Source organism: Streptomyces sp. NPDC006259 (genome assembly GCF_042870975.1).
In the GTDB taxonomy this organism is placed as follows: domain Bacteria; phylum Actinomycetota; class Actinomycetes; order Streptomycetales; family Streptomycetaceae; genus Streptomyces.
This window is the reverse complement of record NZ_JBIAHY010000012.1, coordinates 113,092-170,762: the sequence shown is the minus strand read 5'-3', so window position 1 is coordinate 170,762 and position 57,671 is coordinate 113,092. Positions and strand designations below refer to the sequence as shown.

The following is a 57,671-nucleotide window of genomic DNA, read 5'->3' as shown; positions in this document are numbered from 1 at the left end:
CTCGGCGCTGTCGGCGATCCGGGACGATCTGCACGTCGGCCCCGGTGCGCTGATCTGGATACCCAGCGCGTACACGCTGGTCGTGGCAGCCCTGGTGCTGTCGTCCGGCACCCTGGGCAATCTCCTGGGCCGCAAGCGGATGTTCTGCGTCGGCGTCGTCGTCATGATCGGCGGAGGTCTCTTGGCGGCGACCGCCGACACCACCGCCATGGTGATCGCCGCACAGGCGGTCTCCGGTGTCGGCGGCGCGCTCATCCTGCCCAACAGCCTGGCCGTGCTAGGCGCGGCCTTCACCGATCCGCAGCGTCGGACCGAGGTGATCACCGTGTGGGCCGCGTCGTCGGGCATCGGCCTGGCCGTCGGCCCGCTGCTCGCCGGTGGTCTGCTGGACCGTTTCAGCTGGCACGCGGTGTTCGTGTCCAACCCCGTCCTGGGGGTGATCACGCTGCTGGTCGCCATCCCGTTCGCCGCGGAGTCCCTGGCCCCCGACGGCCGCCTCGACGTGGCCGGCGCAGTGCTGGGCACCATCGCGATCGCCAGTCTCGTCTACGCCCTCATCCAGGGCGGCCAGGACGGCTACACCGCCGGTCCGGTCATCGCCGCCTGGACCGTGGCCGCGGCCGGCGCGGTGGCGTTCATCGCCGTCGAGCTTCGTGTGGCGGAGCCGATGCTCGACGTGCGGCTGTTCGCCTCACGCTCCTTCAGCGCCGTGATGGTCATCGCCGCGGTGGCACTCTTCGGGTTCACCGGCGTGGCCGTCCTCGTCGTGATGTTCTACAACAACGTCCAGCACCTGAACGCGCTGGACACCAGCCGGCGGATGCTGCCGCTGTTCGGCGTCTATGTCGTCTCCGCCTACCTCACAGGCCGGGTGATCCGCCGTACCGGCTTCAAGGCACCCCTGACGGTCGGTCTGCTCCTCGCTGCTTTCGCCGTCTTCGGTCTGACGATGGTCGGCGCGGAGACCCCCTACAGCCGGGTCTGGCCGCTGTTCGCGCTGTTCGGTGCCGCGTCCGGCCTGGTCATCGCGCCCAGCACGGCCGCCGCGCTGGTCAGCGTCGCCCCGGAACGCGCGGGCATGGCCTCCGGCGCGGTCAACACCGCCCGGCAGGTCGGCGCGGTCATGGGCACCGCGCTGCTCGGCTCGCTCCTCGCCGGCCGCGTCACCGCCGACCTACCCCACCAACTCGCCGCGCACGGCATACCTCCTGTCTCCCGCGCGCCCATCGAGCAGGCCGTCGCCTCCGGCACGACCGGCACCACTCCACCGCCCGACGCGGTGCGCGCGGCGATCGCGGACGCCTTCACCTCCGGCGTGCACGCCGGCCTGGCTGTCACCGCAGCCGTCCTCCTCGCCGCCGCCGTGCTGGCCCTCACCTCCGTGCACAACCGCCCCCACCAGAACGGAACGCCCATGCCCACCCCCACGGCCTCATGAGCACGCAACCCACCCCCCGGCACCGCGCCTACACCTGGCAGGATCCCCACCCGACCATCGAGGCCGCCGAGCAACTGAGCGGCCTGGAGGTGATGCAGGGGATCGGCAAGGGAACGCTGCCGGCTCCTCCGGCCGCGAACACCATCGCCCTGGAACCTATCGAGGTCGAACCGGGCCGCACCGTGTTCGAACTGAGCCCCGCGGAATGGCACTACAACGCGCTCGGCACCGTCCACGGCGGCATCCTCGCGACCCTCGCCGACAACGCCCTGGGCGCCGCCGTCTACACCCGCATCCCCGCCGGAACCGGCTACACCACGCAAGGCCTCAACATCACCTTCCTTCGCCCGGTCACCGCCGACACCGGCCGCATCCGCTGCGAAGCCACCGCCATGAACGTCGGCCGGCGTACCGCCTACGCCACCGCCACCGTCACCGACCTCACCGGTCGGCTGCTCGCCCACGCCACCACAAGCTGCCAGATCTTCCCGGCGGGCGGCCGGCAGTCCGCGCGCACCAGTGACCACACCGCCCACAGAACCGGCCCGACCGCCTGACCCACGACCGGGTACGGCACACCGCCCCCGTCCATCACCTGCACGCACCACAGCACCAGGAGCATTCCCATGGACCTCTCCACCAGCACCGTCCTCGTCACCGGAGCCAACCGCGGCCTGGGCCGCGCACTCGCCGCCGAACTGCTCAGCCGCGGCGCCTCCGTCTACGCCGGTGCCCGCAACCCCGGCCAGGTCGACCTGCCCGGCGCCACGCCGATCGCCCTCGACATCACCGACCCCGACTCCGTCGCGGCCGCCGCCAAGGCCACCGGTGACGTGACGGTCCTGATCAACAATGCCGGCATAGGCACCGGCACCGACCTGCTCACCGGCGACCTCGACAACGCCCGCCTGGAGATGGATGTCCACTACTTCGGCACCCTCTCGGTGGTCCGGGGCTTCGCGCCGCAGATCGCGGCCAACGGCGGCGGCGCCATCCTGAACATCCTGTCCGCTCTGTCCTGGTTCAGCTTCCCGGAGACCGGCGCTTACTGCGCCGCCAAGTCCGCGGAGTGGTCGCTGACCAACACCCTGCGCGTGCAGCTCGCCGACCAGGGCATCAGGGTGGCCGGACTGCACGTCGGCGCCATGGACACCGACATGACCCGGGAGGTCACCGGGCCCAAGACCGACCCCGCGGACGTCGCCCGCCTCGCCGCCGACGGCCTCGCCGCAGGCGCCTACGAGATCCTCGCGGACGACGTCAGCCGCCAGGTACAAGGCGGGTTGGCCGGAGGCGTCGCCGCGCTGTACCCGCAGCTGCCCTGACCGACAGTCGTCCGGCACGCCGCATGAGTGAGACCACCGACCCCCCCTCCACCCCAACTGTCGCCGAACGAAGAGAGTGGCCATGTCCACCGAACTTCCCGAGTCATACGGCTCTCCCCCTGACGGGCCGGCGTCGGCGCCGTCCCGACGCACGTTCATCGCCACGACGACCGCCGTCGGCAGCGCCGTGATGGCGGGCGGCCTGGTCGCGGGAGCCTCCCCGTCCGGCGCCGAGGAGGCGTCCGCCGCCGAAGCTCCGCCCAGCGGTCGCGTCGCACTGACCGTGAACGGCAAGCGGCACATCGCCGTCATCGACAACCGGACCTCACTGCTGGACCTCCTGCGCGAGCACTTCGGCCTGCCCGGCACCAAGAAGGGCTGCAACGCAGGCGCCTGCGGCGCCTGCACGGTCCTGGTCGACGGACGGCGGGTCACCTCCTGTTTGACGCTGGCGGTACGCCTGGAGGGCGCCGAGGTCACCACCATCGAGGGCCTGGCCGACGGCGACGAACTCCACCCCTTGCAGCAGGCGTTCATCGAGCAGGACGCCTTCCAGTGTGGCTTCTGCACACCGGGTCAGATCATGTCCGGCGTCGGCTGCATCAAGGAGGGCCACACCGGCTCGCACGAGGAGATCCGCGAGTGGATGAGCGGCAACATCTGCCGCTGCGGCTGCTACGTGAAGATCGTGCGGGCTGTCGAGCAGACCGCAGGCGGGAGGTGAGCCATGTATCCCTTCTCCTTCACCAAGGTCTCCGACACCCGGGGCGCACTCGCGGCGGGCCGGCGCGGCGGCCGGTACATAGCCGGCGGCACCGCGCTGGTCGACCTGATGCGTGAGACCGTCGAACGCCCCGAGACGCTGGTCGACATCAGCGCGCTGCCGCTGCGCGAGGTCACGGTCACCGAACGCGGGGGACTGCGCATCGGCGCGCTGGTGCGGATGGCCGAGGCCGCAGCCCACCCCAAGGTGCGCACCACCTACCCGGTCATCTCGCAGGCGCTGGAGCTGAGCGCTTCGGCGCAGTTGCGGAACATGGCGACCATCGGCGGCAACATCATGCAGCGCACCCGGTGCACGTACTTCCGTGACGTGACCGCGGCCTGCAACAAGCGCGAACCGGGCTCCGGGTGCGCCGCACTCGAGGGCTTCAACCGCACCCACGCCATCCTCGGCACGTCCAACGACTGCGTGGCCACGCACCCCTCCGACGTCGCCGTGGCCTTCGCGGCACTGGACGCGACCGTCCACCTGCTGGGACCGGCCGGGGAGCGCAAGGTCGCCTTCGCGGACTTCCTCCTCCAGCCCCGCAGCACCCCCAACCGCGAACAGGCTCTACGCAAGGGGGAGCTGATTACGGCGGTGGAGATCCCGGCCCATCCGCGTCCGCTCAAGTCGGGCTACCTGAAGGTCCGCGACCGGCAGTCCTACGAGTTCGCCCTCACCTCCGCGGCCGTCGCCCTCCACATCCGCGGCGGGGTGATCCGCGAGGCGAAGGTCGCCGCCGGAGGCGTCGGCACGGTGCCGTGGAAGCTGCCCGCCGTGGAGCGGCACCTCATCGGCGAACGCCCCTCGAAAGCCCTGTGGACACAGGCCGCCGAACAGGCCGCCGACGGAGCCCGCCCCCTGGAGCACAACCGCTTCAAGACCGAACTCCTCAAACGCACCGTCGAACGCCAGCTGCGCATCGTAGGAGGCAGCGAATGAGCTCCCAGCCGCAGGCAGCCGTCGGCGCCCCGCTCTCCCGGGTGGACGGCCGGCTCAAGGTCACCGGCAAGGCACGGTACGCCGTGGATCACGACATCGACGGAGCCGTGCACGCGGTCGTTGTCGACAGCAGCATCGGCAAGGGCCGCATCACCGGCATCGACACCCGCGCCGCCCTCGCCCAGGCAGGCGTATTGAAGGTGATCAGCCACCTCAACGCTCCCAAGCTGCCCTACCAGCGCAACCCGCTGCCCACCGCACCGCCGGGCGAACGCCTGCACGTCTTCCAGGACGACAAGGTCCTCTTCCACGGCCAGCCGGTCGCCGTCGTGGTGGCCACCACCCTGGAGGCCGCCCAGCACGGCGCCAGTCTGGTCAAGGTGACCTACGACGCCACGCAGCCGTCGACCGACATGGCCGGCGCACGGCCCGGCGAGCCACAGAAATACGCACGGGGCGATACGGACAAGGCGCTGGACTCGGCCGCCGTGCGCATGGAGATGACGTACCACCTCGCCCGCAACAACCACAACGCCATGGAGCCGCACGCCACCACGGCCCGCTGGGACGGCGACCAGCTCACCGTGTGGGACAAGACCCAGTGGGTGTTCGGCACACAGATAGAACTTGCCACGGTGTTCGGTATGGCGCCGCCGTCGGTGCGCGTCATCTCGCCGTTCGTCGGCGGCGGCTTCGGCAGCGGGCTGCGGGCCTGGCCACACGTCACCATCGCGGCCCTCGCCGCCCGCGAGGTGAAGCGCCCCGTCAAACTCGCCCTGACCCGCAAACAGCTGTACTTCGGAACGGGCTACAGGCCCACGTACGAGTACAAGGTGCGCCTGGGCAGCGACCGGCGAGGCCACCTGACCGCGATGACGCATGACGTGCGCGCCGAGACATCGTCGTACGAGACGTTCATGGAGTCCGTCCTCGTCCCGGGACAGATGCTCTACAGCATGCCCAACGTCAGCCAGGAGTACCGGACGGTACCGCTGGACGTGCACACCCCGCTGTTCATGCGCGGCCCCGGCTACACCACCGCCTCCTACGCCATCGAATCGGCGATGGACGAACTCGCCCACAAGCTCGGCATCGACCCGATCGAGCTGCGGCTGCGCAACGAACCCGCCGAGGACGAGTCCAGCGGACTGCCGTTCTCCACCCGCAGGCTGCGCGAGTGCTACACCGTCGGCGCCCGCGAGTTCGGCTGGCACCGGCGCAACCCCGGCCCGCGCACCACCCGCGACGGCGACTGGCTGATCGGCACCGGCATGGCCACCGGTGTCTACGACACGGCCCGCAACGACGCGTCGGCGTCGGTCAGGCTGGACGCCGACGGCACCGCGCTGATCCAGTCCGCGGCCAGCGACATGGGTCCGGGCACCTACACCTCCCAGACCCAGGTCGCCGCCGACGCCCTCGGCCTGACGATGCGCAACGTGACGTTCCGCCTCGGCGACTCCCTCATGCCGCCGGCCCCGCCGCACGGCGGCTCCTGGACCATGGCCAGCGTCGGATCGGCCGTCCAGGACGGCTGCGACAAGCTGCGGCAGCAGGCGATCAAACTCGCCGTCGAGGACGAGAAATCGCCGCTCCACGGCGCCGACCCCGACACCGTCGTCGTGCGCGCCGGCCGACTGCACGTGAAGAACAACCCCGCCCGCGGCGAGACCTACCAGCAACTCTTGACCCGCAACAAACGCACCCACCTCGAAGCCATGGGCTCCTTCACCCGGCCCACGGGACCGGAACGGTTCTCCCTGTTCGCCTACGGCGCGGTCTTCGCCGAGGTCGCCGTCGACGCCCGGCTGGGACTGGTACGGGTGCGGCGGATGCTCGGCGTGTACGACGCGGGCCGCATCATCAGCCCCAAACTCGCCGACAGCCAGGCCTTGGGCGGCATGGTCGGCGGCATCGGCCAAGCCCTCCTCGAGCACACGGTCACCGACCACCGTGACGGCCGTATCGTCAACGCCAGCCTCGCCGACTACCTCGTCCCCGTGAACGCCGACATCCCCGACCTGCGGGCCATCTACCTCGACGGCGACGACCGCGAGGCCGACCCCATCGGCGTCAAGGGCCTGGGGGAGATCGTCCAGGTCGGCGTGGCACCCGCCATCGCCAACGCGGTCTTCCACGCCACCGGCCGCCGTATCCGCGAACTGCCCATCACCCCAGAGGCCCTGCTCTGAGCACCAGGGCGCCTCTTTGACCGTCCGGCGGCGGGTGAGCGGCCTGCCCGCCGGACACCAGGGCCGTCGCCGTGTCACCTGTCCCGCGCCGACACGGCGGCGGCCCGCCCAGAACCGTCCCCCACGGAGGCCCTCCATGCTGAACATCGCAGACACGCTGTACGCCTGGTGCCGCGAGGGCCGCCCCTTCGCCCTCGCCACCGTCATCCAGGTCAGCGGCAGCGCACCCCTGCCACCCGGCACCGCACTGGCCGTGGACACCGACGGCACGGCGGTCGGCAGCATCTCCGGCGGCTGCGTCGAAGGAGCCGTCTACGACCTGTGCCAACAGATGCTCCAGGACGGCGGCGGCCCCGCACGCGCCCGGTTCGGCTACTCCGACGACGACGCCTTCGCCGTCGGCCTGACCTGCGGCGGCGAGATCGACGTCCTGGTCCAGCGCGTGGAGCCGACAGAGCAGACCCACCTCACCACCGCCCTCGAACAAGTCGTACGGGGCAGACCCGCCGCCGTGGCCCAGGTCGTCGACGGCCCCGCCGACCTCCTCGGCCGCACCCTCAGCCTGGTCGGCGGCGGCAGCGCCTACGACGGCACTCTGAGCAGGGAGAACGTGGACCGAGCGGTTGTGGCACAGGCCCGCGCCCTCCTGCGAGCGGGACGTACCGGTCTCGCCGAGGTCGGCGGAGACGCCGACACCTGCCCCGAGCGCCTGTCGGTCCTCGTCCACACCCACGCCGCCCCGCCCCGGATGCTGATCTTCGGCGCGGTCGACTTCGCCGCCGCCCTCAGCCAGGCCGCGAGCTTCCTGGGCTACCGCGTCACCGTCTGCGATGCCCGCCCCGTCTTCGCCACCACCGCCCGCTTTCCGCACGCCGACGCAGTCGTCGTCGACTGGCCCCACCGCTACCTCGCTGCCACCGAGGTCGACGCCCGCACCGCCATCTGCGTCCTCACCCACGACGCCAAGTTCGACGTCCCCCTCCTCACGCTGGCGCTGAGCCTTCCCGTCGCCTACGTCGGCGCGATGGGCTCGCGCCGAACCCACGACGACCGCGACCGGCGGCTGCGCGAGGCAGGAGTCACGACGGAACAACTCACCCGTCTCAACTCCCCGATCGGACTCGACCTCGGCGCCCACACCCCCGAGGAGACAGCCATCTCCATCACCGCGGAGATCATCGCCCACAGCCATCGGGCCACCGGCCTGCCCCTGTCGCGCGGCACCGGACCCATCCACCGCCCCGGCTCTGCGGGTCCGGCTCCCTCACACGCACCTCGAACCGCTGCGTGACCGGCTGTCCAGATGTTCCGAACAAGAGAAGCAAGTCAGGGGCCCGCAGTGCCCGGGTGTCGCAGCCGGCTACTTCGACGGCCGGTCCCGCTGCGTGGCCCGGAAGGCGAGGGGAGTGTGGCCGGTGTGGCGCTGGAAGAACTTGCCGAAGTGGGTGGCACTGGTGAAGCCGAGGCGGGTGGCCACGGTGGCGGCGGGATCGGTGCCGTGAGCCAGGAGACGTTTGGCCTCCAGGAGAAGACGCCGGTCGAGGTAGTCCTTGGCGCTGATCCCGGCGGCGGTCTGGGTGGCGCGGGTGAGCGTACGGGGGGCATAGCCGAGTTCGCGGGCGTAGTCGTCGATACGGTGCGTGCGGGTGAACCCCTGCTCGACGGCATCGCGGAATCGCAGGAAGGGCTCGGGGGTGGCCTCCTCGGCCGGGCCCGACTGCCGCAGACGAGCCAGACGGAGCAACACGACATCCAGCAGGCGGTGCAGCAGGGCGGCGTGCACCGGCAGCGGGTGGCGGGCACGCTGGGAGAACTCCGCTGCCAGCTGCTCGGCCGAAGCCGCCAGAGCCTGAGCTTCGACCGCGTCCGGGCTGTACAGCGGCATGCCGAACGAGGTGCCGAGACCGGCCAGTTCAGCTGTGTCGGGGGCGACGAAATCGTCCTGGAAGAGCACCATCGTGGCCTCTGCCTGGTCGGGGTTCTGCCACTGATGGACCTGGCCGGGGCGAATCCACAGCCAGGAACCCGTCTGCAGGACGTACCCGGCGAAGTCGACCCGGTGACGCAGGGTGCCGGAGGTGACCAGCACCAGGGTGTGAAAGTCCTGCCGGTGCGGGGTGGCGATGTGCCAGGGCCAGTCGCGTGTACGGGCCCGGAAGTCGGCCAGGGGCATCACCTCCAGGCCCGCCGGAGTCCCCGCCGGAGGCTGGAAGACCACCTCCGGCAGCTCCGTCCCCCGCCGACCGGGCCGCCCCTCGGTGTGTCGCCTGTGGACCATCACGAGTCCGGAGCGTACCTCGCGAGATATCCGCTTGCACCCCAGTATGGAGTTGTTCTGAGGGCGATCGCTCCGCATCGCGCGGAAGCCGGCAGTGTCCGCTCCGGTGGATGTCCCTTCGGTCCCGGCCTCCACCGATCCGCCCCTCCCGCCTCATTCCCTCCCCCGATCTACGTCAGGAGCACAGCCATGCACGGCACCATCACGGTCATCGACAAGGGCCAGGTCCGCATCCACAGCTACACCGCGCCTGAGGACGGCCTGGACGTCAACACCCAGCTGATCGAGACGCCGTCACGGATCGTCGCCGTCGACGCCCAGTTCGTTGTGGCCTACGCCGACGAGGTCGTCGCCTACGCCAAGCAGCTCGGCAAGCCGCTCGACCGCCTGGTCGTCAGCCACGCGCACCCCGACCACTACCAGGGCGCGGCCCGCTTCGGCGTCCCCGTGCACGCCCTGCCGGAGACCATCGCGGAGATCGTCGCCGTGGGCGCCAAGACCGACCTGCCCACCGGCGCCCCGATCCCGCTCGCCGACATGACCCCGACCGTGGAGATCACCCCCGGCACCGAGATCATCGACGGCATCCCCTTCGTGTTCGAGAAGGTCACCGGCGGCGAGATCCACACCACCCTCGTGGTCAAGCTCCCCGAGCAGGGTGTCCTGGTCGCCCAGGACGTCGTCTACAACCACGCCCACCTGTGGTTCCTGGACAAGGACTTCGACGGCTGGCAGGCCAACATCGACCGCTTCGCCGCCGAGACCGAGTACGACACCATCCTGCCCGGCCACGGTGAACCGACCGACCCCGGCATCTGGGCCGAACTGACCGACTACGTCAACGCCGGCCGCGAACTGCTCGGCGACGACGGCGACGCCTACAAGAAGGCCATCACCGAGCGCTACCCCACCTACAAGGGCGCGGCACTCATCGACGTCACCAACGCCTACATGTTCGGCCCCAAGAACTGAATCCGCCCCCTCGTTCCACGAAAGACCGAGATCCCGAGAGAAGGAGCATCGTGACTTCCCGCATGTCTGCCCGTCACCTCCTCATCGCCACGCTCGCCGCGTCCTCCCTGTTGGGCGCCGCGACCGTACCCGCCGTCGCCTCGCCGTCCGTCAGCGCAGGTCACGCCTTCGGGTACGCCGATGACGGCGCCCGGCTCGACTACCAGAAGAACGTTGCCGTACGCGTCCTCAAGGGGGCGTTCGAGCGGGGCGACACCGCGGTCGTGGACAGGTTCGTGCGGGCCGACTACATCCAGCACAACCCCACCGCACCCAACGGCGCCGACACGTTGAAGAACCTGGCTGTCGCGATGCATCAGCGGTTCCCCGACGCGAAATACGATGTCAAGCGGGTCATCTCCGAGAACGACCTCGTCGTGGTGCACTCCAACCTCGTCCTGACGCCCGGAAGCCGGGGCTCGGCCGTGTTCGACATCTTCCGGTTCCAGGGCGGGAAGATCACCGAGCACTGGGACACCGGGCAGAACGTCCCGGACAGCAGTGTGAACGGCAACGACATGTTTGCCACGGTCAGTCGGCCACCGACCGGGCAACCCGGGCCGCGGTGGCTCACCGCCTCCAACAAGAAACTCGTCACCAAGGCGTTCGACCGGCTCATCGTCGACAAGGATCTGTCCGCGCTCGACACGTACTGGAGCACCGAGTACCACCAGCACAATCCCACCATCGCGGATGGCCTGGCCGGTGCGCGGGACGGCCTCGGGGCGTACTTCCGGGCGTTCCCGGAACTGGCCGTCTCTCGTAAGCGCGTCGTCGCCGAGGGGGACCTGGTCGCCGTCCACAGCCACTACGTGAACACGCCCGGAGAGCGCGGTCAGGCCGTCGTGGATCTGTTCCGGGTGCGGGGCGGGAAGATCGTCGAGCACTGGGACGTGCTGCAGGACGTCCCGGCCACCTCCGCCAACGACAACACCATGTTCTGAGTTCTGAGAGGGCGTTCAACAAGAACAGAACGACCTTGCTGCTCCAGTGGGTTCCTTGCCGGGCCTGGTCGGATGATCTCGCCCCCACCAGGCCCGGGATTACGGCCGCGGTGGAATGAGAATCCGCTGTGCGCGGTCTCGAGGCCCTTTCCCGAGCTGGTGAGATCGCGTCCGTAGCCTGTTCAGCCCGTCCATCCTGGGCTCGTTCGGTACGCGTTCGGGCCGCAAGGAGAGGCCGCACGTGGAACGGCACGCTCCTGCTCTACAGCCACTGATTCGGCGTCCCGCAGGCCGCGAACGCGCCGGACGAGCTACGTCACCGGCCTCGAGCGCGCCGGGCACTTCGGCCTCGGCTGCGACGCCTACGGAACCCACGAGTAGCTCGAGGCGTTCGGGCTCATCGACGTCGAACCCGCGATCTTGCGCTGCGACGGGGGTGCGCCCGGCGGCCAGGTCGGTGTCGAGTTGCTGGGGGACCTCCTCGAGTGTGCAGCCGCGCAGGGCTGCCAGCTCGGTCAGGCGTGCGTGTATGCGCCGGTCGTGTGCGCTGTTGGTGTCGTAGGCGGGCAGCGGAACGGCAGACGGCACAGGACGGGCAGCCGTAGGAGCAGCCGCCTCCGGCCGGGAGGAGGAGGGCACGGCCGGGCAGCGGCGGCTTGTCGGCCCTGCAGCGCCGCCTTGTGCGCGCGGGCCGCAGCCGCGGCCCGATCGGCTTCCTCAGCCAGGACGCGGACGCAAGTCGTGCACAGGGTGCCGCACAACGGCCGCTCGGAGTCGTCCGCGCGCACGGGCAGCACTCGGCCAGGCCATCTGCCGGCGCCTCGGCTGTGTCTGGAGGGCGTGGTGGTCGACGCGGCCGCCGTGCACGCGCACGCGCAGCGGCCAGGCCTCCCCCGCGGACGTCATGCCTGCCTGCCGGGGCGGATGTGGAGCAGCCGGTCCGCAGGATCACACTGAGGCGGGCGCGGGTTCTTCCAGGACGACCACGACCATCACGGGGAGGTCGGTGTCCTGCTGTATGACACCGGCGGTCAGGGTCCGTCCGTCGAGGATCCACTTGCGAGCCGCGATGAACTCGTCCTTGTCCTCATCCGTCAGGTCGGTCTCGGTGAGGTGACCGGCGAGTGGGGAGTTTTCGATCTCGGGGAGGAACGTGGCCAGTTCCTGCTCGCCTTGTTCGTAGACGGCGTCCACGTCGTCGAAGTAGCCGGACTCGTCGACGTCGCGGATCCAGACGGCGAATGAGGTACGGACGGCTCCGCTGCGGAACTTTTGGTTCCATCCCCGGATGCCGTCTTTGCGCCAGGACGTCTCCACGCCGTCGCGGGGCTTGCCGCCGGGCGTCCACTCCTGGGTCGCGAACTTTTCCGCCGCACCCTCGACGGTCAGCGGGACCAGGTCGCGGAGTTCTTCAAGCATTGCGGTCACTGCAGCCATGACCCGGTATTCAACAGTGGGCCCGCAACTACCGCGCAGCCCGCTCGGCAGGGTGCTTTCGGCCGTGGTGGGCACCATGGCTGGGTATGCCGCCTGTCCCAATGTGCCGTGCGGATCGAAAGGGCAGATGCCGGAAGGGGAGGCTGCGGTGCTGCCGGTCGTGGCAGCGGGGGCAGGTCTCGGCCCTCGCCGTCAGAGGGGCGAGGTGCGGATTTGGTCGGTGACCTGCCCGGCTTGGCGGACCGCGTTGCGCAGGTGGTTGGCGAAGGGGATGCGGATGTGGGTGGCGACGCCGACCACCCAGATCCGCTCGGGCGGCGCCGCGGGGCGGGGACGCAGTCTCAGGTCTGCTTCCAGGTTCTCCACCGGTGCGGTGCTGGGAGGAACGGGCGAAGGATTCAGGTACCAGGTGTTGTTGCCCGGCTCCCAAGCCAGGTGGGGCGGGTGGAAGCCGGTGGCGTTGATGACGTGGTCGAAGTGCTCCGGTGCGCGGCCCGGCCGCTGGACGCGCCAGCTGCCGCCGGTGAAGGAGGCGGTGGTGGGATAGGAGTCGGCCACGTGCAGCGCTCCGGCGTTGATGTGGGTGAGCAGCCGACGTGCGTTGATGAGGGTGGTGGCGGTCGCGTAGCGGCTGATGAACCAGCCGGAGCGTGTCATCAGGGCGTCGCGGTGTGCGGGTGGCAGGGCGGGGGCGAGGGCGATGACCGCTTCGATGAGGGGCGTGCAGATCTCGGCCCACCCGCAGGCTCCCCGCTCGGCCAGGGCGATTTCCTCCCGCAGCCGTTGGGCGGGGTCGGTGGCGGCGGAGGTCTGGTGGCGCAGAGGGCGCGGGTCGATGAGGCGGATCGCCTCGATGACGTGCCGGGTGATCTTGTCCGCCAGGTGGGGGTCGGCGGGATCGAGACGGGTGATGCGCTGTAGCGGCGGGTGCGGACGGGTGGGGGCCGTGAGGGCGGTGCGGACGGCGGGTAGCCGGCCGGAGGGGGAGGTGAGGGTGGTGTGGTGGCCGTCGCGGCACAGCAGCAGGGCGGCATCGATGGCGCTCTGATGGGTGCCCAGTACCAGAACGCGCGCCGGCCCGGTCAGGTGGCCGCGCAGCCGGGCGGTGGGATACGGACTGTCCAGGTAGGCGGGATGGTGCTGGTGCGGGGGGAAGGCGTCGGGGGTGCGGGGCCGGTGAACGCCGGGGCAGATGACGACGTGGGTGGCGGTGATCTCCTGACCGTCGTCCAGGTGGACGTGGTAGGCGTCGTGCTGTGCGGTGACGGTGCGGGCCGTGGCGCGCAGGTGCTGGACCTGGATGCCCCGGGTGGTGGCGCTTCGACGGGCCCGGGTGTAGCGCTGGTGGCTGTAGGCGGCCATCCACGCCCTGGGCACGCAGTCGTCGGGGCGGCCCTGCCAGCCGTGCTCGCGCAGGTGCTCGAAGAAGTCCGCGGGGTGGTGGGCCAGAAGGGAGTTGAGGTTGACCGCGCTGTTACACATCAGCAGCGGGTCACCGTCTCCGAAGGCCAGCCCCCAGCCGACCGGGTTGGGGTCCACCAGAGTCACCGACCGGATCCGGCCCGCGCGTGGGCGCGAGGGCGGTACGGGATGCGGCCGGGCGGCTGGGTCCACCAGGTGCAGGAAGACGCTGGTGCCCACAGCTCCGCAGCCGATCACGACCACGTCATGGCCCCCTCGGCGTTCGGCATCCGATGAGCCGGCGTGCCCGTCGGTCCCGGCGGCTTCGGATGCGGCGCTGTCAGCCACCGGCCGGTCCTTCTGGCGGGAGTGGCGGCTGGTCTGCTGCGGTTGGCGGCCTTTGGGGCGGGGCGTTCGGGTTCAGTCGTGCCCAGAGGGTGTCGGGGCGCAGCGGGAGGGTGGTGAAGCGGATGCCGGTGGCGTCGCGCAGGGCGTTGGCCAGGGCGGGGGCGATGGGGTTGAAGGCGGCTTCACTGCCGGGTTTGGCGCGGTGCACGTCACGGCCGCGCGGCTTGTCCCCCGCCTGCCACCGCACACCATCGCGTGGGTCGAGTACGGCCCGGACCGCCGCAAGATCCATACTCGTCTGCCTCCGCCGACCACCGAACGGGCCGCTACCCGCGCCCGCTGACTGTGCCAACGTCCGGCCTGCCACCCGCGTCACGCCTCGTCCGGGTGAAGACCGGGCACACTCGGCCTGACCGAGCACGACCGGTTCCGCACCCGTGGAGCAGCCGACGTCGCGCACCGGAGGGGGTGCCGATGAGTTCGGGTGTCGCTGCGGCCAGCGGCCGCGGCCCCGCTGTTGCGAACGCGTGCCTGTAACCAGCAGGACGCCAGGCCGGGTGCGCACCGGACTCGTGCGAGGGCATAGGGCCCGTCGAGTGCCAGTGACCTGCCGCCGCGGGAACCGTCCCTTCGGTGAACCGGACGGTCGCCCCGGCTCGGCAGCCACCGGGCGCCCGCGCGGGCATGCCGTACCGCTTGCCCCTGTCGTCGAGGCATTACCGGCCGCAGCTGGTGCCATACCGAGCAGGACAGCCCCTGCGACACGGTCACTGCTGCCTGTCGCGGGAGCCGTGACCGCGGTGGGCGACCGTCCGCTGTGTGGCTGCGACCTGGGCACCGACCAGTTCCATAGCCGGGTGTCTCCCGACGAGGTGTACCACCCTTGCGCCGCAGCGGCCATGAAAGCAGGACAGCTTCGGTCTCGCGTCACTTTGGTGTACGCCGGTGCGCGGTCCGCGGCGGAGCGTTCCTGTCGGCAGAGTGGAGGCGCGTACGGCGCTCCGGCGTGCGCCTACTCATTCGTGTGGACCTGTGCTTACGCGAATAATTCCTGCGGCATTAGCTGACCAGGAGGGTCATGAGGCGCCGCGTCCGAGCGATAGGAGGAAACTCAGCGTGTTATCTGTCCGCTGGTATCAGGACCTCCTCCCAGACCAGTATCGGCAGCTTCCTCTCCCACCCACCGCCCGTTCGGGGGTGCCGTGACTACACCGGCAACTGCCAGCCGTCAAAGCCGACACTCGCGAACCAGCAGGTATGCCACGGCGCGCTTGGAGGGTGAATCGACCTCGAGTGCACCCATGCATACCACGCGCAGGACCATGAGCCCTTTCCAGCGCATAGCAGCGCCATGTTGCCGCTGTGCGTCATCACCCTCTTCACCGCTCCATCCAGGAAGGCAAGTCATGGCGGCAAACCCCATCGAGGTCAACAAGAGCGACGCGCGCTACGACGCGTTGCGGCGCGGTTTCAACCAGCGCTGGATCGCGAACCCCGACTACGTCGTGGTGGCCACGTCCAAGGAGGACGTGGTCGCGGCACTCAGCAAGTTCCTCGGGAAGCCGAACAACGCCAAGCGTAGGATCACGGTACGCTCCGGCGGCCACTGCTACGAGAACTTCGTCTCCTCCCCCGACACCGGCGTCATCATCGACGTCAGCCAGATGAACCGTGCCTACTACGATGCGTCGATGGACGCGTACTGCGTCGAGGCCGGGGCGACGAACTGGCAGAGCACCACGCAGTTGTACCGGTCGTTCGGCAGGGCCCTGCCCGGCGGCTCGTGCTACTCGGTGGGCAGTGGCGGTCATATCTCCGGCGGCGGCTACGGTCTGCTGTCCAGGAAATTCGGCCTCACCGTGGACTACCTGTACGCCGTTGAGGTGGTCACCGTCGCCGACGGCAAGACCCCGAAGGTCACTGTCGCCCGCAAGGACTCCGACGACTCCGCCCTGCGTGATCTGTGGTGGGCACACACCGGCGGTGGAGGGGGCAACTTCGGTGTGATCACGCGGTACTGGTTCCGCGATCTACCCCAGCCACCCGCGCAGGTCCTGCTGAGGTCCGTCGCCTGGAAATGGAAGGACCTGCGCTCGCGACCGGATCTGTTCAAGTCCCTGGTCCGGCGTTACGGGCAGTTCTTCCAACACGAGCAGGAGAAGACAGGCCCAGACTTCATTCGCTCCTACGGGTACGACGACATGTTCACCCTGCTCAAACTCACCCACATGAGCAACAAGAAGGTCGGTCTGATCGTCCAGCTCGACGGCACCAGGTCGGACTCACCCGCGCGGCTGAAGGCGTTCCTCGACTTCATCACGGAAGAGTTCAGCACGGGCAGCCGGCCCCACGTGAGCGAGACGGTCCTGGACCGGCAGATGGGCGAGCACCCCGCGCAGCAGGAGTCGTTCATCCCGACACGTCTGCCCTGGCTCACCGCCACCCAGAGCCTCAACGACTCGGGTCCCAACCGCTGCGGCAAGTACAAGTCGGCCTACCACACCAAGGCCTTCACCGAGCAGCAGATCGACGCGATCCACCGCCACCTCACCAGCACCGGCTACAAGAACCCGGACGCTCTGCTGCAGGTCGATTCCTACGGCGGCGCGGTCAACAAGCACAAGGCCGGCGACACCGCCGTGCCCCAGCGGACCTCCGTCCTCAAACTGCAGTACCAGACCTACTGGAGCTGGGACAAGGACGCCGACAGCAACGGAGTGTACGACTACCAGGACGCCGAGAAGGACTCGGGTATCGCAGCCCCACACCTGCGCTGGATCCGCGACTTCTACCGGGACGTCTACCAGGCCACCGGCGGCGTGCCCTCCGTACCCGACCCCGCCCGGCCCGCCACCACGTCGTCCAACACGGACGGCTGCTACATCAACTACCCCGACATCGACCTCGACGACACCACCCTCAACACCTCCGGCCAACGCTCACATCAGCTCTACTACAAGGGCAACTACAGCCGCCTGCAACGGACCAAGCAGCAGTGGGACCCCCACAACGTCTTCCGCCACGCCCAGTCAGTCCGCCAACCCGAGAAGGGCACTGGCGGCATCGGCGCCAAGAGCGCCGACGGTGACGGGCCGAGCAAGCCAGATTTCCAGTGATCGGGTTGTGCTTGGCAGCCCACCCGCAGTCCACCCCACCGGGTGGACGCACTGCCCGACCTGACCATCGACGGCACTGAATTCGCCCACGTGCCCCTTAACATCTCCCTGTGTCAGCCTGCTGACGTCCGCACTCTTTGAGCCGCCCTATGGCAGCGTGTGCCGAAACAAGCGACAGAAACTGCGCATCCACTGCTGCGCGCTCAGATGAAGGAGAAGGAGAGTGTGACAGCGTTCAGGCGCCACAATCGGATAACTGCGGGCGAAGGAAGACGACTACCGCGAGGCGCGCGCTCAGCTCCTTTCTCGGAGAATCCGATAGGAAGGCCGTCACTCACGTTTCAGCACGTGCTGCGCATGAAGCATCGCCCTTGACCACTCGCGCGCATTCTGCTCGCTGCGGGCCGTCATTCACATCTCCGCTCCGGAAAGGGTTTCGCCTTGGACTCCGGTTCTGTCAGCCGTCGCGGCTTCCTGCAGACCTCTGCCGCCGGACTGACAGCGACAGCATGGCCGGTGACCGCTCTTCCCGCGGCTGCTGCCTATCCGCCCGGCAGGGAGGGTGTGCTGCGCTATCGGGAGATCACCGGCGGGTCAGTCACCGGTGACAGGCACGTCCTGATCATCGAAGCGCAGGGGGTGTTGTGGCGGGTGCCCCGCGAGGGCGGTCCTGCCATCCGGGTGACGGAGTGGGACCTGGAGGCCACCCGCCCGGTTCTGTCCCCCACCGGTGAGGCGGTGGCGTTGTGCGGCTACCGCGGCGGCGCCTTCCACCTGTGGACGATGCGTGCTGACGGCACCGGCCTGCGGCAGCTGACCACCGGGCCCTGGGATGACCGCGGTGTTGCCTGGTCGCCCGACGGCACCCGCCTGGCGTTCTCCTCCGAACGCGGCAACGACCCGGTGTCCGGCGGCTCCTTCGGCCTGTGCGTCCTCGACGTGGACAACCCCCGGCCGAGACGGCTGACCGACGGTGCCTTCGAGGACTACGATCCCACCTGGTGGCCGGACGGTCACTCGCTGGTGTGTGTCCGCGCCGCCCATAGACCGGGCGGCGGTACGGACGGCGGCCTGGCTCTGGTCCGCGTGCCGGCCAGCGGCGGCCGAGCGCAGGTGCTGCGCACGGTGACGTCCGGCCGGCTGCTCTGCCCGTCGGTTTCCCCCGCGGGCCGGGTCGCCTACCTGCATCTGACCGGCAGCAGCGACTCACCTTCTCTGCCGGCCGAACGCGCGACGCTGATGGTCGACGGGAAAGTCGTCACCGCCGGCGAGGACTTGGCGGCAGCTCCCCCCTGCTGGCTGGGTGAGGACAGGCTGCTGTACCTGGCCGACGGGCGCATCCGCATCCGCACGCTGAGTCAGCCCTCGTCCGTCGAGGAGGTCTCCTTCGACGCACGGATGCCCGTGCCGGCGCCCCGCCGGCGGCCCAAGCAACGCGACCTCGACCTGACCGAGCCTGCCCCGGCGCGCGGCGTCCACCTGCCCGTCCTCTCCCCCGACGGGCGCGAGGTAGCGTTCGTCGCCCTCAATGCGCTGTGGCTGATGTCCGTCGGTGGCACGCCTCGCAAACTCGTCCAGGCCGCGCCCGTACATCACGTGCAGATGCCCGCCTGGGCCCCGGACGGACGCTCCCTGCTGTACTGCACCGACCGGGACGGTCTGACGGCCGTACGCCGCCTGCACCTCGGTGACGGACGCGACGAGCCGGTCACGGACGGCGGGCGGCTGCATCCGGCGCTGTCCCCGGACGGCTCCCTTCTGGCGTGCCAGGACATCGCCGGCAATTTGCTGCTGCGTGACCTGACCACCGGTACCGAGCGGGTGTTGGCACACCCCCTTGCTGCTGACGGGCCGCCGGGGGCGCCCACCTGGTCACCCGACGGCCGGTACATCGCCTTCTGTGACCGCAACCGGCTCAACCGCCGCTTCCGCGAGGGCTACCACCTCATCCGGGTCCTCGACACCCGCACCGGTACAGACCGGCGCCATCTGCCCGCCCCGCACCAGTCACTGTCCGACCGGGCAGCCGCCGGCCCCGTCTGGTCCCCCGACGGCCGCCACATGGCGCTGGTCACCGAGTCCGCCCTATGGCTGCTGCCCGTCACCCCCGACGGCACCCCGGACGGGCCGCCCCGCCGGCTCACCGACGAACCAGCCGACCACCCCAGCTGGTCCCGCGACTCCAGCCGGCTGCTCTACCTCTCCAACGGACGCCTGCGCCTGCTGTCCCTTGACCACGTCCCCCATGCGCGACGCACCCGCACGCTGCCCACCTTGCTGACCGTGCGACGCCGGCCGGCCGAGAAAACGCCGCTGCGCATCCACGCCGGCCAGCTCTGGGACGCCACCGGCACCCGGCCCCGCCACGACGTCGACATCCTCATCGACGGCGGCCGCATCACCGCAGTCGAAGCTCACCGCGCCCGCCGCACGGGCCACCGCACCATCGACGCCTCCCAGCAGACCGTCATCCCCGGACTGATCGACCGCCACACCCACCCCTACAGCGCCACCTACGGTGCCCGCCACCACCTCACCGCCCTCGCCTACGGCATCACCACCACCGCCTGCCTGGGCGCACCCCTGTACGAAGCCGTCCGGCTGCGCGAATCCCTCGCCTCGGGTCACAGCACAGGACCTCGCCTGCTGGCCTGCGCGGAGCTGATCGACGGCTCCCGCACCGCCTACAGCAAGGGCCGCGCCCACCGCACCCGGGCCGGCCTGGATCGAACTCTGCAACGCGCCGGCGCCCTGGACGTCGACTTCGTCAAAACCTACGTCCGTGCCCCTGGCGAGTTCATGGCGCGAGCTGCCGAGGCCGCCCACCGCCTCGGAGTGCCCTGCGGCAGCCACCTGTGCGCGCCCGGCCGCGCCGCCGGACAGGACCTGACCACCCACCTGCAGGCCACCCAGCGCCTGCCCCACGGGCACGCCACCACTCCCCTCGGCCGCATCCACCAGGATCTCGTCCAGCAGTACGCCGACGGCACCTTCGCCCTGATCATCACCCCGTTCACGGCACAGGTCCTCCTCGCCGACGATCCCGCCCTGGCCGACGACCCGCGTGTACAGGCCCTCATGCCGCCCTGGGACGTCGCCGCCATCCGCGAGAACGCCGGCAATCCGCCCACCAAGAGCCAGCGACAGGCTCTGGCCACCGAAATCGGCAACTACCGTCTACTCGCCGACAAGGGGGCCGTCCTCTCCCTAGGCACCGACGCCCCCCTCGTCCCCGTCGGCCTCTCTCTGCACCTTGCCCTGCGCGCCCTGCACACCCACGGCTTCACCCCTGCCCAGGCCCTTGAGACCGCCACCACCGTCCCCACCCGGCTGTTCGGAGTCCATACCGACCTCGGCACCGTCGAGCCAGGCAAGATCGCCGACCTCACCGTCATCGACGGTGATCCTTTCACCGACTTCACCACCGTGATCAACACCACCCTGGTCCTGCGAGACGGCATCCCGCACCACCCGGCCGACCTCACTCGCGTCCACGCCCCGACGCCCCGAACTGCTCCATCCAACGCCGCCTGGCTCGACATCTCCCGAAACTTCCGGCGCAACGCCTGCTGCCAACCGGGCCCATGACCGCTCGCAGTACAGCGGTCCGGTGCGACGTTCGGCGCGGGCGACCTGGCGGCGGTAGGACCGTCGCCGTCGAGGTGGTCGAGCGCGTCGGTCAGTGTCTGTTCGTCCGCACACCCCACACCACCGCCGACGACCGGCATGGCTCTCCAAGCGGGTCAGCGTCTTCGGTTGATTGGGCGGCGCCATCTGGAAAATGCCCAGCGCTTACAGCAGTTCACTTGGCCAGCGCAGCGAAGCGGGCCACGGACAAGGAGCGGGCGTCGACGTTGTAGCAGCTAGGGAAGGCGTCACGCGTACTCACCGCGGCGGCGAAGCTGTGGTTCGAGGAGCTGGAGCTGGGCGAGACGCGCGGCACCGACGCTGTGTGGGGAGAGACAGAGACCGCTCCTCTTTACCGCTGAAGTTCGTCGCTGTCGCCCGCCACTTCCCGGCGACCGCCTCGGCGGCTGCTTCCTGAATGCTGTAGAGCGTGATCGGGTCGAGGGTGACGGTTTCGTGGGGGCGCAGGTCCACCGGATCGAAGCGGATGATGGTTCGGCCGTCTTCTTGCGTGATGTCTGGTGCGTGCAGGGATGGCAAGGAGAAGGCCGGCGACCGCAGGGCGGCCATACCCGCGATCATCCCGGCCCCGATGGGCATCGTTCCTGTCCCGTACTCCAGGCCAGGCGACTTCCTCATCGTCGTCCGCGACATGAGCCAGGACGGTGTCCGGAAGGCTCAGCACGACTTCGACCTTGGTGAGGTTCTCCTCGCCGGGGTTGGTGAGCTTGAGCGTCAGAGGTTCCACGAGGGCGCGGACCGCGTGGGCCAGGGACTCCTGCATGGCCTGGTCGAAGTCGTTGATGTACTGCTCCACCTCCTGTCGGAATGCCTCGGGGGAGCGTTAGTCGGAGCTTGCGTTGTACAGCGCCGCGAAAGAGTAGAGACCTGACGGTGCGCCCTGCTTCCTCGGGCGTGCGGTGTCGAGCTGCTTGATCAGGTCTTTGCGCAGAGAGTCCAGGATGTGGTTGCGCCTGTCGTCCAGGGGAGGCAGCAGGGCGACGGTACCGGTGACCGGGGTGACGTCGACGTTCACGCGCTTGGCTGCCCTGCGTGCCCGCTCGGTGAGGGCGTCGATCTCGGCTGCGCAAGCGGGCGTGGTCTTGCCGGCGTACCGGTGGAAGACCGTGCCGGGGTAGAAGTTCTGGTGCTCCTTGCGCAGGGGGTGGATGGGATCACCCCAGCGTGGAGGGAAGACATCGACGAGCATGACGTGCCGCGTTCCCTAACCGTTGTTGAAAGGGACGTAGGTGAACTGGTAGCGGTCGAAGTCGCCGATGTAACGCCCCAGCCAGGTGTCGACCTTCTCGATGTCGTGTGTGGCGACCCCGTGCAGCGCCTCTTCCTCAACCCCGACCAGGAGGTAGGCGTGACCTCCGGCCCACTGCGCTGCTACGTCGGGCATTCGGTTGGCGAACCCGAGGATCGCCTTCGAGACGGTGAAGGCTCCATCGGCCTTCGAGACGTCCACGGGACTTCCACTCCAGCCAGCGCGTTTCGTCCGCGCTGCCCGCGTCGAGGACGGCTTTGATCAGCGCTCGCTGTCTCTTCAGCCTGACTACCGGTTGGTCTGCGTCGAAGTTCAGAGTCATGGTCGTCCCGGGTTCCTTCGTCTTTACCCGCCTCTGGCGAGGCGGAACAGGATGTCCCAACCCTTGTGCGTGATGCGGGGGTCGTCGGCGGGGGCTGGAGGCCGGCCCAAGAGGTGCTCCTGGTTGAGTCTGGTGACCGCCTGGCAGGTCTTGGGGCCGTAGTAAGCGCTCTCGGCTACGAGCTTGTCGAGGTATCCGGCCCGCTTCAGGAGTTGCTGCAGCCCCTCGACCTCCGCGTGGACTCGGCCCGGTACAAGACGCCGCGGGAACGGCGGAACCATGAAACGCCTGCGGTCGGACTGGAGAGGAATGCTCAGGGCCTGCCCTTCGTAGATGGTGTGGGGAGCGCGGAGGTCGTTCGCGTCGATGATGTCGGCCTGGCGCACGCCGTAACGTTCTGCGATGTCATAGACAGTTTCGTCCGGTCTGGCGAGATACATCACTTCGGTGTACGTCGATGGTTGGTATGCGAAGCGTTGCCGCGGCCACCACGGCCACCAGGGCTCCGCAGACTTGGCCTGGACGCGTGCGGTGCGCAGGATGTCGGCGAAGCCTTTCATAAGGGAGGCGCGTTCCTCCAGGTACCGGGCGCAACCGATTTGCGAGCGTTCCTCCAGTGCGATTACGAGCTGCGCCTGCGGCGCCATACCCCAGTTGGCCACGACCGCTGTCAGTACCCTGTTGGACAGCGAGTTGGCCTCCGCCTTCTCCAGACTGTCCACCATCGTGGCCACGTGATGGACGGGGCGTCCAGCGACGCTGAGCAGTAGTTCCGACTTGTGAGGAAGGGATCGCTCCAATGCTAGAGCGAGCCGGGCGAGTTCACTGGGTGGGCGTGTCTGCCATAGTCCGGGCAGCTCGTCGGCACAAAGAAGCCGTGATCCTGCCTGATCCAAGTGGTGGAGCATTTCGGCCGCGTGACCTACGGGGCGATAGAGGCTGAGGCGGAAGATCCGATCTGCCGGTCCGTCCTGGCCGGCGGAGTCCAGCTTGGTCACCAGGTAAGCCGCCTGACTGGGCGAGCACGCTCGGGCCGCGTCGTCCAGCAGTGCTTCCATGGCCTTGTCGGCGATCAGTTCGGTGAGGTGCGACGTAATGGAGGCGAATTCCTCGACGGTCCGCTCTCGCGCTGTGTCCACGGCGGCCTCCAGCGCATGTCGATGCTGGCCGACCGCCAGCAAATGCGCGATGAACTGAGAGATGTCCTCGTCAGACCAGTGCCGCACCGCCAGGAGCCGGGCGGTGGCCGCGGCGTCGACCAACTGGTTCGCCTGCAAGGCTGCGACGAGCTCAGCGAGGTACTGAGGGCCGCGTTGGCTCATTCCGACTGCGAAGATCTGCCGTGCTTCGTCTTCGTACCCTTCCCGCACGAGGGCGGAGATCATCTCGGCGGCGTCGATCGCGCTACGTCTCTCTGCGACGACCTGGGAGAGGAGAGCCGCGGTGTCCGGCATGCCGTCCGCGCGCAGAGGCAGGAACAGGGCCGTGACATCGGAGGCTGCACGCCGCTCGGCGACAGACCGCGCCACCTCGGAGAGCACGTGGGCCAGCTCGCCGTGGGCCACCTCCTGCATCAGCTGGACGGCCTCCGTCACGTCTCTGGTCAGGGCGAACCCCGTGAGGAGCGCCCTCGCGTGTTCGGCGAGGCCCACATGACAAAGAGCCGTGGCCAACTGGACGGCTTGCTGCGTCGGCTGCAACCGTACGGAGAGCTGCAGCAGGCTGACGAGGCATTCTTCCGCGCACATCGCTTGCAACAGGTCCATCAGATGCGCCGTCTCCTCCACGGGCCGCGTCAGCAGCAGAGTCGGCAGTGCAGCCTCGACCGGGACACGATGGCCGGCCTCGAAGAGAGCAGCCAAGAACGGGGCTAGTTCGGAGACCGCTCGTACCTGCAGAGCCGTACGGACGAGATCGCCAGCGGTGGCCAAGCGTTTCTCGCTCAGTAGACCCACCCATGTCACCAGTTGGGCGACCGTCGCGGTGCGCGGCGTCGCTTCCAGCACATACAGCATGTCGTGCTCGGCGTTGGTCGGGGGCTCGGCAGGCACATAGGCGCTGTTGCGGATGAAGGGGGTGGCGCCCATGCCGTTGCGGTCCAGGTCCAGCGGTGTCGGCCGGCTCCGGGCCTTCAGTCGTCCCCGTACATGGCGGAAGATGACATTAAGATCAAGTAGTTCGCCCGCGCCTGGCACGCCCCCGCTCAAAGTCTTGATGAGTTCAGCAGTGAAGGCCGTGAAGGTCTCCCCGGGTGGAGAGAGGGCTACAGCGGTTTCTCTCGCCGCGGCCATGACATAAGTGCCGTCCACCTCCGCCAGGTCGATGACCGACTCGGACTGGACACCGAACGCCCGTGCGCCATAGCAGCAGTCCAGAACGACGATACGGCGGGCTGCTCCCGTCGACTCGATGGGGCGCCTGATCCAGTCGTAGGGGACGGCCGTGTCGTAGACGGAGGCGTTGTCGCTCTGAGGAAGGGCCAGGTGCAGATCCCCCTTGTCGTCAAGGAGACCGTGCCCCGCGTAGTAAATAAGAAGTGTGTCGGTCGCCTCGCGCGCAGCCTTCTGCACAGCCTTCGACACTTCAACGGTAGTGGCCGGGTCGACCAGGGCGGCGCAGTTCTCCGTTCGAAATGGCGCACCCGGCCCGCACAGCAACGTCCTCAGCGCGGGCACGTTGGCCTGCACGGCGGGCAGATCATCCAGGTGCAAGTAGCTACTGGCACCCACGAGCACGGCCCGAGAACGTTCAGGGCAGGGAAGGTGATTCACGGCTGGCCGCGTCTAGTCGAGCCCGAGCCGTTCGAGGAGGGCGCGTGCTTCCTCCAACGAGCCGGCGTTGATCTCGACGGCTGTTCCGTCGGGTCGACGGACCGTCAGGGTGGGCTGTCGCGGTCGCGTGGCGCGCCAGCTGACGAGGCTCAAAGCCAATGACGCGGCGTTGAAGGCCGAACCGAGCGCAACTGAGAGGACATCGATGACTGGCCCCTGCGCTCCCCGCACCGGCGAGTTCACTGCCCCTAACCGGGGGTCCGCGAGACGCCTTGTCTGCCGATCCGATTGAAGCCAACTGTGCAGCGATCTCAACTCGGCTTCCGTCTCACGGTCATTCGCACCATCAACGCTGACCTGAACCTGCACGATCCCTCCCCTTCCGCCCCGGCGCTCATGGTTCACAGACGTCGGTGTCGACGTCTGTGGTTCCCGACAGTCTGGGGCTTCGGCGTATTCACCTCCCTCTGGTCAAGAAGAAGTGCGGCGGCTCTGGACCTTGCCGACCATGGAGGCTCGGTCGTTCAGTGACTCACGCGGGCAGAACACGAGAGATCGCACCTCACGCAGTGGATCGAGCGGGGAGGCGCCCACCGGCCCGTGCCGCGCGGCGCCGTCGTGGAGATCGCGGTCGACGGGGAAGCCGAGCCGGTGCCGGCAAAGCTGGGCGTGTGGGTCTCGAACACAGGTCGAGGCGCGACAAACTCGGCCAGGAGCAGCTCGACGCGCTGCGGGAGCTAGGCGTGGAGTGAGCGTAGAACCCGGTTGTCGCGAGGGGTCAGCTGGCACTGCGCATGGACCCTCCCCCGCTTCACCGCCGACAGGCGCCGTCGCCACTGCCGGCCGGTGCGCCAAGCGCAGCTTCCGCGTCGTCTAGGGAGCACTGTTGGGGGCACGACGCTGCCGACCCCGATCCGAAGGCAGCCAGACACCAGTCCCTCCGGAAGACCACCGTACCGCGCACGTCGGACCGGGATCACCGGATCGGGGGAAGGTCCCCGAACTCCCGTGCCCTCCCACAGGGCGGAGGGGTTGAGGTTGTGGCATGGGCTCGATGCGGTGCGGGGAGGACCGGGGTGTCGACGGTGGCCGGGACGGCAGCGGCCGTTCAAGAACTCGATGGGGACCAGCGCGCAGCGCTCGACGCCTGCGTAGTCGCGGCGCTGGCCTTGAGTAGCAGTGAGGGCGAAACACAGGGGCGGATGCGGCTGCTGATGGAGTGCCATGGTCGCTACGTGCGATCGTTCGGGGTCCTTGAGCAGGCACCGTCGTACGAGGTGTTCGCCCGTCGGCTCCGCGGAAGCCGGGTGGCCGACCTTCTGCCAGGACGGCCGCAGGGATCAGTGCTCGGCAAGCTGTGGCTGCTCGATGACGACGGCATGCCCAGCTCGGTGCTGCACCGGCTCGCGGTGGAGGCCTCTGAGCACGGCCACCAAGCCCCGGGGATCGGCGCCGACATCCGCCATCTGCACAGCCTGCTGCGGGCGTTGGGGATGCTGCCGGTGAGTGCCGGGCTGTCGCGGATCTCCGGCGAGACCGTCCAGCACGCCATCTTCCGCGCGCTGGGGGCCGCCGGCTTCGAGGCGTACACCCGGGGTCGGGAGGCGATGGTCCGCACGCCCGTCCTGACACGGCGTGATTTGTCCCGGAACACCGCGTTGGTCGAGCTGGGCGCGTACACCGGTATCTCCCCAACGCGGCAGTTCGGCGGCCTGTGGGCAGCGTGTCCGATGTGCAGATGGACGATGCGGGCCACCTACCGCCCCAACGGCGTGGTGGATGTCGAGTGTGAAGACGAGCGCCACAGCCTGCTGGGCGCCCGGTACCGGGCCGAGCCGACTGCCGTGGAGGGCTGGCGCTTGGCCCCGTGCGGCGAGCTGCGCACCTTGCCGGCACTGCTGCCCGTGGAGGGCTACGTGGCGTTGCCTTACGCCCTGTGGCTGTGGGTGACGCTCCCGGGCCTGCTGGAGGTCGAGCTGCGCGACCGGCTGGTCGGCTTGGGCGCGGAGGTGCGGCTGTGGCCGTTCGGCGACGCCTATGACCTGCATGTCACTCGTCCCGGCCGCTCCGGGGCGTGGCGCGTCGACGTCAAAACCTGGGCCGACCCGTACGGGCTGGCCCAGAAGCTGCCCGAGGATCCCGAGGGGCCTGGCGAGCTGTGCTTCGTGGTGCCTGAGCACCTGCGGGGGTACCTGCCGCTGCTGCGCCGGGTGGTGCGGGGTAGCGGGGCGCGCGTGCTAACCGATGCCGACCTGGTGGCGGAGGTGGAGGGGGCGTGAGCAGGACGATTGCCGGGGCTCTGGCCTTGGCCGAGTATCTTCTTCCCGCCCGGTTCCGCGACGGGCGGCAGGTGGTGCGCGTCGCGGACGCCCATGTCCTGCTGAGCGGGCACGCGCCGCGTGTTGTAGCGGGCTGGGAGCAGTGGTCGGAGGCGGACAAGCAGCGCCTCGGCACGCTGTTGGGCACCCGCCATCGGGGGGAGGCGCTACTGCACCACGTCGAACGGACCGTCTACGACGTCTTCCACACCCCGGACGCGGACGGCCCGCTGCCCGCTCTCTATGCGCTCGGGTACAGCGAGCGGGGGCGGGCGCTTGAAGTGCTGCCGGCTCACGGGCAGGACCCTTCGGACGTCGCCGAACGCCTGCTCGCGCCAGCCAGGCGCCGGCGGCTGCTGCGGGTCGCGAGCGGATCGGGCTGGTCGGCGCCGACATCGCGTGGCCGGGTCCAGCTCGCTTTCCCCGACGAGCAGGGGGTGTACAGGCCGCCTCGAGTCGTGACCGCGCCGTCGGTGGATTTGGTGGTGCACGCCGATGAGCTCGGCTGGCAGAGTCGGGACACCGACCAGGACATGAAGGGCCCGGCCTTCCGCGAGAAGCAGATCGCACTGCTGCTGCGTGGGACCATCGGTGGCGGGCAGCGCCCCTTGGAACCCGTCGTCCTGCCGCCGGGCCGGATGCACCTGCTGAGTGCGCCCCCAGGCGTGGGCAAGAACGTCTTCGGCCGGGGGCTGGCGATCCAGCAGGCGGGCCTGGGCCGCACCACCGTGCTGGTGGTCAGCGACAACGGCGACGTCTACGGCGAGGCCGCCACCTTGCAGCAGGAGCTGCGGGCGGCGGGCGTCAAGGAGACGGCCACACCGTTCATCGCCCCCAACAGCCGCTACAACTTCGCGCTGCGCTCCGCCGCGAAGCTGGAGGGCACCGGCGTGCCGCTGGCGCAGGCCTCGGCGAACATCGCCTTCCTCGTCAACAACTCCGCCTACGGGTGCGCCGCGCAGGCGCATCTGGAGGGACGCGACGCCTTCGAGGGGGGCAGGGAGCCGTGCACGGTCACGGCGTCGGATGCTTTCGGCCAGCCGGAGCGGGCGCTGTGCCCCTATGTGTCGTCCTGCGGGAAGTTCTCCCACGTCGAGGCCGCGACGACGGCCAGGATCATCGTGACCACCCACGCCTGCTTCCAGTCAGGGATGATAAAGGTTCCGGTGGAGATCGACGGGGAAGTCCGCAACAGCATCAGCGTGCGGGAGTTCCTTCTGCGCCTGGCGTCCTATGTGGTCGTCGACGAGGTCGACGCCTACCAGTCGCGGGGGTTCGACGAGTGCGGCGTGCTGGAGCTCGCCTCCCGCTCCCGCCCAACCACGGTGCTGCGGCGCATTCGCGACAGCCTGCACCAGGCGCCGCCGCGGCTGGCGGTGGCCGTGCGCCGGCCTCTGACCCGGGCGGTGTTCCTGGCCGAGCAGCTGCTCGACCTGGTGGCCGGGGAGGAGGTCTGCACCGAGGTCGCCCAGGCGCAGGCCCTGGCCCGCGGGCAGGACCCGCGCCGGACGCGGCAGGTCCTGCAGGACCGCAAGCGCTGGTACCAGCCCCATCAGTGGGACCGGCATCTGCTGGAGAACCTGATCGGGGTGGATCCCGAGGTCGCGGCCACCGCCGAGCAGGCCGACTGCCTGCAGGCCCTGCTCCCACGCGTGGCCACCCGGCCGGGCGACCGCCCTTCCTGCGCCGTCCTGCCGGATCGGCTGCTGCCCGTCCCAGGCGTGCTGGAGCGGATGCTCACGATCGACGAGGGCGGGGAGTGGCAGCTGACCCCCCTCAAGGACGAACTGCGGGAGATCGTCTCCGCCGCGCTGCCCGCCTTCTGTGCTGCCGAGGGCGGAGCCGACGGAGCACCTGCCGAGTCCACGGTGCCGGCGCAGCGCGGGCTCGACCGGCCGGAGCCGGTGCGGGCGCTCACACGCACCGAGGTCACCGCGGGCGTCCTGCACGCGCTGATGATGAAAACGTGGCTGGCAGCCATCGTCCACACGATGTTCAGCCTGACGGACAGGGCCGGCGAACTCGCCGGGCACGGCATCGACGCGGCCTCCGAGCTCGCCGACGCGATCGGTCACCAGGGCGCCGGCACCGTCGTCCCGTTCGGCCCGCTGGGCCGCCAGCTGGGCGGGTTCCGCTTCGAGGGACTGGACGACCCCGGCAGTCACGCGAGTTTGAAGATGGAGGTGCTGCGCGCCGACCCCCACACCGAGACGCAGTTCCTCGGCAGCGTCGTCTCCCTCGCCCTGTGCGGCCGCCAGCGCACCGTCTTGGGCATGTCCGCCACCGGCTTCATGCCGGGCGCGGCGCGCACCCACCTGCTCGCCCGCCCCGACTGGGCCATGCCCGACACCCTCCCGGGCGGCCTGACCATCTTCAACAGCAGCCCCGTCGCCGACGGAAAGCTCTTGGCCGTCGGCAGCACCCCCTACCGCGAACGCGACCAGCGGGTCATCTCACTGGCCGCCGGTTACGCACCGGGCCTGGTGCGCGACCTGGACCGGCTTGCCGCAGAGGCGCGCACCCGGCATCGCGCGCGGGCCCTGATCACCGTCAACTCCTACCGGCAGGCCCGCCTGTTCGCCCAGACCCTGTACGACACCGCGCTCGCCCTCGGGCGGCGGCTACGGATCTACGTCGCCGTCGCGGACACCCCCGACCCCTCTCTGCCGCCGGTCTGCGACGCGATCGGCCAGCTCACCCGCGACCGTTTCGCAAAGCTGGCGGATCTCGACGGCGAGGTGCTCATCTCGCCGCTGCCGCGCACCGAGCGGGGCTTGAACGTGCTGACCGTGTTCGAGGGCGTCGCCGTGTCGGCCATCACCCTGATCGCCATGGGTGTGCGGCCGGTCATGCCGGCCGACGACCCGGCGGTGCTGGCTGCCAGCGTCGCCGCCCGGGCTTGGCGCGACACCGTGCCCGGCGACGACCCCGCCGCCGTCCTGGCCCGGGCCCGCGCGGCGGCCGACGCGCACCTACGCCTGAACCTCAACGCGCCCAAGCGCTTCTCCGCCCTGCCCCACGAGCTGAAGTACGAACTCGTCGCCACCCTCCTCGGGCAGAGCGTCCAGTTGGCAGGCCGCGGACGCCGCGGGCAGACCCACGTCGAGCTCCACTTCATCGACGGCGCCTTCCACGACCCCACCTGGGGATCCGACCTGCCCACCCTGATCCGCGGGCTGCTCGATCAGTCCCCGCAGGACGACCTCGCCCAGCTCGGCGCTTCTTACGGCCACACCATCGAGGAAATCGCCGAGTACGCCCACGCCCAGCACCTGCTCCCCGCGCTGCGCGCGGGCTTTGACGCCTACCTGGGAGAGTACGCATGAGCCGCCCGCTCGACAGCGTCGCCCGCAAGCAGGCCCGCCTGCTGCAGTTCCGCACCGCTCCCGCCGACCTGGGCGAGGTAATCGCCTACCGGCCCGACGCCCCCGTCATGGACCTGGCCATGGAGCTCTCGCGCGAGTACAAGCGCAACGTCAGCACCGGTCTGGACGTGCAACCGCCCTACCGGGCGCTGGAGTGTGTCCTGCGCGCGGCGGCGGGCACCTGGGCGCGCTGGCAGTGGAACGACGGCTGCTACGAACTCCTGTGCGCAGCGCCGATCAGCACCGAGGACCGGCGCGACGTGTTCCGCTACTGGACCGAAGCCGTGGTCCCCGGCCCCGACGGCCGACGCATCGGCGAACAGCTGGCCGAACTCCTCGCCCGGGCCGAGCCCCGCTCCGCCGTCCTGCCCCCGCCGCCGAGCGCCGGCAAGCGCTCGCGCGGCTGGTGGCCGGGCGAACTCGCCCGCTGGCGCCTGGCCGAGGAACTCGCCGCCCTCGAGTGGCCCCGCAACAACGGCGCCCCCGCCCGTTTCGCCCTGTGCACCGACGGCCGCCTGGCCGCGATCGGCCACGAACTGCCCGCCGAACCCGACCGCAAGGGCATCGTGCGCCACCTGCTGCCCCGTATCACCATCGGTACCGCCGCCAGCGGGCACTCCCGGCGCCACGCGCTGACCGTGAACGCCACCACCACCCTCCTCGCCACCTCCTGGAAGGGTGTCGCCACCGTCCTGCTGGCCAACCCCGACCAGCCGCTCGTCGTCTCCGCGGCCACCGACGGCCCGCCGTGGAAACGCCGCCTGAACGTCCCTGCGGTCGCCGCCAGCCGCCGCCTCGCCGCCCTGCCCCGCCTGAGCGCGAACGTGCCGCCCTTCCCCGAGCACCTCGCCGACAACGCCCTGGCCGACACCGCCCCGGGGCCGGTCTGGGCCGTCGCCCCGGCCAGCGTCCGCACCCCCGGCCTGGGCCGCGGACACGGCATGGAGTTCTTCCGCCGCGTCGAGGAGGCCATCGACACCCGGTGCGAGAAGTACAGCCACCGCAGCCCCGTGTTCATCGAGGTCCCCGGCATCAAGGTGCCGCCCACCGAGAGCGGCTCACGCGTCAGCGGACCGATCCCCCTCGAACGGATCCCCGCGGCCCTGGACGCCGCCGGCGTGGGCACCCTCCTCGTCCCCGTCCTGTGGAGCACCGACGAGGTCCGCGCCCGGGTGAAGGCCGCGATCGCCGCCCAGTGGGGCCCCCGCGCGGACTGGAAGGCCGTCGAAGGCGTCGCCGAACCCGCCGCCGGTGGGCGCATCAAGGTCGTCTTCCTGCACGACAAGGCCGGCGCCCTCGGCCACGGACCGCGCACCAGCGCGGAGCGCGAGCGGGACCTGGCGCAGATACTCGCCCCCCACACCCGCGAGGACACGCTCGTCGCGGCGATCTGCGAGACCGACTGGGACCCCGATCGCTGGTACCCGAGCGTCGAAGCCCGCGAGACGGCCGAGGCCGAGGACGGCAAGTGGCCCTCCAAGCAGGCTCTCGCGCGCCTCGCAGCGACCTCCCAGTACATCAAGCAGGCCCCGCCGCCGGTCCCCACCCACACCCGGGAGGGAAAGCCCTACAACGAGAAGTACCGCGCGAAGAAGGTCGCCTCCCGACAGAGCGGCCTCGACAGCTCGACCGCGAACGTGCTGCGCGAGATCCTCAGCGGCGTCGGCGCCACCGACCACCGCCTCGGTGCCGCGTTCGGCAAACTACCGCTCGAGAACTGGTGGCACATCGGCATCCACGTCCGCCGCCACGCCCAGCGCCGCACACCCGGCAAGCGCCGCGCCACCGAACCGGCACCAATCACCGCAACCCTCACCGCCATGCGCCCCACCGGCGGAAAGGACGCCCCCTGGCAGGTCAGGGCCTACAGCCCCCAGGCCGGGCAGTGGCAGCCCCACAGCCCGGCCACCACCGCGCTGCACGCCGCCGACCTCGCCTGGGACGTCAGCGGATACCGTGCCGCCGCGGACGAGACACTCCAGGCCCGCGCCGCCGCGGACATCGTCGAGCAGGCCCTCATCGCCACCCGCACCCAACTCCCCGCAGCAGCCCCCGCGGTGCTCTACATCGACGGCGGCGCCGCCGAGTACATCTGGGCGGGCCTGACCGACGAAACCCTGGGCCAGGACCCGCCGCCCGGCATGCCCCGGCTGGCGTCCTGGCTGCCCGGCCACAGCCTCCCCCGCGCCCAGCGACCCCTGGCCACCGTCCGCGTCATCAGCGACCTGGAACGCATCGGCCGCCCCACCGGGGCCCACATGCGCACCAGCGACGGCACCTGGCGCGCCACCGACACCACCAACAGCCTCTTCCAACTCGCCACCGACGACGGCACCCTCACCTACCCCGACCTCCTACTCGTCAACGTCCCCCGCACCTGGGCCGCCGGCCCCTCCGGCCGCTTTGGCAAGGACGAGACACGCTTCGAAAGCAGCAGCCAGAACAAGAACGGCTACGCCCACACCGCCACCCGGTTCACCGTCATCGCCCAGAGCCCCGACGCCGACTGCGGCCTCATCGGAGCCGCCGCCGCCGTCCTGACCAACCAGGGCATCACCTCTGACGTCCGCCAAAGCACCCCCACCCCCCTCCACCTCGCCCGCAGGATGGACTCCACCCACCCCTACTACCGCCGCACCGCGGAGAGCGCCGAGGACACCCCCGATGCCGCAGAAGACGGGAACACCGCGCAGGAGGAGACGACCAGCCTGTAATCAAGGCGCGCTCACCCCGACGAGGAGGCGCTTGAGGCGCCTTCCGTCATAGCGCTTGCCTCCTGCTGGGTGGCCTGCCTCTCGCGGCGCTTCGCTCGGGTGCCGTTGCCGGATTTGTCCTGCGCTTCCCAGTCCGGCTCTGGCCCCTGGCCCTTCGCCGGTACCTTCGTCACCTTCAGCCCAGCGGCCCGGCCGCGGGTGTGCTGCCCGGTGTCGCATGTCAACAGCCGCACCGGCCGGGCGGCGAGGGCCTGGATAGCCACCGATCGGTCAATGATCTCGTCGTCGGTGATGGGCAGACGCACATGGCCGGGCTGGTCCATGACGATCTCCACGTTCACTTCTCCGCGCCACGCGGCAGGTTCTCCACTGTTGTCTGCGTAGCGCAGGACGCCAAAGGTGGATCCGCTGAGGGTGCCGTCCAGGAGCCCGAGCGTGTGAGAAGCTCGCCACCTGGCCTGGTGCTTGCCAGCGTCCTTCAAGCTGTCGAGTTCGTCGACCACCGCGATGGGGAACAGCAGCCGGATGTGCTCGTTCGGCGGCAGTCCAAGCACCTGGTGCAGGTCGGCGTCGGCAAGCGCGACCGTGTTCTGGATGTAGAAGCTCGAGTCGGCGACCACGAACCACTCGATCCCGGTCCAACGGGCTATCTGCGCCTCCAGCGCCTTCTCGGCTGCCTCCAGGGCCTGGATACGTTCGGTGACCTCCAGGTCGACGAGGCCATTGACGAGGCCCTGCTGAGCAGTCCCGGCGAGCGTGCCGCAGCTGCCCAGAAGGGACTCGTAGCGGCGAGTGAAGACGAGGTGGCCGATGTCCTTGTCACTGACCTGGGAGCGCAGCAACTCTGCTGCCTCGGTGGCCCACTCCAGGTACTTCAGGAGACGGGAGAACGCGCTGCCGGCGGCAGGACCGCGCAGAGCCATAGCTTTGAAGCGGACATCGTTCAGGACCTTGCGGATGTTCCTGCGGTCGGCTCCCGGGCGGGGCGTGATGAGCATGCGCTGATCCTGCCAGTGAGGTCCGACAGCCCGCTGCCGCACCGGGCCGGGCTGTGCCTGACACTTCCCGCTGCTGGAGCGCCTGCTTCATAGGTGGTGCTCGTGCAGAACCCCGCTGGGCGACGCGGCCCCGCTCACCGGGATCTGTCCGGGCACGCACGGCCGCTGGGGACGGATCTGTGTCCTGGACGACGGCCACGAGGCCTCGATGGAGGAACCGAACCGCACTGGAGCCACAACAGCGAGGGCCAGCCGATCGCGTGGGCGGGCAGCGCGCCCGATGACTGGTGAGCAAGTGAAGAAAACCGCCACAGGTCGACCGCGGCGAGATGGTCGGTGCCGTCGGACCGGCTGGCTCTGGCGGTGCTGGTGCGGTGCCGGGTGGCCACCACTGAGTAAGAACTCCCCCACAGTCCCCGCCGAGAGTGCGAGTGTGAGCGCATGGACCTGGAAGAACTTCTCCGCGCCATGGATCGAACGGCGGCGAACCTGAGCAAGCTGGAGAGCGTGAGCGCGCAAGACCGTTCATCCCAGATGGCCCGCAGCGCGGTTCACATCCTGCATACGACGACCTTGCAATGGCCTGGGCGGACCTCCTTCCGGGCCGTCCGCCGATCGACGGTTGGACCATCACCGATCCCCTTCCGGACATCGCCGCCCTGGGGCAGTCCTTCATCGACTTCGTCGAAATCGGCGAGCTGCCTGACGCCGTACATGCCGCTGGTGAGAAGCCGGGCGCGGACATCGCCGCGTACCGATATCGCCTCGACCGCGCCCGCCGTCGCGCCGCCCGAGGCCGTCTAGAGCAACTTCTTTCCACGGTCGACGCTGCGCTTCCCGTCGCACTGAAAGGCGTGGCGCGAGACTCTCCTGCAGTCCTGCAGAACGACCAGACCGAGCAGATCGAGGCGGCAGTTGGGGAGATCGCAAGGCTCTTGGGTGACGCCGCCGAAGACACCGGGCGCTGGTGGGACCTCCATAGGCACATGCGGTTCAGTCAGGGACACGACTGGGATGACATTGTCGAGTTCGACTGGCCCGCCGTGCGCGCTGACATCACAGCCAAGGCTCTGGGCGACAGTGACCCGCTGCCCGTCCCGGATATTGATCTCGGACAAGCCGCCTCCGGCCATCTCACAGGCCCTGCCACCCTCGCACTGCCTGGGAGCGACTTGACGACGACGGGTTCGAGCGGCTCCTTTACGACCTTCTGCGCAGTATCCCCGAGCACGAGAACGTCCAGTGGCTGATGCAGACCCGCGCCCCCGACCGCGGCCGCGATCTCTCCTTGGACCGGGTCCTTCGAGACGGGTCCGGTGGTGTGCGTACCGAGCGCGTCATCGTCCAGGCCAAGCACTGGCGCAGCCGGTCAGTGAATGCTGCTGCGGTGGTCGAGACACTCACCGCAGGGAAGCTGTGGAGTCCACCTCTCGTACGCGGAATTGTGATCGCCACCAGCGGCCGGTTCACCGCTGACGCCGTGAGCTGGGCTGAGCGCCACAACGCTGAGGGCACAGCGCCTTACATCGACCTGTGGCCCGAAAGCCGCCTCGAAACCCTCCTCGCGCAACGGCCCCACATTGCCGCCGCCCACGGACTCAAGTAGCGGTGGCGGGGCCTGGACCGGAACCGCTGCCCTTGCGCACGTCCCCGCCTCACGGCTACCGGGAGCGGCGACGATCCCGGTCGAATAGCACGAGCAGGCGAGCCAAGCTCACCGCCTTCGGATGTCACTGGGTGCGAGGCTACTGAGATAGGGGTGGGAGTTTCCCTCGATCGATGCGGTCTTCCCAGGTGTCGAGTACGAACTCTGTCACGGTCACGGTGCTGTTCAGTGCCAGCCGGGCGTGGCGGGTCAGTGCTGGACTGGGGGCGGTTCGCCCGTGGCCGAGTCCGAGCTGGTTGCGCAGTTCGGCCAGGCCCTGCACCGTTGTGGTGAGTGTGCGCAGGATCTTGACCACCGTGGCGCTGGCCTTGGCGTGGTCGGCCACGGCGTCGGCGTTCAGGCCCAGCAGCGTCGTGACGCGCTTGAACAACGGTGGCAGGTCTTCTCCGGGCGGGAACTCGATGCCTTGACGTTCCAGGATGATCTTGCACAGGCTTCGACGAGCTCTTTGCATGAGGCGATCGCTGCGGCTGGGTCGCGTTCCAGGCCGGCCCTGATGCGTTCCTGATGTTCGTGGAGTACGCGGGGGTCGGTCAGGAGTGGTCGTGATTCGAACTTCCAGTCCGGGCGGGCGCCATGGAAAGTCGCGCGGGATCCGCCGGCGTAGACGGGCAGCCCGCTGATGTACTCGGCCGGGTAGAGCTCGAAGCCGTCGGCCGCGAGGAGGTCGTTGAGCTTCCCCGCCAGACGCTGGACCTCAGCCGGGTCGCGCCGCACCACGGGGTGAAGCATCTCGGCAAGGAATCTGAGCAGGGTTGCGGGGAGTCTCCGTTGAGGCCGAAGCGGTCGTCGGTGAATACCCACTCTGGTGGCCAGTCGTTATTGTTCAGGCAGTGTTGGGTGATGTCCTCCCTGGCTGTCAGGCGCCGGAAGCCATCGCCTTCGAGGGCATCCAGGTCGTACAGGCGCTCCAAGAACCTCACCTCGTCCAGAGCGCCCCACCACCAGACCTTCTCGACAACCAGAAGGTCGAGAAGGCGCTGGCGGGTGACCACGGTGAGCTGCTGCGGTGCCACGGAGCACTCCTTCCTGTTTGGGGCGCTGGTTCGCGCGAGCTCATGTCGAGGTCGTGAGTGTGCTGCCCGCGATTGGGGCCGTCGCGGAGGCTTTACGCCAGGGGGCGTCGGGGTCGGCGAGGGTGTCGAGCATCAGCTCGCACCAGGTGGCGGCCGTGCCGACGGCGAAGCGGGCATGCCGGGGGCCAAGTCCAGTGGGTGCGGCCAGCCGCCCGTGGCCGGTTCCGTACCGGTTGCGTAGTTCCGCGACGCCGATGGCAGCCGAGGTCAGGGCGCCCAGGATCCGCTTGATGCTGTCGGCGTTGTCCGGGGTGCTGGCGTTGCGTGCCGGCGGTACTGCCGCGGGGTGGAGGTGGAGCGCCTGTTGCGCCTGCTTGATCAGGGCGGGCAGGTCCTGGCGTTCGTCGACCGGAAGGTTCCGCTTGAGCAGTACGAGCTTGGCGGTAGCTTCGATCAGCTGCTTGGCCGCGCCGATGGCGTCGTCGGGGTAGTCGGCCCCGAACCTGCGGACCCGCTCCAGTTCAGCGTGGATGCCCGATGCCTCGGTCAGGCCTTCGACGTGGACGGTCAGGCGGGCGACGCGTGCCGTGTGAAGGCGCAGTTCGTCGTCCAGGCGGCAGCCGTCCCGTGCGAACGCCTCTCGCAGGTCTGCCACCGTTTCGGCAGGCAGTCCGTTTCCGTTGAACTTTCGGCTGTCACGGTCGAGGCGGCGCAGCATGGTCTCGAACACCCGCAGGGCCCGGGTCACGTGGTCTTCGTCGGTCCAGTCCACGGAGGCGGCATAGGAGTCGAAGAGTTGTTTGCGGACGCCGCCCTCGCCGGGAGTGGCGTCAGGGTTCCTTGCGAAGTGTTCGTTCTCCCAGTACTCGCCGATCGCCCCGGCCACCAGATCGCTCATCAGTGCCCGGACGGCGTTCCGGGCGGTCCGGGAAAGCAGTTCACGATCAGGGGTGGCCATATAGGCAGATTACGGGGCTGGCGTGCGGAACATCCTGGCATTTTCTCCCTTCCCCGGTGCCCGGCTGAAGGACAGTGAGCAGCCGGCCGGCCTCGGCCTTCGGCATCCACTGGTGGTTGTCAGAGGAGAGGTAGATCGAGGTCACTGTGCGGTCCCGCTTCCCGTGATGCAAGGCCCAGCACGGGCCGTAGCCCAAGCGGCTGAGCGCCAAGAGTACGGAGAGGGCCCGGCAGTCGAGCGTTCGTCTACTCCGGGCCAGGATCGCGTAGCGGGTTACGGTGCCCGCAGTCCCAGCACTTCACAGTCTCCGGGAGCTTCTCGAATCGCGTGCCGGAGACGAAGGAGCCGTCGATGCGGAAGCCTCCGCAGCCCTGGCACGGCATGGCCTGGAAAGGCTTGTCGCAGCGGAAACAGTCACCTTCCGCGCTGTTCTGGTCGAGGCGGGTAACTCGGGTGTCTGCACTGCCACATCGCACGCAGAACGCTTCCACAAGGGGTGCACACCAGTGCGGCCCATTCCGCAGCGCGGGCCATGCTCCACCTCAGCCGTAGGGGTCGGGTCGGGTCAGGAGGCACGGCGGAAGACGGCCGCTGGGCCGATCGCCCCGGCGCCGAACTTGTCGCGGATCCGGTCAGCGGCCTCTTCGGCCACCAGGCGGGCTTCGCGGGCGCGTCGAGGCTGATCTGTAGGGCAACCTGGTCGGCGGCGATGAGGTCCTCGCCCTTGAGGGCGATGACGGTCAGGCGGCCGCGCTGAAGTCCTGCTGCGTCCATCAGCTAGTAGGCCAGGACACGCAGGTCTTCGTCGTGTGCGGACGGCTCCTTCAGGCGGCGGGTCCTCTCCCAGCCGCCGTTGCCGACGAATTTCGAGGTCAGGGTGAGTGCGCGGGCGGCCTGGCCGCGCCGGCGCAGGAGCAGTCCGAGCTGGACGACCAGGCCGAGGAGGGCGGCGCGCACGGCGGCGCCGTCCAGAGCGTGCCGGTCGAAGGCGCATCGGACGGTTGCGGCAGCGGGCAGGGTGCGGGGGACGACGGAGCAGGAGTCCATGCCGCGGGCGCGGTCGGCAGCCAGGCGGCCGGCGCGGCCACCCAGGAGGCGTTGCACGGTGGCGGGGTCGCCGGCGGCGAGCAGGCCCACAGTGTGGATGCCGTAGTCGCGGAGGGCGTCGGCCTGGCGGGGGCCGATGCCGTGCAGGGCGTCGACCGGCAGCGGCGCCAGCCACTGGGCCGCCTGGCCGGGGTCGATGGCTACGACGCCACCAGGCGGCTGGATCTGGGCGGAGGCGGTGGCCGCGACCGTGATCGACGGCCCGACGCCGACGCGTACGTCGACGCAGGCGGGAGAGGGTGCGCACGCGCAGGATCTCGCCCAGACGACGGGCATCCGTGCCGTGATAGCGCAGAGCCCCCTTCAGCTCCACCAGAGCCGCCGGAAGCGGCACCGACCCCGAGCTGAGGGAACGGCTCACCGCACAAGTCCTCGACGGCGACACCGTGCTGGACGAGCTGGCCCGCCAGGCTCAGCACGGCACCGATGACGTCATGGCCCAGCTGCTCTCACAGGCCCGGAACGGAAACGCGCAGTGATCACGTGTTCCGTTACGTCAGCTCTCGGGCGCGGCCGCCGCTTCTGGGGGGGCTGGCCGCGCCCGGGAGTGCTACGCGCTGAGGGCTGGGGCGGACGCGGGGCGGACGATCCCGTCGTCAATGCGGGCTGTCTCTCCGGTCGCCAGGGCCTGCAGACTGACGACGAGGCGGCCCCTTCCGGACGGCCACGCCCGGTCGAGGAACTGCAGCGTGGGCATGACGCGCACTGTCGCCCGGGGGTCGCGGTACACCAGGCCTGTCACCGCCTCGCGGGTCATGGGTGCGGCGGCGAAGACGTGGGTGATCACCTTCCTGCGTCGTGTTTGCACACAGTCGATGGTGACGCGTCGCAGGATCCGCAGGTGGCCGCCGGGGTCGGCGAGCGTCCGATAGCCGGCTTCCTTCGGTGTCTGCCCGTCGTGGACGCAGCCGACGGGGAGCATCAGCATGCCGCGGAGGTCGATGACGGTGATGGAGTCGGCTCCCACCGGGACGAGCAGCGAGACGCCGATCACCGGCGGCCGCCAGTTCTCGTAGGGGGTGCGACGGCGGGGAGCGGGGGCCGTTGCGGTGGGCATCAGGCCGGGCCGTCCTGCACGGCCGCCACGATGTCGTCCAGGTGCCGGGGCTGGCTGGTGCTCGGAATGGGGGCGACGTGCGAGCCCCGGGAGAGGAGCCAGTGCAGCGGCGCGGAGGGCCCGTGGACCCGTGCCAGGGTGCCGGCGTCCAGCGGGCGGTAGGCCACGTACGGAATGTCGAGGTCGCGGCACAGCTCCAGGGCAGGGTCATCGCGGTCGGTGGTGTTCAGCACGTTCTGCACCGCGGCGACGGGCAGGTACTTGACCACGTACCGGATGTCCTCGGGCGTGACCTTCGACAGGCCGATGTGCCCGATCTTCCCCTCGTCCTGCAGAGCGTGGAGCACGGCGATCTGGTCGTCACGCGAGATCTCCGGGTCGATGCGGTGCAGGTAGCACAGCTCCAGCCGCTCCACCTTCAGGCGGCGGAGGCTCGCTTCGACGCAGGCCCGCAGGTAGAACGGATTGCCGAGCGGCTTCCACTGTCCGGCCGCGGGCCGGACCATGCCGACCTTCGTGGCGATCAGTACTTCGTCGGGGTAGGGGTAGAGCGCGTCGCGGACGAGTTGTTCGACAGTGTGGGGGCCGTACGCGTCGGCGGTGTCGATGTGGCTGATGCCGTGGGTGTGCACAGCCTGGCGCAGCACGCTCAGGGCCATGTCGCGGTCGTCCGGGTCGCCCCAGATGCCGGGGCCGGTCAGGCGCATGGTGCCGAAGCCGAGCCGGGAGACGGTCTTCCCGGCGATGGTGATGCTGCCGGCGGGCGGAGCGGGGATCATACGAGTTCCCCCTTCAGGCAGCGCTGGACGGCGACGTCGACGGCGTGGGCCTGGCTGTCGGGGTCACTGGTCACCCGCTGGTGAGGGACGACGTCGTTGGCCAGGAGACGGTGCACGCGGTCGTCGACGAGGCGCCGGAAGGCGGCGTTGTAGTCGTAACTGGTGTCGACCGGCACGGTCTCGTCGAGGACGGTCGCGAACAGCAGGTCGTACTTGGGGAGTTGCGTGGAGGCCAGGGTGTGCAGCCGTTCGCGCTCGAGCCGGGGCGGGGTCTCGGCCCGGAACGCCATCGCGGCCTCAAAGTAGGCGACGGCGTCGAGGGCGGCCCGGTCGATGAGGACAACTTCGGCCCCCTGAGCGGCGGCGTTGGTTTCGTCCAGGATGCCCTGCGCGATGATCCACTCGGTGGACAGAGCGGTGTGGTGCTGCATCTTGGGCAGGCCGGCCGCGGCGGCGCGCTTGCCGAGGCGACCGGTGCGCGCCACGGTGAGGCCGTGGCCGCGCAGCTCCATCTCTATGCGCTTCAGGAGCATCGTCTTGCCCGTGGAGTGGGTGCCGATCACCGCTATCCGCAGGGGCTTGGAGGAAGTCACCACAGGGTGGGGTCCTTTTCTGGTTCGGGGGCGCCGGGCAGGCCGGGCGGCACGGCCGCGGCGACCAGCTGGTCCCAGGTGTCGTAGCGGGAGGCCATGGCGATCAGCAGCTGTGCCGTGGCGAAGGCGTCGAAGGTGGCCCGGTGCCGAGCGCCGGGGGCTTCGCGCAGGTCGGGCTGTACGTGCTCGATGAGTTTGTCCAGGCTGTACTTGCCGAGGTCGGGGAAGGCGTCCTTGGCCAGTCGCAGGGTGTCCAGGACGCCGGCGGGCGCCCAGCCGGGCAGGTGCGCGCTGAGCACCCGGTAGTCGGTGTGCGCGTTGTGCGCGCAGATCCAGGCGCTGCCTACGAAGGCGCGTACCTGGTCCGCGACGTCGGCCCAGGCCGGTTCGTCGGCCAAGTCGGTGTTGGTGAGGCCGTGCACCCGGGTGGCGAAGGGGGTGACGGGGCGGTTCGGGCGGGTCAGCCACCAGCCCGCGGTGCTCTTGTCGGGGCGTCCGTCCCGGATGGGCAGCGCGGCGGTTTCCACGAGGTCGGGCGGGTTGGTGCCGTTGCCTTCGACGTCGACGACGAGCAACGCGGGCCAGGTGGCGAAGTTCATGCTGTCTTGGGTCCGTCCTCCGCCTCCCAGCCGATGGGGGCCCGGCCGTGCTGGCGGTAGTGGTGGGGCTTGCTCCGGTCGTGGCACTGGTAGCCGAAGCCGTGCTGCAGGTAGTAGCGGGGCGGCTCGTCCAGTCCCTCCACGACGATGGCACGGTCGTTGACCTCAACGTCGCCGGTCGCCCCCAGGGCGCGCGCCTCGTGCGTGACGGCGTCCAGGGGCGGCCTCACCCACGCCTTCTTGCACAGGGCGATCTGCTTGGGCGGGCAGATGTCGCACAACTCGCGGACGCCGTAGTGGCCGTTGTAGTCGGGCTCTCCCCAGGCGTAGGCCACGCCGCAGCTCGTCTTGCGGAACAGGGATCCCCACTCGGCTCCGCCGACGGCCTGGTCCAGGTCGAAGGCGTCCAGGATGCGCTGCTCCGCCTGCTCCGGCATGATCTTGCGCCGGGCCGTGTCCTCGTACGGCGTCGGCATGCCGTGGCTCTCGTAGTACGCCTTGATCTCGTCGCGGAAGAACAGGCCCGTGAAGACGGTGGCGTGCGCGTGCAGGGACAGTTCGCGGGCCCGCTCGATGTGGTCGTCGGAGTCGTTGAGGCCCGGCACGATCGGCCGCCAGTACAGAACGGTGCGGTAGTTCTCGGCATGCTCGTGCAGCATGCGCAGGCTGTCGGCGGCGTACGTGGAGTTGACCGGCTCGATCTCGGGGTGGTCGATGCCGGAGTGGGTGACGAGGACCGTCAGGCGCAGGTGCTTGAAGGAGTTGAGGACGGCGCAGTCCTCCCCGCTCGCCCGCCATCGGGTGATGACGAGGACGTGGTTGGTCAGGCCCTGCTCGTCGAGCAGCCGCAGCACCTCGAAGGTGTGGGGCTTAACCACGGGCAGCATCGGGTCGGTGGCCCGGTTGAAGACCTGGATGGGCGTCTTGTGCGGCCGGAAGTACGGGTGGCCGACGAGCAAGGCGACGGCGGCTCCGTCGCTCATCAGTGCCCTCGGCGTCTTCATCTCGAAGTTGTCGAACAGGTGCCGAACGCAGTAGCCGCAGTCCAGCGGGCAGCCGACGACGTGGTTCAGCGACAGGCCCGATTTGCGGTATTCGATTACGTCGGCGAGGCCGGGGTTGAGTCCGCTGATCTGCTCGGCGTTCAGGAGGGGCAGCGAGCGGCGGCGCGGTATCGAGGGGGCAGTCACGAGGGACCTCCGGGGCGGGGAACGGTCAGCGGTGGGTGCGCGCGGGTTGGAGGGGCACGCTGGGCGACGGGGCGGTGAGTAGGACGCGGCGGCGGGCGCCGTACCAAGCGCCGAAGTCGCGGCGGGCCGCGTCCGCATCGTCGGAAGTGTGCACCAGGTTGTGCACGAGGCGCTTTTGGTCGAGCGCCGCCTGCAGGCTGTCGGCGCCGAGGTCGCCGCGGATAGTGCCGGCGGCGGCGTGGGTGGGGTCGAAGTGCCCGATGAGCTGACGCAGGCGACCGTGGATGCCCGGCTCGCCGTACGCGAGGGCGATCGTGACCTGCTTTCCTGCATACGCGTCGTCTAGGCACGCGGGGATGTCCCGGTCAGGGAACCAGTCGGCATCCACCAGCAGGTCCCAGTAGTGCACGTGGGCCTGCCACGGCTGCACGGTGACGTCGATCCGGTTGGCGATCGTGGCGCCGGCGGCCGCGATCCGATCTAGCACCGCATCGACGAGGCCTCGCTCAACGGCGTCGGGCTTGCACAGGACGACCGAGCAGCGGTCGAAGTCGCTGATGTGCAGGCGGCGGCCCGGCCCGTACCAGGTTCCGTACTCGCGGCGGGCCCCTGCGGGGTCGTCGGAGGTGTGCACCAGGTTGTGCACGACACGGTTCTCCGCACGGGCGACGGCGAGGCTGTCGTCGCCCAGGTCGCCGCGGATCGTCCCCGGCACGGCGCGGGTTGGGTCGGTGTGGCCGATGAGCTGCCGCAGCCGGGCGTGGATGCCGGGTTCACCGTGCGCTAGAGCCAGCGTGACGGGCTTGCCCGCGTAGGCAGCGTCGATGTAAGCGGGCAGGTCGCGCGCATCGCGGCGCCCGGTGTCGGCGAGCATGTCCCGGTAGGCGACATGGGCCTGCCACGGCTGAGCGATGACGTCCATGCGGTCGGTGACGGTGAAGCCTGCGGACGAGACGATCTCCATAATGCGCGAGGCCAAGCCACGCGCCACGGCGTCCGGCTTGCACAGGATGACGGCCCACCGGTCAAAGTCGACACCGTCCACCACAGCGCCGCTCATCGGCTTACCCGCGCTCACAGCGCGCCGCCGTCGACCGCCGCAGCGCAGGCCGGCCACTTGCGGACCATCAGCCAGCGAAGGCCAGGGTCCAAGGCGTGCAGGAGCGCCGAGTCGACGGCCGCGACCTGGTCGTGCTGGATCTGCCGGTACAGCTCGAACAGCATCACGACCTGCTGCCAGTACGGATGCAGGCCGAGACGGTTCTGGATGTGCAGGGCGGTGTAGCGCAGCTCGTTAGTCCGCAACGCCTCCTCGTGGACCAGCAGGCTTTCAAGCGTCGCCGCGGTGGTGTCCCTGGGCATCGTCGGGAAGGCGAAGGTGACCGCCGGGCCGGCGGCAGCCTCCTCCAGCACACGGCGGACCCGGTCCGCGTTGTGGTTGTTGACGTGGGCGGAGCCGATGGTGTGGGTGTAGGTGCCCAGACGCAAGCCGAGTTGGATGGCCGCGTACTCCTGGATCATTGTGAAGGAGAACACGTCGGACAGCAGGCCGCAGTCGAGATCGTTCGCCCGCATGTTGCAGATCACGTGCAGGTGGCCGTCGCGCGGCAGCAGGTGCAGGCCGGCCAGGCAGGCGACGTCCGGGTTGGCGCGGTCGGCGATCTCGGACGCGGAGAACACGGGCAGGTAGCCGCGCTTGCTGTCCTCCTCGTTCAGCAGCAGCTCACTGACGAGGTCGAAGGGGGACTGACCTTCCTCGCTGGGGTGGAACAGGGTGTAGCCGTACGCGGATCCGCCGAGGTGGACGCCGTCCGCACTGGCAGCACGCATGGACGGCGCGTAATAGCCGATCATCTCCAGGTCGCGGCGCCCGGCGAGGAGCCAGAGCGCTTCAGCGAACTGGAAGACCGGGTTGGTTTTCCGCTGAGCCAGGTACGGCAGCCGCTGCCGGGGGTCGGACAGGCGGAAGCTGACGCCGAGGACCTCGCGGGCCGCGTTGCCGCGCGCGTCGATCCGGTGCTCCCATTCCTTCGTAGCGAGCTGCAGTAAGGCGACGTACGCGCCTTCCACGCTGGGATAGGTCGGTGCAGTGAGCAAGAAACCCTCCTGATCGGGGGACTGGTGCGGTGGATGGTTGGAGCGCCGACGGTCCGGGCTAGGGGGAGGCACCGGACCGCCGGCCGTCTAGGCCGTGAGCGCCAGGAGCTCGTCCAGGTTCACGGGCGTGCAGCCGTACAGGGAGACCACGTCGAGGTGGGCCACCGTCCACAGCAGCTTGAGAGCCGTGTACGGCAGGAACGTCAGTCCCCCGCGCATGGTGGACGGGAGAGGCGCGAGGGTGACCGGGTCGTGCACCATGCCGGCGATGCCCCACGGCTCCGGGCGTTCCACGCGGGCGGCGACCGCGCCTTCCCGCAGGTGCGGACACTCCCGCAAGGCCTCCGCAGCGCAGTCCTCATGGACCGGCGGAGAGGCAGTCTGCTCACCTTGGGCGATGGGCCTGCCTTCTCGCTCGGCAAGGAGGTAGAGGTGAGTCCCGTCCGCGCGGCCGTATGTTGTGGCTCCGCAGATCCGGCAGAGCTGACGATCCATGGCCTGGCTCTGGCGCTGGGTGTTGACCCCGGCGAGGATCGGTGTGCCTGCCCCGCGCACGGCTCCCATCCGCAGCCACAAGATGCCCGCGTGACGGTCGTACAGGCGGTGCTCGTCCAGGTAGGCGATGCCGCCGCCCAGGTTGAGCGGGCGCCTCTCGGGCCGGGGCTGTTCTCGTATCTCACCGGTCCAAGGCGCGATGTACGGCACCCGCATGCCCTTCCAGGTGAACCGGGCCGGAACGGCGCTCATGTGCTCACGCCCGCAGGAACGGGCCGGTGCGGGGTGACGATGCTGCCGTCCGGCAGGACCTCACCGGTGTCGTCGAAACGAACGACACCGTTGCACAAAAGCGCCCACCCCTGTTCGTCGTGACGAGCCACGATGGCGGCGGCATCACGATCTGCCGCGTGCGCGGTGGGACAGGGCCGTTTGTGCCGACACATGACGGTCTTCCTTCCGGACTTGCGAGACGGGGTTGGGGCCCTCTTCGGCCGTCCTACGGAGCTGCGGGGGAACAGCCGGAGACAGCCGAAGAGGGGGCGTGGGAGCGGCTAGGAGCGGGCCGCGTAAGGCCGTAGAAGGCCAGACGCTCGTCATCGTCCGACCACCTGGCCGGCGGGCGTTCGCCCCATTCGACGGCGTACGAGTTGTGAGGAGCGCCGCGCCACGTGATGCGCAGGTCGGGGAACCCTCCGACGGGGGCCAGGACGTCTCGGACGGCGAGCGCGATGGCAAGGTTGTCAACGCCGAACCATCCGCCGCGCCTGGTGCGGCCCGCAGGCACGGCGAGGAGCGGTATGCGGAACACGCGGATGGCGATGCTGCCCAGCAACAGTTCGGCGTCGACGCGGGCTCGGAAGTACTCGAAGTCGTAGGCCTCGGACGGCGGCATCACGTCGACCGTGGCGAGCTGCGTCAGGGACGTCACGTCGCCGACTCCTCGGCGAGCAGGATCTCCAGCAGTTCCTGCGCCGTGAAAGCGAGGCGCCGCAGGTGTGCGAGCGGCGACACTCCGACGCCGGGGCCCTCCTGGCGTAGATCCCGCGCTCGCGCAACGAGGCGAACGCGTTCCTCCAGGTCGCCCGCCTGGCGTTCCAGGACCCGGTCAACCAGGACCATGAGGTTGCCCCGGAAGCGATCGGTGAGCTCGTCGATTCGTTCATCGCTAGGAGCGGGGCCTCCACCGAGCACCGCGTCGATGTCATCGAACGCGGCGTCCACCGGCAGGCCCGCCCGGAGGCGCTCCAGGAGGTGTTCCATCTCTTCGCGCCGGTGGGGCGGCGTCCAGTCCTTGATACCCCGCACCTTGACGCCTGTGCGGTCAGGCACACGGATCGGGAACGGCGGCACGCTCGCACTGGGGCTCATCGGGCGCCCTCCTTCGGGCGATCGTGGGGGAGAAGTCATCGAACGGACGCGGACGTGAGCGAGTTCTGCTGCGCATGCACGATGAAACTGAAGTGGTCGCAGAGCCAGCGCAAGGTCTGTTCGTACGGCTCATCGGCAGCCGACACTGCGGATCGGCCGTCGGTCACCACGCCCTGCGCGAAGCCTCCGCGGAGCTGGCGCAACACCTTCGGCCACTCCGCGCGTGTCCACGGCTGCGTGTCTGTGGTGGCGTCGACGTAGCGGCCGACCACGTGCCACCCGCGGTCGTATGCGTATGCCTCCGCAGCGGCGAGGGCGCAGGCCGGCTCATCCACCACTGTGTTGGCGTACAGGAGGACCTTGTAGGGAGCCTCCGGGAGCGCGATATCCGTGTCGAGCGGCAGAGCTGGACGAGACGAGCCTGCTGGTTGGCTGGTATCTGTGGCGGTTCGGCGAAGTCCCACCAGGAGTCATCGAGGTGACTGCCTGTGGGGGCTGGCCAGTGGGGGGAGGGGATGCGGTCCAGGAAGGCGGTGATCTGCTCGGCGAGAGTCTGGGTAGGGGTGGTCATTGCGCTGCCCCCCTGTCTTCAGCTCGCTGATGGAGGCGAAGAGCTCTGTGCGGCGACTGCGCTGCAGGGGCCGACCGTGGAGGTGCGGGGCCACTCGGAACCCGGGGGCTGCAGCCGCATCGTCGAGTGCGAGACGTCGGAGACGGTCGCTGGCCGTACGGCGCGGGCCGGTCACCTCCGCCGCGGGAGCCGAGTCGGCCACCCGGCGCGGGTAGAGGATCGCGCCGATCTCCTCGTAGAAGGCTTCCATCTGCTCGGCCGTGAGGACGAGCGCCACATCTTCGACTCGCTGCGTTCCGCGCATCAGGCTGAGCGGGACGGCGATGCGGCCGGCCTGGGTGTGGTGAAGCGGAGTGCCCTCCGCGCGTTCTACCCGCAGGGCGGGTAAGGACGCGGCGGAGGCCCTCTTCGCGCGGTGACACTTCGTCATAACTCAACAACGTAGGGCCATTTACCGGGTTCGACCTTGACTCCAATTCAGGGCTGATTGGGGTTCAGGGTCGGAGTGGCCTATTCAGGGTCAGGCCGCGATGCCCATGTGGGTGGCCACTTTGCGTAGGTCGTCGCGGAACAGCGGACGCTCCCGCTTTAGCAGGTCGGTCACCGCCTCCCTGACCAGCGGTGAGAAGACGATCTCCTCGGGCGACTGTTCCATCAGCTTGGTCAGCACGTGCACGGTGGCGTAGTCGTCGCGCTGGATGCGGTTGCAGTTCATGACCTCGATCAGATACCGCGTACGACGCTCCAGCGGCAGCTCGGGGTTGATCTCCACCGTGTCCGCCAACCGCAGAGCCTCGCTCGCGTTGCCCTCCTCGGCGGTCAAGTGGACTTCGTGCATCGCCACGTTCGTGGGACCGAAGCAGGTGTGCCAGTCGTTGCGGTCCGATCCGACACGCTCGGCCGCGGACTTCGCCCCTCGGTAGAGATCCCAGGCGACAGGCCCCTTCGTGGCGCGCACCGCGGCGACCGCTGCCTGTAGGTGCAGCGCCCCGTACGCGGACCAGTGTGCCGCGTGCGAGTCGTCTTTCGGGGCGCAGTTGGCGATCGTTGCCCGTGCGAGCTCGACGCTGTCGTGGACTTCGCCGGCGGAGGTGAGGACGCAGGACAGGTTCCAGGCGGCGGCCGCGATGAGTGCGGGGTCGCCAGAGTTGTCGGCGAGCGACAAGCCCCGGTCGGCGGCGATGCGGGCGAGGGTCGGTTCCCCAACGCGGCGAAGCCAGATCTGATGGAGCCCGTACAGGCTGACGAGTTGGCGCAGCGCCACGTGCTCGGCGGGGCCGGATGCGTCGCGCAGGGCCGCATGCCCCTGGCGGAGGAGTAGGGGGAGGCGGGCGCCCACGTCCTGGTAGCGGCCCTTGGACTGGGTTTCGTACACCTTCCACGCGTCGTCGACGTCTTTCTTGAAGTCGTCGACGGAGACCGAATCGACAGCGGCGGGCAGCAGGGACGAGGGCAGCGACAGCGCGCTGCGAATCTCGGGGACGTGCTCGTGCTCCGTGTCAAGGCCGGTCCCGACCCCGGACAGGAAGCCACCCGTCAGGTCTTCGAGGGAGCAGCGCAGGACTCTTGCCAGATCGAAGAGCAGGGACAGCTTGTCGATCGGGATCTGCTCGTGCTCTACCTTGTAGACCCAGTTCTCCGTGCGACCGATCAGCTCACCCAGACCCTTTTGGGCCAGTCCGCGCCGCTCACGGTAGTACTTGACCCGTTGGCCGATAGTGAACAAATCCCGTGCACTTAACATGATTTGGCCTGTTCTCCGCAGGGGTGGGGGCGCTCGGAACCAGCGTAGGCCGGATGGCCGTCCAGAGGGGTGATACTGGATGTCTCTCCCTCTGCGGGAGAGCCCTCAAAGGTCTCTTGCTGAAATCGGCGGGGACCGCACTTACGACGCGCGTCTCGCAAGGAGCCTCTCTTGTCCCCCTCCTACCGCGGCCTGATCCTCGATTTCGGCGGAGTCCTCACCACGCGTATGCGGTTGAACGGCCAGGCCTTCGAGCGGTCCGAGGGTCTGGAGCCGGGCGCCTACTTCCACGCTCTCAACGAGAATCCCGAGGGCGTGGCTGTGTACTCGAAGTTGGAAGTCGGCGAGGCCACCCAAGAGGACTGGAACCGGGTGATCGGCGGCATCCTCGGTATCGACCCCACCGACCTGATGCGCCGGGCGCTGGCCAACCTCCACCCGGAGCCGGCCATCGTGGCGGCCGCGGACCGCGCTCGCGCTGCCGGGATCAAGGTGGCGATGCTCTCCAATAGCTTCGGCTTGGAGCCCTACAACCCGTACGAGGCGTTGGGGATGTGGGAGGACGCGTTCGACGCGGTGATCCTCTCCGAGCGGGAGGGCGTCCGGAAACCGTCGGCGTTCATCTATCAGCGGGCGCTCGACGCGCTGGGGCTGGAGGGGCCGGAGTGCGTGTTCGTGGACGACCACGCCGAGAACCTGCCGCCGGCCGAAGCCCTCGGCATCCGGACCATCCACCACACGACAGACCCCAAGGGGACGGCCGCGCAGCTTGACGCGCTGCTGGAGCGCGCGGCGGCCGCCTGATCTACGGCAGTCGCAGGGAGCGCAGCCGCTCGGCGATGGTGAAGGAGTCGATGCGCAGGGCGGTGATGTCGGCGATCAGCTCACGCCAGGCCTCGAACTTCGTGTTCACGCGCTCCCCGTGCATCCCCAGGTACGCCACGGCCACGCCGAAGCCGTACAGCTCGTTGCGGGCTGGCAGGGGGCGCAGGACGACGCACTCCTCCAGCATCACGGCCGCGCGCCAGAAGGCATCGGGGTGGTGCTGGTCGTGGCGGGGCGGGTCGACCTTGTGCCGGGTGGCCAGGCCGACGAAGACGGAGTAGTCGTTGACCGCGAGGTCGTCCAGCAGCTCAGCCTGGCGTTCCAGGAACCACCGGTAGTCGACGTAGTACTCGGCAGGCACAGGTCAGGCCGCCCGCGGGGCGGTGCGGGACGGGCCTGAGGCGCCGTATTCGGCGTCGAACGCGGCGACCGTCTCCGGGTCGCTGGTGACCTGCCGGAAGATCTGCGCGCCTTCGGCCAGCGCGTGCTTGCGCCGCTTCTCCTCGGCTACCTGCGCGAGGTATGAAGCGCCTCGGCCGCGACGCCGCCGAACTCATCGCGCTCGCCGACCACCTGACCGCCCATGGCCTGGTCCTGGAGATGCTCGCCGGACCGCTGCCCGGAATGTACGATCCCAGCGGACCGGGCCGTCTACTGTTCGCATTCTTCGCGGCGATGGCGGAGACCGAACGGGAGAACATCCGCGAATCGACCCTCGAAGGACTCGACGCGGCGGCCCGCAAGGGCAAGCACGGTGGCCGGCCGCCCGTCATCACCGAGGACATGCTGCACACCGTGCTGCGGCGCCGTGCGAACGGCGAGTCCGTCGAGCAGATCCAGCCCGACCTGATCATCCCGACCGGCAAGCGCAAGGGCCAGCCCCCCAGCGTCGCGAGCATCTACCGCGCGCTCGCCGAGCGCGAGAAGCAGGAGGCGTACCCCGAGGCCGTCGAGGCGGCGCACGCCGACTTCGCCGACCTGCAGGACGTCGACGACTTCCCTCGCCCCGTCCTTGAGCATCACCGGAGGAATCCTCATGGTCAGATCGGCTATCACCCTGCAGCTCCTTAGTTCTGTCTCCCGTAAGCGCGGAAAGGCCCGTCGGCACCGCCCTCCGACCAGAGGTCAGGCGTCGCCTTTGCTGGTGAATCGGATGGCGGCATCCAGACCCGGGTGCTGCCTTCCGTGCGAGTTCGCGGGCATCGTCCAGATCCGCGGGTGTCCGCCACGATGATCTCACGTAGGCGGATTGCAGAGTCGCGTTGACGACTGGGTGCTCAGCAACCACCGCCTCATATATGCGGCAATCGCCTCGGTCGGGAGGCCGCCGTTGACGTCGGACTGGACGGCGATGCCGGGCCGTACCTCAGCGAGGACGGCGTGGGCGGTACCGCTGTCGCAACCGCGCTCCCGGTGGCATGCGGCGCCCGGCCTGCCTCATGCCGGGCAGGGTGGACGCCGGCCTTCACCGCACGCATATCCTCCGGCGTCTGCCAGCAGTCCGAACAGACGGAGGTTGCTGCCCGGTGAGGCCAAGGCAGCGCTGCCCTCCGGACCTTCCGTGTACGCCTGCGCCTTCATCGTCTAGTGGTGGAAGGTGATGCGGAAGACCGCGGCCCGAACGGAGACCACCTGTGCCCAGAGGCATCACCATCGGCGCGACCCCCTACCCGACCAAAGAAGCTGTCCGGAACGTCTGCCGCAGCATCGTCCAGCGATACGGCATCAGCGGTGACGTCACCGACCCCGACGACGACGCGTTCCTCCGTCACCTTCTCGAACGCCACCCCGAATACGACCTCAAGCGGGGCGACGGCATCGCCCACTTCCGCGTCATCGCCCACACCAATCCCGGACACAAAAGCGTCGGACTCGCCCTGGTGCGGCTCGACGGCGAAGTGGCCGACTTCTCTTGGAACGCCTGCCTGACCCCCCTCAGCCACCGCACCCAAGTGCTTGCCGCACTGCGGCACGCGATAGCCGACCAGGTGACCGCCTCACGAAACGCGGTGCTCGACTCCGGCAAGCCGCTCGTCTGCTCCGTTACCGGGGTGCCGATCCCGTCCGCCACCGAACTGCACATCGACCATGCTGTCCCGACGTTCCTCGACCTGGCCGAGGAGTTCGTCACTGGCAACGGTGGCGTGGATGCCTTCCAGATTTTGCCCGACTCGGGTGCCGGCATCAGCTACATCGAGCTGGAGGACAAGGCGCTTGAAAGGCGCTGGCAGTACCACCATCAGGAGCGTGCGGTGCTGCGGCCGGTGCTGAAGCGGGTGAACATGTCGGATCTGCGACGCGCGAATGGGCCTGGCACTTCGGCTCCGTGAACGGCCGTGTCGGAGTGGTCGGAAGTGGGTGGGAGCTGGAGCAGTCTCTGGTGCATGTGCTGCCCCTGAACTGAAGTGAAGCCGGGAAGATCCAGGCCTGCGCATATGGCGGCCGACGGCCGTGAAACCACACGAACCCCTTGTCAGCTGTCCGAAACGGGGGTGGTCAGGGGTTACTGATCGGCCATCCATTCGGCGATTCGCAGAGGCGTATGGAATTAGGTGACAGCGTGTCAGTGGGCTCCGCCATGCTCATCCGTGCGCGGCCGGGCCAGGGCCGGACTGAGGCGACCCCGTGACTGGGTGGGAAGGGACGTGTGGTGTGACTTTGAGGGCGACGGCTGAGCAGGAATCTGCCCGGGAGGCGTTTGCCGCGGGCCAGGACTTGGCGTTGGTGGCCGGCGCCGGTACAGGGAAGACGTCGACACTGGTGATGATGGGGTCGGCCACGCGCAGCCGGGGCTTGTACGTGGCCTTCAACAAACCGATCGCAGAGGAGGCCAAGGGCCGGTTCGGAAGGAATGTGGAGTGCCGTACGTCGCACTCGCTGGCCCACCGGGCGGTAGGTCGCCGGTTCCAGGACCGGCTTGATGCCTCACGCCACATGCCTTTGAAGCGTACGGCGCAGTTGCTGGGGTTGGACCGCGACCTGGCGGTGGGCAAGAGACGGCTGCGGGCGACGACCCAGGCCCGGCTCGTGATGGAGATGGTCCGCCGCTTCTGCTACAGCACGGATGAACAGGTGGCGGCCCGGCACCTCGGGCCGGTGAACGGGCTCGATGATCAAGGTGCGCAGTATCTGGCGCAAGTGCTGCTGAAGAGGGCTCAGTGGGCGTGGGAAGACATTTGTTCACCCGAAGGGAAGTTGCCGTTCCAGCACGACCACTACCTCAAAATGTGGGCGCTCACGCGACCGCGTCTGCCGGCGGACTTCGTGCTCCTGGACGAGGCGCAGGACACCAACCCGGTCCTGGAGGAGATCTTCCTGGCCCAGGATGCGCAGCGGGTGTGTGTCGGGGACCCGGCGCAGCAGATCTATGAGTGGCGCCATGCCAAGGACATCATGAGCAGTTTTCCGGGGCAGCGGCTGGAGCTGACGCAGTCGTTCAGGTTCGGGCCAGCGATCGCACAGGTGGCGAACCGGTGGTTGCGGGCGGCGTCATCGACGATGCAGCTGACCGGACGCGCCGACGGGACTTCGAGTCTGGGACGGGTGGAGATCCCCGATGCCGTGTTGTGCCGGGGGAACGCCGACGCGCTCGCTGAAGTACTGCGCTTCCTTGAGCAGGGGGTGCCTGTCGCGCTGGTCGGCGGCGGTAAACCGCTGCTGAAGATCGCTGAGGCGGCCATCGATCTGCAGGCCGGCCGGCGGACCTCGCACCAGGAGCTGTTCCTGTTCTCCTCCTGGGGTGAGGTGCAGGAGTACGCCGAGCAGGACTCCGCCGCAGCTGAGCTGAAGGCGATCGTGGAACTGGTCGACACCTATGGGCCGCAGCAGATCATCGCGGCCGTCCAGCGCATGGTCGACGAGGACCAGGCGCGGGTGGTGGTGTCCACTGTGCACAAGGCCAAGGGCCGTGAATGGGGGCGGGTGCGGATCGGGGACGGGTTCACGCCACCGGCCGACGGACCCGGGCCACGTGGAGTGCAGCCAGCCGAGGCGCGCCTGATCTACGTGGCGGTGACGCGAGCTCGCGAGGTACTGGACACGACTGGGATTCAGTGGGCTGAAGCCCAGATCCGGGATGTCTCGCGTGCCTCACTGACGAGGACGCCGGAAGGTGTGCCGCTGGCAGTGCTGCCGCTGACGGGGCAACTCCAGTACCCGCGCTCGCCGATGTCCGTGTTCCTGAGCCGGCATCTGCCGCGTACCGAGCAGGTCGTCCGCTCGTACCTGCAGCAGTCGCGGAGCTTCCCGCCCGCGGTGCAGCCTATGGACGAGCGGCGCCCCGACTACGCAGCGCTCGGGCACACCATCGACTACCGCCTCCGGCTCAGCCTGGGGCACGGCCCCGGAGACGCGGTCGCCACGGGAGTTCGTCTTCTCGGCAGCCCCCTCACGCTCGAGGGCGCTCCCACCGCTGAAGTGCGTGCCGCCCTGCACACGGCCGGCACCCAACTGCTTGCCCGCCTTCAGGACCACCTGGAAGGCGGGCTGCATCTGGGCGAGGAGGAGCTGACCCGGCTGTGTCACGTGGCAGGCTTCTATGAAGCCGTCTACCGAAATGGCGTCTTCTCCAGGCGCCGGAACCTGCTCGCACAGGCCGACGCACGCACCACCCTGAATCATCTGACCGCAGCAGTACCGGCCTACGTGCTGGAAGACATCGCCGAACAGACGGAACTCGCCGAACAACCTTTCGCACCGTTCAGGCAATTGCCGGCAGAACAACGAGTGTGCGGGCCGGTGTTCGCCGGCAGCGCGGACCTGGGCGGGGCCGACGCGGACTTCATCGTCGGAGGACTACTGGTCGACTGCAAGGCCACCATCCGTCCCCACACCATCCACCGCTCCGCCGTACAGCAACTCGCCGGATATCTGCTGCTCGACTACGACAACACGTACGGCATCGACCGGGTCGGCCTCTACCTCTCCCGCCAGGGTGCCCTGATCACGTGGACCGTACCCGAGTTCCTCGCAGCCCTGGACGCTCGCGTCCCACTGCCCCAACTGCGGGCCCTTCTGCGCAATCACCTCCGCCAGGCGAAGCACTCACCGCCAGCAACCGGACCAGGGTCACTACCAACCGCCTCCGTGGGCCCTTACTGACCCGTGAACGAGCCAGACTGCGGGACTGCGGCAGGCGAGTGGATGCAGACAGTAAAAGCACGATTACGTTACAGAATCAGGAGAGGATGAAACGCGCCAAGGTGGGGTGGAACACTTGCGCCTTAATCGCTGATCGGGGGATTCCATGACGTTTCCCAGCCCGCCGCCTGCGCCACCTCAGGGTGCGCCGCGTGTCAAGAAGTCACCTGAGCACTGGACAGCGGTTGCCGCCCTCATCACCGCCGTGACCGGTGTCGTCACCTTCCTCGTCGGCTTCATCGGCCTGCCGGCCGCTGGCGTGAACTCCCCCACCGCAGGCACCGCGACCGTCACGACGACCGTGACAACAACACCCACGGTCACCCGTGGCAGCTCCGTACCTACCCCTAACGCCGATGCGTCTCCCTCAACATCCAGGCCCCCATCCGAGTACTGGTCCGGTCCGTTGCTTGTGACGAGCGGCTTTGGCTTCGACCTCGACCTCGTGCCGCCCGAGCAAACCACGGGCACCATGGCTGCGGATTTTTCACTGAGCGTGACGGAGGACGGCAAGGCCGCATTTACGTACTACACCATGGCTGTAGTACCTGAGGGGCAGAACCCAAGCCCTGAGCAATGCGCCCTTCTGGCAAAGACACAAGGGCTGGGCGACTCCAGCGTCCCAGTCGGCCGCAGCTCATGCTTGATCACAGGGGAAGGACGGCCCGCGCTCGTCAGCGTAACCGCAGTCACCAGCGGGACGGTAAGCCTGAACGCCCGCGTCTGGAACACGCCCCAATAGCACCAGATGCACCCCCACGTTGGGCGGCCTTCCGTCGTAGTGGCGGAGGCTCGACTACCGCCGACTGGGGGTCAGTTCTCAGTGAGTCACAGCGGCAGCGTTATGCCGAGTTCCTGCATCGCTGTCGACGGGGGGCCGCCTTCGGAGCGTTCGGTCTTATAGCCCTTGACTCGTGGTTGCAGGGTGCGGGGGTCCACGGCTTCGGCGGGCGCGCTTCTTGCGTAGAGGCCTTCGGGCTGGCTGTCGCGGTCATGGGGCAGGAGCCAGAAGACACGACGACGGAAGGTGCCAGAAGCTCGGGAGGGTTTGGCGGTGGGACCCAGGAGGGCGTAGCCGACCATGCGGCCGTCCCGGTGGTAGGCGGGCTTGCCCTTGCGGGTGGGCAGCCTGTCCAGACTCTGGCGGACGTAGTCGAGGTCGTCGACGGGCTCCAGCCACAGGATGTCGGCTTCGTGGCTGATCTCGTCCTCGGTGATTAGGGAGCTCATGTGCGTTCCCTCTCCTGGTCGGTGAGCAGTCCGATGCCGGGGTAGTGCTTGCGCTGGTTTGACAGGATCATCTGCTTGGGCGAGGCCAGCCCCACGAGTTCCCGCGTACGGGCGGCGAACGCCCGTGAAGACATGGCCGGTGCGCCTTCATTCTGGCACCAGGTGCGGTACACGGCGTAGAGGGCGGTCTGTTCGGCGCGCAGGTCGGGGCCGAGGGTGCAGCACTCTTCGTAGAAGCGGCCGGTGTGGTCTTCGGTTTCGGCGTAGGCACTGGTGGCGATGCGGACGCGTTCGGGGCCGGTGAGGTCGCGGTCCCCGGCGAGGTAGCGGCGGGCACCGTCTACGAGCCAGGCAAGGATTCCGGGGCCTTCCTCGGTCACGAGGATGTCGGCCAGGTTGTCAATTTTGCGGTGGTCGGGGACGACGCGTTCGAAGGGGATTAGACGCATGCGGCGCCAGAACGCAAAGCCGCCGGTGCCGACTTCGGGGCGGTGGTTGCCCAGCAGCCAGAGTTTGTGAGTGGGGTTGAAACCGAAGAAGTCCTGGCGCATGCGGCGGGCTTTGATGCGGTCGCCACCGGTGAGCAGCTTGACGCGACCCTCGTCGAACTTGTCGCCGGGCTTGACCTCGGAGCAGACGATGACACGCCGG

The 57,671-nt window shown here is 69.2% G+C and carries 50 protein-coding genes and 1 pseudogene (2 of these 51 only partly in view); 21 read left to right on the top strand and 30 right to left on the bottom strand.

What is annotated here, in order from left to right; translation table 11 throughout:
- From ACFYO5_RS36350 to ACFYO5_RS36320, 7 genes are all read left to right on the top strand, one after another.
- Positions 1-1,438, top strand: partial view of an MFS transporter gene (locus tag ACFYO5_RS36350; protein WP_388717599.1) — the 3' portion only. Its footprint begins 197 nt before the window's first position; 1,438 of the gene's 1,635 nt are visible here — the last part of the coding sequence; its start codon lies beyond the left edge, outside the window; its stop codon occupies positions 1,436-1,438.
- On the top strand, positions 1,435-1,995 hold the full coding sequence (locus ACFYO5_RS36345) for a PaaI family thioesterase (RefSeq protein WP_388717597.1): 561 nt from the start codon (positions 1,435-1,437) through the stop codon (positions 1,993-1,995). Before ACFYO5_RS36350 ends, ACFYO5_RS36345 begins: the two co-directional genes overlap by 4 nt.
- A 69-nt stretch (positions 1,996-2,064) precedes the next feature.
- A complete protein-coding gene (locus ACFYO5_RS36340) occupies positions 2,065-2,763 on the top strand; it encodes an SDR family oxidoreductase (RefSeq protein WP_388717594.1) in 699 nt (232 codons plus the stop codon).
- An 82-nt stretch (positions 2,764-2,845) separates the two neighbouring features.
- Positions 2,846-3,487 carry a (2Fe-2S)-binding protein gene (locus tag ACFYO5_RS36335; RefSeq protein ID WP_388717591.1) on the top strand — a complete coding sequence of 214 codons (642 nt, stop codon included), beginning with the start codon at positions 2,846-2,848 and terminating at the stop codon, positions 3,485-3,487.
- 3 nt (positions 3,488-3,490) lie between these two features.
- On the top strand, positions 3,491-4,471 hold the full coding sequence (locus tag ACFYO5_RS36330) for an FAD binding domain-containing protein (RefSeq protein ID WP_388717588.1): 981 nt from the start codon (positions 3,491-3,493) through the stop codon (positions 4,469-4,471).
- Entirely contained in the window at positions 4,468-6,663 is a 2,196-nt protein-coding gene (locus ACFYO5_RS36325) for a xanthine dehydrogenase family protein molybdopterin-binding subunit (RefSeq protein ID WP_388717585.1), read from the top strand. Before ACFYO5_RS36330 ends, ACFYO5_RS36325 begins: the two co-directional genes overlap by 4 nt.
- A 136-nt stretch (positions 6,664-6,799) precedes the next feature.
- Positions 6,800-7,954, top strand: a complete 1,155-nt coding sequence (locus ACFYO5_RS36320; protein ID WP_388717582.1) for an XdhC family protein — start codon at positions 6,800-6,802, stop codon at positions 7,952-7,954.
- Between the two features lie 69 nt (positions 7,955-8,023).
- Here the strand turns inward: ACFYO5_RS36320 and ACFYO5_RS36315 are convergent, their stop codons facing one another.
- Entirely contained in the window at positions 8,024-8,941 is a 918-nt protein-coding gene (locus tag ACFYO5_RS36315) for a helix-turn-helix domain-containing protein (protein ID WP_388717699.1), read from the bottom strand.
- A gap of 189 nt (positions 8,942-9,130) precedes the next feature.
- Between ACFYO5_RS36315 and ACFYO5_RS36310 the strand changes: the two genes are divergently transcribed.
- The gene (locus ACFYO5_RS36310; RefSeq protein WP_388717579.1) at positions 9,131-9,913 is read left to right on the top strand and encodes an MBL fold metallo-hydrolase; all 783 of its coding nucleotides are present in this window, start codon (positions 9,131-9,133) and stop codon (positions 9,911-9,913) included.
- A 62-nt stretch (positions 9,914-9,975) separates the two neighbouring features.
- Positions 9,976-10,896 (top strand): nuclear transport factor 2 family protein, encoded by a 921-nt coding sequence (locus tag ACFYO5_RS36305; protein ID WP_388717576.1) that lies wholly within the window; start codon positions 9,976-9,978, stop codon positions 10,894-10,896.
- A gap of 948 nt (positions 10,897-11,844) precedes the next feature.
- Here the strand turns inward: ACFYO5_RS36305 and ACFYO5_RS36300 are convergent.
- From ACFYO5_RS36300 to ACFYO5_RS36290, 3 genes are all read right to left on the bottom strand, one after another.
- A complete protein-coding gene (locus tag ACFYO5_RS36300) occupies positions 11,845-12,315 on the bottom strand; it encodes a hypothetical protein (protein ID WP_388717573.1) in 471 nt (156 codons plus the stop codon).
- A gap of 210 nt (positions 12,316-12,525) precedes the next feature.
- On the bottom strand, positions 12,526-13,992 hold the full coding sequence (locus tag ACFYO5_RS36295; protein WP_388717696.1) for an FAD/NAD(P)-binding protein: 1,467 nt from the start codon (positions 13,990-13,992) through the stop codon (positions 12,526-12,528).
- 82 nt (positions 13,993-14,074) lie between these two features.
- Positions 14,075-14,374, bottom strand: coding sequence for a hypothetical protein (locus tag ACFYO5_RS36290; RefSeq protein WP_388717570.1), 300 nt, complete (start codon positions 14,372-14,374; stop codon positions 14,075-14,077).
- A gap of 1,114 nt (positions 14,375-15,488) precedes the next feature.
- On the opposite strand from ACFYO5_RS36290, the gene ACFYO5_RS36285 reads away from it, so the two are divergent.
- Positions 15,489-17,198 carry an FAD-dependent oxidoreductase gene (locus tag ACFYO5_RS36285; protein ID WP_388717567.1) on the top strand — a complete coding sequence of 570 codons (1,710 nt, stop codon included), beginning with the start codon at positions 15,489-15,491 and terminating at the stop codon, positions 17,196-17,198.
- Between the two features lie 516 nt (positions 17,199-17,714).
- Positions 17,715-20,786 (top strand): amidohydrolase family protein, encoded by a 3,072-nt coding sequence (locus ACFYO5_RS36280; RefSeq protein ID WP_388717564.1) that lies wholly within the window; start codon positions 17,715-17,717, stop codon positions 20,784-20,786.
- Between the two features lie 883 nt (positions 20,787-21,669).
- On the opposite strand, the gene ACFYO5_RS36275 is transcribed toward ACFYO5_RS36280, so the two are convergent.
- From ACFYO5_RS36275 to ACFYO5_RS36260, 4 genes are all read right to left on the bottom strand, one after another.
- Positions 21,670-22,035 carry a hypothetical protein gene (locus ACFYO5_RS36275; protein ID WP_388717560.1) on the bottom strand — a complete coding sequence of 122 codons (366 nt, stop codon included), beginning with the start codon at positions 22,033-22,035 and terminating at the stop codon, positions 21,670-21,672.
- A 15-nt stretch (positions 22,036-22,050) separates the two neighbouring features.
- Positions 22,051-22,296, bottom strand: a complete 246-nt coding sequence (locus ACFYO5_RS36270; RefSeq protein ID WP_388717558.1) for a hypothetical protein — start codon at positions 22,294-22,296, stop codon at positions 22,051-22,053.
- Between the two features lie 144 nt (positions 22,297-22,440).
- Positions 22,441-25,152 (bottom strand): LysM peptidoglycan-binding domain-containing protein, encoded by a 2,712-nt coding sequence (locus ACFYO5_RS36265; protein WP_388717555.1) that lies wholly within the window; start codon positions 25,150-25,152, stop codon positions 22,441-22,443.
- Positions 25,153-25,200: 48 nt separating this feature from the next.
- Complete coding sequence (locus tag ACFYO5_RS36260; protein WP_388717552.1) at positions 25,201-25,557, bottom strand: hypothetical protein; 357 nt, start codon at positions 25,555-25,557, stop codon at positions 25,201-25,203.
- A 707-nt stretch (positions 25,558-26,264) separates the two neighbouring features.
- Between ACFYO5_RS36260 and ACFYO5_RS36255 the strand changes: the two genes are divergently transcribed.
- Genes ACFYO5_RS36255 through ACFYO5_RS36245 form a run of 3 tightly spaced genes read left to right on the top strand, consistent with a single transcriptional unit; the run spans position 26,265 to position 33,585 of the window.
- Complete coding sequence (locus ACFYO5_RS36255) at positions 26,265-27,467, top strand: hypothetical protein (protein ID WP_388717549.1); 1,203 nt, start codon at positions 26,265-26,267, stop codon at positions 27,465-27,467.
- A complete protein-coding gene (locus ACFYO5_RS36250; RefSeq protein WP_388717546.1) occupies positions 27,464-30,832 on the top strand; it encodes a hypothetical protein in 3,369 nt (1,122 codons plus the stop codon). The genes ACFYO5_RS36255 and ACFYO5_RS36250 overlap by 4 nt, the downstream gene beginning before the upstream one ends.
- Complete coding sequence (locus tag ACFYO5_RS36245; protein ID WP_388717543.1) at positions 30,829-33,585, top strand: RNAseH domain-containing protein; 2,757 nt, start codon at positions 30,829-30,831, stop codon at positions 33,583-33,585. Before ACFYO5_RS36250 ends, ACFYO5_RS36245 begins: the two co-directional genes overlap by 4 nt.
- Positions 33,586-33,596: 11 nt before the next feature.
- Here the strand turns inward: ACFYO5_RS36245 and ACFYO5_RS36240 are convergent, their stop codons facing one another.
- Complete coding sequence (locus ACFYO5_RS36240; protein ID WP_388717539.1) at positions 33,597-34,583, bottom strand: PIN domain-containing protein; 987 nt, start codon at positions 34,581-34,583, stop codon at positions 33,597-33,599.
- A gap of 578 nt (positions 34,584-35,161) precedes the next feature.
- Between ACFYO5_RS36240 and ACFYO5_RS36235 the strand changes: the two genes are divergently transcribed.
- Both ACFYO5_RS36235 and ACFYO5_RS36230 read left to right on the top strand, forming a co-directional pair.
- Positions 35,162-35,833, top strand: a complete 672-nt coding sequence (locus tag ACFYO5_RS36235) for a hypothetical protein (RefSeq protein ID WP_388717536.1) — start codon at positions 35,162-35,164, stop codon at positions 35,831-35,833.
- Positions 35,794-36,189: a restriction endonuclease gene (locus ACFYO5_RS36230; protein ID WP_388717693.1), complete on the top strand. Its 396-nt coding sequence runs from the start codon at positions 35,794-35,796 to the stop codon at positions 36,187-36,189. The genes ACFYO5_RS36235 and ACFYO5_RS36230 overlap by 40 nt, the downstream gene beginning before the upstream one ends.
- Positions 36,190-36,328: 139 nt before the next feature.
- Here ACFYO5_RS36230 and ACFYO5_RS36225 read toward each other — a convergent pair whose 3' ends face one another.
- From ACFYO5_RS36225 to ACFYO5_RS36140, 18 genes and pseudogenes are all read right to left on the bottom strand, one after another.
- A complete protein-coding gene (locus ACFYO5_RS36225; RefSeq protein WP_388717533.1) occupies positions 36,329-36,703 on the bottom strand; it encodes an abortive infection family protein in 375 nt (124 codons plus the stop codon).
- A complete protein-coding gene (locus tag ACFYO5_RS36220) occupies positions 36,586-37,053 on the bottom strand; it encodes a hypothetical protein (protein WP_388717691.1) in 468 nt (155 codons plus the stop codon). Before ACFYO5_RS36220 ends, ACFYO5_RS36225 begins: the two co-directional genes overlap by 118 nt.
- Positions 37,023-37,244, bottom strand: a pseudogene (locus ACFYO5_RS36215) (hypothetical protein); the annotation flags it as partial. The pseudogene ACFYO5_RS36215 and the gene ACFYO5_RS36220, both read right to left, overlap by 31 nt.
- Before the next feature lie 61 nt (positions 37,245-37,305).
- The gene (locus tag ACFYO5_RS36210) at positions 37,306-38,223 is read right to left on the bottom strand and encodes an abortive infection family protein (protein WP_388717530.1); all 918 of its coding nucleotides are present in this window, start codon (positions 38,221-38,223) and stop codon (positions 37,306-37,308) included.
- 777 nt (positions 38,224-39,000) lie between these two features.
- The gene (locus ACFYO5_RS36205) at positions 39,001-39,606 is read right to left on the bottom strand and encodes a hypothetical protein (RefSeq protein ID WP_388717527.1); all 606 of its coding nucleotides are present in this window, start codon (positions 39,604-39,606) and stop codon (positions 39,001-39,003) included.
- 274 nt (positions 39,607-39,880) lie between these two features.
- Complete coding sequence (locus ACFYO5_RS36200) at positions 39,881-40,387, bottom strand: hypothetical protein (RefSeq protein WP_388717524.1); 507 nt, start codon at positions 40,385-40,387, stop codon at positions 39,881-39,883.
- A complete protein-coding gene (locus ACFYO5_RS36195) occupies positions 40,387-41,166 on the bottom strand; it encodes an aldo/keto reductase (RefSeq protein WP_388717521.1) in 780 nt (259 codons plus the stop codon). Before ACFYO5_RS36195 ends, ACFYO5_RS36200 begins: the two co-directional genes overlap by 1 nt.
- Positions 41,163-41,759, bottom strand: coding sequence for an AAA family ATPase (locus tag ACFYO5_RS36190; protein WP_388717518.1), 597 nt, complete (start codon positions 41,757-41,759; stop codon positions 41,163-41,165). Before ACFYO5_RS36190 ends, ACFYO5_RS36195 begins: the two co-directional genes overlap by 4 nt.
- Positions 41,756-42,358, bottom strand: coding sequence for an exonuclease domain-containing protein (locus ACFYO5_RS36185; RefSeq protein WP_388717515.1), 603 nt, complete (start codon positions 42,356-42,358; stop codon positions 41,756-41,758). The genes ACFYO5_RS36190 and ACFYO5_RS36185 overlap by 4 nt, the downstream gene beginning before the upstream one ends.
- Positions 42,355-43,548, bottom strand: coding sequence for a radical SAM protein (locus ACFYO5_RS36180; RefSeq protein WP_388717512.1), 1,194 nt, complete (start codon positions 43,546-43,548; stop codon positions 42,355-42,357). The genes ACFYO5_RS36185 and ACFYO5_RS36180 overlap by 4 nt, the downstream gene beginning before the upstream one ends.
- Positions 43,549-43,573: 25 nt before the next feature.
- Complete coding sequence (locus tag ACFYO5_RS36175; RefSeq protein ID WP_388717509.1) at positions 43,574-44,608, bottom strand: nucleoside-diphosphate kinase; 1,035 nt, start codon at positions 44,606-44,608, stop codon at positions 43,574-43,576.
- A 14-nt stretch (positions 44,609-44,622) separates the two neighbouring features.
- Positions 44,623-45,645, bottom strand: a complete 1,023-nt coding sequence (locus ACFYO5_RS36170; RefSeq protein WP_388717506.1) for a thymidylate synthase — start codon at positions 45,643-45,645, stop codon at positions 44,623-44,625.
- Positions 45,646-45,732: 87 nt separating this feature from the next.
- Positions 45,733-46,392: a hypothetical protein gene (locus ACFYO5_RS36165; RefSeq protein ID WP_388717503.1), complete on the bottom strand. Its 660-nt coding sequence runs from the start codon at positions 46,390-46,392 to the stop codon at positions 45,733-45,735.
- Complete coding sequence (locus ACFYO5_RS36160; RefSeq protein WP_388717500.1) at positions 46,389-46,586, bottom strand: DUF5999 family protein; 198 nt, start codon at positions 46,584-46,586, stop codon at positions 46,389-46,391. The genes ACFYO5_RS36165 and ACFYO5_RS36160 overlap by 4 nt, the downstream gene beginning before the upstream one ends.
- A 53-nt stretch (positions 46,587-46,639) precedes the next feature.
- Positions 46,640-47,071 carry a DUF6302 family protein gene (locus tag ACFYO5_RS36155; RefSeq protein ID WP_388717497.1) on the bottom strand — a complete coding sequence of 144 codons (432 nt, stop codon included), beginning with the start codon at positions 47,069-47,071 and terminating at the stop codon, positions 46,640-46,642.
- Positions 47,068-47,511, bottom strand: a complete 444-nt coding sequence (locus ACFYO5_RS36150; RefSeq protein ID WP_388717494.1) for a DUF6415 family natural product biosynthesis protein — start codon at positions 47,509-47,511, stop codon at positions 47,068-47,070. Before ACFYO5_RS36150 ends, ACFYO5_RS36155 begins: the two co-directional genes overlap by 4 nt.
- Before the next feature lie 35 nt (positions 47,512-47,546).
- Positions 47,547-47,849, bottom strand: a complete 303-nt coding sequence (locus ACFYO5_RS36145; protein WP_388717491.1) for a hypothetical protein — start codon at positions 47,847-47,849, stop codon at positions 47,547-47,549.
- Positions 47,850-48,602: 753 nt separating this feature from the next.
- The gene (locus tag ACFYO5_RS36140) at positions 48,603-49,826 is read right to left on the bottom strand and encodes a helix-turn-helix transcriptional regulator (protein WP_388717488.1); all 1,224 of its coding nucleotides are present in this window, start codon (positions 49,824-49,826) and stop codon (positions 48,603-48,605) included.
- Between the two features lie 171 nt (positions 49,827-49,997).
- Between ACFYO5_RS36140 and ACFYO5_RS36135 the strand changes: the two genes are divergently transcribed.
- Positions 49,998-50,630: an HAD-IA family hydrolase gene (locus ACFYO5_RS36135; RefSeq protein WP_388717485.1), complete on the top strand. Its 633-nt coding sequence runs from the start codon at positions 49,998-50,000 to the stop codon at positions 50,628-50,630.
- A gap of 1 nt (position 50,631) precedes the next feature.
- Here ACFYO5_RS36135 and ACFYO5_RS36130 read toward each other — a convergent pair whose 3' ends face one another.
- Positions 50,632-51,012, bottom strand: a complete 381-nt coding sequence (locus ACFYO5_RS36130; RefSeq protein ID WP_388717482.1) for a toxin Doc — start codon at positions 51,010-51,012, stop codon at positions 50,632-50,634.
- 161 nt (positions 51,013-51,173) lie between these two features.
- Here ACFYO5_RS36130 and ACFYO5_RS36125 point away from each other — a divergent pair, with 161 nt between their 5' ends.
- From ACFYO5_RS36125 to ACFYO5_RS36110, 4 genes are all read left to right on the top strand, one after another.
- Positions 51,174-51,722, top strand: a complete 549-nt coding sequence (locus ACFYO5_RS36125) for a recombinase family protein (RefSeq protein WP_388717479.1) — start codon at positions 51,174-51,176, stop codon at positions 51,720-51,722.
- Positions 51,723-52,285: 563 nt separating this feature from the next.
- Positions 52,286-52,981 carry a DCL family protein gene (locus ACFYO5_RS36120; protein WP_388717476.1) on the top strand — a complete coding sequence of 232 codons (696 nt, stop codon included), beginning with the start codon at positions 52,286-52,288 and terminating at the stop codon, positions 52,979-52,981.
- Positions 52,982-53,303: 322 nt separating this feature from the next.
- The gene (locus ACFYO5_RS36115) at positions 53,304-55,751 is read left to right on the top strand and encodes a UvrD-helicase domain-containing protein (protein ID WP_388717473.1); all 2,448 of its coding nucleotides are present in this window, start codon (positions 53,304-53,306) and stop codon (positions 55,749-55,751) included.
- Positions 55,752-55,896: 145 nt separating this feature from the next.
- Positions 55,897-56,532, top strand: coding sequence for a hypothetical protein (locus tag ACFYO5_RS36110; RefSeq protein ID WP_388717470.1), 636 nt, complete (start codon positions 55,897-55,899; stop codon positions 56,530-56,532).
- Positions 56,533-56,618: 86 nt separating this feature from the next.
- Here ACFYO5_RS36110 and ACFYO5_RS36105 read toward each other — a convergent pair whose 3' ends face one another.
- Complete coding sequence (locus ACFYO5_RS36105; RefSeq protein WP_388717467.1) at positions 56,619-57,020, bottom strand: DUF6009 family protein; 402 nt, start codon at positions 57,018-57,020, stop codon at positions 56,619-56,621.
- Positions 57,017-57,671: the final stretch of a phage/plasmid primase, P4 family gene (locus tag ACFYO5_RS36100; protein ID WP_388717464.1), read on the bottom strand. Its footprint extends 887 nt past the window's final position; 655 of the gene's 1,542 nt are visible here — the last part of the coding sequence; the start codon falls outside the window, past its right edge; the stop codon is at positions 57,017-57,019. The genes ACFYO5_RS36105 and ACFYO5_RS36100 overlap by 4 nt, the downstream gene beginning before the upstream one ends.

What these genes read in the sequence shown, in the direction of transcription:
- ACFYO5_RS36240 (WP_388717539.1), bottom strand. Translation starts at nt 34,583, where the DNA reads ATGCTCATCACGCCCCGCCCGGGAGCCGACCGCAGGAACATCCGCAAG.
- ACFYO5_RS36200 (WP_388717524.1), bottom strand. Translation starts at nt 40,387, where the DNA reads ATGCCCACCGCAACGGCCCCCGCTCCCCGCCGTCGCACCCCCTACGAG.
- ACFYO5_RS36105 (WP_388717467.1), bottom strand. Translation starts at nt 57,020, where the DNA reads ATGAGCTCCCTAATCACCGAGGACGAGATCAGCCACGAAGCCGACATC.
- ACFYO5_RS36185 (WP_388717515.1), bottom strand. Translation starts at nt 42,358, where the DNA reads ATGAACTTCGCCACCTGGCCCGCGTTGCTCGTCGTCGACGTCGAAGGC.
- ACFYO5_RS36305 (WP_388717576.1), top strand. Translation starts at nt 9,976, where the DNA reads ATGTCTGCCCGTCACCTCCTCATCGCCACGCTCGCCGCGTCCTCCCTG.
- ACFYO5_RS36285 (WP_388717567.1), top strand. Translation starts at nt 15,489, where the DNA reads ATGGCGGCAAACCCCATCGAGGTCAACAAGAGCGACGCGCGCTACGAC.
- ACFYO5_RS36340 (WP_388717594.1), top strand. Translation starts at nt 2,065, where the DNA reads ATGGACCTCTCCACCAGCACCGTCCTCGTCACCGGAGCCAACCGCGGC.
- ACFYO5_RS36195 (WP_388717521.1), bottom strand. Translation starts at nt 41,166, where the DNA reads ATGATCCCCGCTCCGCCCGCCGGCAGCATCACCATCGCCGGGAAGACC.
- ACFYO5_RS36345 (WP_388717597.1), top strand. Translation starts at nt 1,435, where the DNA reads ATGAGCACGCAACCCACCCCCCGGCACCGCGCCTACACCTGGCAGGAT.
- ACFYO5_RS36165 (WP_388717503.1), bottom strand. Translation starts at nt 46,392, where the DNA reads ATGAGCGCCGTTCCGGCCCGGTTCACCTGGAAGGGCATGCGGGTGCCG.
- ACFYO5_RS36300 (WP_388717573.1), bottom strand. Translation starts at nt 12,315, where the DNA reads ATGCTTGAAGAACTCCGCGACCTGGTCCCGCTGACCGTCGAGGGTGCG.
- ACFYO5_RS36225 (WP_388717533.1), bottom strand. Translation starts at nt 36,703, where the DNA reads ATGCAAAGAGCTCGTCGAAGCCTGTGCAAGATCATCCTGGAACGTCAA.
- ACFYO5_RS36310 (WP_388717579.1), top strand. Translation starts at nt 9,131, where the DNA reads ATGCACGGCACCATCACGGTCATCGACAAGGGCCAGGTCCGCATCCAC.
- ACFYO5_RS36125 (WP_388717479.1), top strand. Translation starts at nt 51,174, where the DNA reads ATGAAGCGCCTCGGCCGCGACGCCGCCGAACTCATCGCGCTCGCCGAC.
- ACFYO5_RS36175 (WP_388717509.1), bottom strand. Translation starts at nt 44,608, where the DNA reads ATGAGCGGCGCTGTGGTGGACGGTGTCGACTTTGACCGGTGGGCCGTC.
- ACFYO5_RS36275 (WP_388717560.1), bottom strand. Translation starts at nt 22,035, where the DNA reads ATGCTCGTCGATGTCTTCCCTCCACGCTGGGGTGATCCCATCCACCCC.
- ACFYO5_RS36315 (WP_388717699.1), bottom strand. Translation starts at nt 8,941, where the DNA reads ATGGTCCACAGGCGACACACCGAGGGGCGGCCCGGTCGGCGGGGGACG.
- ACFYO5_RS36160 (WP_388717500.1), bottom strand. Translation starts at nt 46,586, where the DNA reads ATGTGTCGGCACAAACGGCCCTGTCCCACCGCGCACGCGGCAGATCGT.
- ACFYO5_RS36325 (WP_388717585.1), top strand. Translation starts at nt 4,468, where the DNA reads ATGAGCTCCCAGCCGCAGGCAGCCGTCGGCGCCCCGCTCTCCCGGGTG.
- ACFYO5_RS36110 (WP_388717470.1), top strand. Translation starts at nt 55,897, where the DNA reads ATGACGTTTCCCAGCCCGCCGCCTGCGCCACCTCAGGGTGCGCCGCGT.
- ACFYO5_RS36245 (WP_388717543.1), top strand. Translation starts at nt 30,829, where the DNA reads ATGAGCCGCCCGCTCGACAGCGTCGCCCGCAAGCAGGCCCGCCTGCTG.
- ACFYO5_RS36150 (WP_388717494.1), bottom strand. Translation starts at nt 47,511, where the DNA reads ATGAGCCCCAGTGCGAGCGTGCCGCCGTTCCCGATCCGTGTGCCTGAC.
- ACFYO5_RS36205 (WP_388717527.1), bottom strand. Translation starts at nt 39,606, where the DNA reads ATGCCCGTCGTCTGGGCGAGATCCTGCGCGTGCGCACCCTCTCCCGCC.
- ACFYO5_RS36335 (WP_388717591.1), top strand. Translation starts at nt 2,846, where the DNA reads ATGTCCACCGAACTTCCCGAGTCATACGGCTCTCCCCCTGACGGGCCG.
- ACFYO5_RS36330 (WP_388717588.1), top strand. Translation starts at nt 3,491, where the DNA reads ATGTATCCCTTCTCCTTCACCAAGGTCTCCGACACCCGGGGCGCACTC.
- ACFYO5_RS36320 (WP_388717582.1), top strand. Translation starts at nt 6,800, where the DNA reads ATGCTGAACATCGCAGACACGCTGTACGCCTGGTGCCGCGAGGGCCGC.
- ACFYO5_RS36290 (WP_388717570.1), bottom strand. Translation starts at nt 14,374, where the DNA reads ATGGATCTTGCGGCGGTCCGGGCCGTACTCGACCCACGCGATGGTGTG.
- ACFYO5_RS36235 (WP_388717536.1), top strand. Translation starts at nt 35,162, where the DNA reads ATGGCCTGGGCGGACCTCCTTCCGGGCCGTCCGCCGATCGACGGTTGG.
- ACFYO5_RS36210 (WP_388717530.1), bottom strand. Translation starts at nt 38,223, where the DNA reads ATGGCCACCCCTGATCGTGAACTGCTTTCCCGGACCGCCCGGAACGCC.
- ACFYO5_RS36140 (WP_388717488.1), bottom strand. Translation starts at nt 49,826, where the DNA reads ATGTTAAGTGCACGGGATTTGTTCACTATCGGCCAACGGGTCAAGTAC.